This window comes from Klebsiella sp. Lac1 (genome assembly GCF_009825425.1).
Classification (GTDB): domain Bacteria; phylum Pseudomonadota; class Gammaproteobacteria; order Enterobacterales; family Enterobacteriaceae; genus Klebsiella; species Klebsiella electrica.
In genome coordinates this window covers 1-56008 of the sequence record NZ_VJZJ01000003.1, presented here as the reverse complement: position 1 = coordinate 56008, position 56008 = coordinate 1, and the positions used below count along the sequence as shown (strand labels likewise).

The following is a 56008-nucleotide window of genomic DNA, read 5'->3' as shown; positions in this document are numbered from 1 at the left end:
ACAGCAGGTTTGCCGCCAACTGGGAGGTGTTGCCGCTGATGTCGTAAGGCGGCGAGACCTCGACCAGATCGCAGCCAATCAGGTTCAGGCCGCGGCAGCCGCGGACGATTTCCAGTGCCTGAATAGATGTCAGGCCGCCAACTTCTGGCGTGCCGGTACCGGGCGCCCAGATAGGGTCGAGGCTGTCGATATCGAAGCTGAGATAGACCGGGCCATTGCCCATCTGCTGGCGGACTTCAGCCATCAGCGGGGCGAGAGACTTGTGCCAGCACTGCTCCGCCTGTACCAGACGAAAACCCTGGTCAACGCCCCACTGGAAGTCGCCGGCGGCGTAACCCTGGGCACGCTGACCAATCTGCACTACCCGTTTGAGATCCAGCAGACCCTCTTCTACGGCGCGGCGGAAGGTGGTGCCGTGGGCGATTTTTTCCCCGAACATTTCATCATTGGTATCGGTATGCGCATCGACATGAATCAGGCCAACCGGACCATGTTTTTTTGTCAGGGCGCGCAGGATCGGCAGGGTGATGGTGTGATCTCCGCCTAGGGTCAGCGGGATTAGCGGGAAACTATTCAAATCCGTGTAGTAATCCTCGATAATCTGCACCGATTTGAGCAGGTTGTAGGTATTTATCGGTACGTCGCCAATGTCGGCCACCGACAGCGATTCGAAAGGCGCCGCCCCGGTTGCCATGTTATAGGGGCGAATCATCACCGATTCGGCGCGGATATAGCGCGGCCCGTAGCGGGTGCCGGATCGCTGAGAAGTACCGATGTCTAACGGGATGCCGACGAATGCCGCATCAAGTCCCTGTAAATTTTCAATAAATGGCAGGCGCATCATCGTTGCGCGGCCGCCAAAACGTGGCATCTCGTTGCCACCCTGCGGTTGATGAAAGACGTTATCCATTGCAGCTCCTGAATCTGACACACCAATACTCGACAGGGAGATAGTGCGAAAGATGAGCTGGACTTTACATCGTCTGGCGTAAATACTTAGTTCATTTATTAGTGAACTAATCATGCTCAACGACGGCAGTCTCAACATTCGACAGCTGCAGGTTTTTGAGGCGGTGGCGCGCCTGGAAAGCTATAACAGAGCCCAGCAGGAGCTGGGTATTTCGGTATCGGCAATCAGCAACGCGATGTCTCAGCTGGAAGGGCAACTGGGGTTCAGCCTGTGCCAGCGCGGGCGCGGCGGCTTTGCGCTGACCGAGAAAGGGCAGCAGTTTTTACAGCAGGCGATTCGGGTGCTGAGCGAGCTGAACGAGCTGGAGCGCCAGTCGGCGCTGCTGAAAGGCGAGCACAGCGGCACGATTTGTATCTCAACGCTGGACTCGATTGAAACTGAAACCGCGCTGTCGCTGCCGGTGGTCCTGCGTAGCTTCAGCGATAAGTTCCCCCATGTGCATATCAAGCTGATTATCCGCACCCCGGCGGAGCAGCTGAACGGCGTGCTGAACAACCATATCGATTTGGCGATCGGCAGCTACAACTCCCAGGTGCATAACATTATCAGCGAGCCGCTCTATCGCGAGCAGCACTGGCTCTACTGCAGCGATCTTCATCCGATGTTTTTCAGCCGCCAGCTTGATAAAGAGCATATCAGCCAGTGTCCGCTGGTGACCCGCAGCTACTGGAATACCAGCGATCTGCGTCGGCGCGGTTTCAATAAAGGCAGCGCCACCGTGGAAACCGTCGATGCGCAGCTGCTGCTGATTCTCTCAGGGAAATATATCGGCTATCTCCCTGAGCATTACGCCTGGCCGTGGATCAAAGAGAACCGGCTGCGGGTGTTACTGCCTAATGAATTTGGCTTTCAGTCGCCGTTTTCGGCGATCTGCAAACGCGGGCGCAGTAACGAGCCATATCTGAAAGAGTTTCGCAATTTGCTGAAGAAGAATACGGTGGCCAGGCCGAAGTGGAACTATTGAGGGGGGAGTCTGGCGCCCCCGGAGCGCAGCGCGGCAAATGTTGGCTATTGCCGTTTTTCCGCGCCTGTGGCTGAATATTGAACACCCTTAACAGGCATTATTTATCTCCAGAGGAAGGAGCTGAACGATGGCATTTGAAGAGAAGAAGAAAAAAGCGCTTGCGCTGATGGAAGAGAAAAAGATGTGGCGGAGCAACTATGCGCCTCCGCTGCTGCGTCTTTTCTGGAAAGCCGGAGGTAAAATGCCGCCGCCGCCGTTTGCCCCGTTCTGGCTCAATATGCTGTTTTTCGCCGTCTGGTTTGGCCCTTTATGGGGCGTTTTTATGTGGTTCAGCACCTGGCAAAGTGAAGGCTATAGCGCCTCAGGCGCGCTGTTCGCCAGCGCGACCGCCGGGGTCTTATTCGGCTTTTTTATGGCGCTGTTTCATGCCTGGCGTAAGCGCGCCAACAAGCTGCCGGACTGGGATCGTCTGTAGCGATAAACGTGGGCGGTTAAATACCCTGGCTGGCGACAGGTGTGGTGCGGAAAGTGTCTTTTAGGCAACGGGTAGCGCGTAGATTGCTTCAAAAAAATGACCGTATTTGTTATATTGTTGTTCATTGCTTATTCACCTCTGCGGTGCCAAAAAGAACAAGATTCACCGCAACCCAGGAAGATAAAATGTTAGATTATCGCTTCCCGACAGCTTTGCAGATGGTTCTCAGCGTAGCGATGGCGGAGCAGTTGGGTCAACGTTCGACGAGTGCGATTCTGGCCTACGGACTGGAAGCCAACCCGAGCTTTATCCGCAAATTAATGGTGCCGCTCACCCGTGACGGTATTATTGTCTCCACGCTGGGACGTAACGGTTCCATTCACCTTGGTCGCCCGGCGGAGAGCATCACCCTGCGTGATATCTACGTGTCGGTGATTGAAGATAAAAAGCTGTGGGCATCGCGGCCCGATGTGCCGGCCCGCTGCGTGGTCAGCGCCAACGCCTGCTGGTACTTCAAGTCTATCGCCGACGAAGCAGAGCAGGCTTCTCTGGATGTATTAGCCCGCCATACCGTGGCAAGCGCGCTGGAAAAGGTCAAAAAAGGCGATACCAGCGGCTGCGATCTGCTACCGGAACTGGATACTCTGAAAAAAGCGCATTAATCCTGCCGTCAGCGTAAAAACGCCTTCACTCAGAAGGCGTCGCTTGTTGATAAACGCGAGCGTCTTACATTGCCCGGCGGCGCTTCGCTTGCGCGGGCCTACAGAGATTGTGCCATCCTTAGTCGCGTGGGTTTTGTTGGCCAACAGAGCTTGTGTCATTGCTTGATGGTTCGGGTTTTGTAGGCCGGGTCAGGCGTCAGCCGCCACCCGGCAAAATGCGGGTGCGCTGTTCAAAACTGCTTTGCCCCCAATGTCCATCTTCATACCGAAAGCGCAGGCTGTTGGCAAAGCGCGAGCGTCTTACATTGCCCGGCGGCGCTCCGCTTGCGCGGGCCTACAGAGCTTGTGCCATCCTTGGTCGCATGGGTTTTGTTGGCCAACAGAAATTGCGTCATTGCTTGATGGTACGGGTTTTATTGGCCAACAGAGCTTGTGTCGTTGCTTGATAGTGTGGGTTTTGTTGGCCAACAGAGGTTGTGTCATTGCTTGATGGTACGGGTTTTGTAGGCCGGGTCAGGCGTCAGCCGCCACCCGGCAAAACGCGGGTGCGATGTTCAAAAACCGCTTTGCCTCCCAATTTCCATCTTCATACCGAAAGCGCAGGCTGTTGGCAAAGCGCGAGCGTCTTACATTGCCCGGCGGCGCTTCGCTTGCGCGGGCCTACAGAGATTGTGCCATCCCTAGTAGTGTGGGTTTTGTTGGCCAACAGAGCTTGTGTTATTGCTTGATAGTGTGGGTTTTGTAGGCCGGGTCAGGCGTCAGCCGCCACCCGGCAAAACGCGGGTGCAATGTTCAAAAGCGGTTTGTCATTCGTTTCCGCCTTCAAGCAGAAGGCGGTTTTTTGTTGTCGGCAGCTGCCTATTCAGGCAGCGCTTCTGGTGCCGGTTTGCCGCGGGTGACCAGCTTACGCAGCGTGACGTAGAACACAGGTGTCAGGAACAGACCAAACAGCGTCACGCCCAGCATCCCGGAGAACACCGTAATCCCGGTGACGCCGCGCACTTCCGCGCCCGCGCCGTGGCCGAGGATCAGCGGAATTGTCCCGGCAATAAAGGCAATGGAGGTCATCACGATCGGACGCAGACGCAGGTGACATGCTTCCAGCGCCGCTTCCATGATCCCTTTCCCCTGAATTTCCAGCTCGCGAGCAAACTCGACGATCAGGATCGCATTTTTACAGGCCAACCCCATTAACACCACCAGTCCAACCTGCACGAAGACGTTATTATCGCCGCCGGTGAGCCAGACGCCAAACAGGGCGGAGAGCAGCGTCATCGGAACGATGAGGATCACCGCCAGCGGCAGCGTCCAGCTTTCATACAGCGCCGCCAGCACCAGGAACGCCAGCAGCACCGCCACCGGGAAGACAATCAGCGCGGTGTTGCCCTGGGTGGCCTGCTGGAAGCTCAGATCCGTCCATTCGATGTTCATACCATTCGGCAGCAGCTGGCCGGACATGGCGGCCAGTTTGCTCATCGCCTGAGCGGAAGAGAGCACCCGAGGATCGGCGTCGCCGATCAGATCCGCCGCCGGATAGCCGTTGTAGCGGATCACCGGATCCGGCCCGTAGGTCGTGCTGATATTGACCATACTGCCGATCGGCACCATTTCACCCTGGTTATTCCGGGTGCGCAGATTAGCAATATCCTCCACGCTGTCGCGGAACGGCCCGTCGGCCTGCGCCATGACGCGCCAGGTTCGGCCGAACTGGTTAAAGTCGTTCACATAGGAAGAGCCCAGGTAGGTTTGCAGCGTACCGAACAGATCGGTCAGCGAGACGCCCTGCGCTTTCGCCTTGTCGCGATCGACCTGCACATCCAGCTGCGGTACGTTCGCCTGATAGGCTGAAATAGGGAAATGCATCCCCGGTGTCTGCATGATCGCTCCGGACAGGGTATTCACCGCCGTTTGCAGCGCGCCATAGCCTAAGCCCCCTCGATCCTGAATATACAGCGAGTAACCGGACCCCTGGCCGAGGCCGAGAATCGGCGGCGGCAGGATAGAGAAGCCAAAGCCTTGCTGTATTTGCGCGATTTTGGCATTGATCTCGGCGTTAATTTCCGCTGCGGAATGTTTACGCTGATCGAACGGCTTCAGGCCAAAAAATACCGTGCCGGTGTTCGGCGTATTGGTGAATTGCAGCGCGTTAAGCCCCGGAAACGCCACCGCATAATCCACGCCTTCAGTGTTCATCCCGATTTCGCTCATCTTACGGATGACCGCGTCGGTGCGGGCCAGCGAAGAACCTTCCGGCATTTTCACGCCGCCTATCAGGTAGAGCTTATCCTGGGTGGGAATAAACCCGCCCGGCACGGCTTTAAACATCACGCCGGCGGCGCCGAGCAGCAGCAGGTAAACAATAAACACGGCGCCACGTCGTCCGAGCGTTTTGCCAACCAGCCCCTGGTAACCGTGCGAGCTGCGATGGAAGAAGCGGTTGAACGGACGGAACAGCCAGCCGAACAGGCGATCGATAAGCCGGGTCGGGAGGTCTCTCGGCGCGCCGTGCGGCTTCAGCAACAGGGCCGCCAGCGCCGGGGAGAGGGTCAGCGAGTTGATGGCCGAGATCACCGTCGAAATCGCGATCGTCACCGCAAACTGTTTATAGAACTGCCCGGTTACGCCGGAGAGGAAGGCCATCGGCACGAATACTGCACACAGCACCAGGGCGATAGCGATAATCGGCCCGGACACTTCGCGCATCGCCTGGTGCGCCGCCTGCAGAGGGGCGAGCCCCTCCTCGATATTGCGCTCGACGTTTTCCACCACCACAATCGCGTCGTCCACCACGATCCCAATGGCGAGGACCAGGCCGAACAGGCTCAGGGTGTTAAGCGAGAAGCCAAGCAGGTAGAGAATACCGAACGTCCCCACCACCGAGACCGGTACGGCAATCAGCGGAATAATCGATGCGCGCCAGGTTTGCAGGAACAGGATCACCACCAGTACTACCAGCACTACCGCTTCGAGCAGGGTTTGCACCACCGCGCGAATGGAGTCGCGCACAAAAACGGTGGGGTCGTAAGGGGCGGCCCACTTCATGTCTTCCGGGAAACGCGTGGACAGTTCGTCCATTTTGGCGCGTACCGCATTCGACAAATCAATGGCGTTGGCCCCCGGCGACTGGAAGATGCCGATCCCGACCGCATCTTTATTGTTAAGCTGGGAACGCAGCGCGTAGCTGCCCGACCCCATTTCGATGCGCGCCACGTCGCGCAGACGGACCAGCGAACCATCCTGGGCCGTTTTGAGAATGATATTGCCGAACTCTTCTTCCGTGTGCAGACGACCCTGGGCGTTAATCGAGATCAGGAAGTCGCTCTCTTTCGGCAGTGGCTCGGCGCCAAGCTGCCCGGCGGAGACCTGCACGTTTTGCTCCTGCATCGCCGTCACCACATCGGAGGCGGTCAAGCCACGTGCGGCGACCTTATTCGGATCCAGCCAGATTCGCATGGCGTATTCGCCGGCACCAAAAATCTGGATTTGGCCGACGCCGGGCAGGCGCGCCAGTTCATCCTTCACTTTTAAGGTGGCGTAGTTACGCATATACAGCGAATCGTATTTACCGTTGGGCGAAAACAGATGCACCACCAGGGTGAGCGTCGGCGACTGTTTCTGGGTAGTGATCCCCAGACGGCGTACATCTTCCGGCAGACGCGCTTCGGCCTGTGATACCCGGTTTTGTACCTGAACCTGCGCCTGATCGGGGTCGGTGCCCGGGCGGAAGGTGACGGTGGTAACCAGTACGCCGTCGGAGCCGGCGACGGACTTCATGTACATCATGTTTTCGACGCCGTTGATCGCTTCTTCCAGCGGCGTCGCCACGGTCTCGGCGATCACTTTCGGGTTGGCGCCCGGATACTCCGCGCGTACCTGCACACTCGGCGGTACGACGTCAGGGTATTCGCTGACCGGCAGCAGCGGGATGGCGATGAGCCCGGTAATAAAAATCAAAATCGACAGCACCGCGGCAAAAATCGGCCTGTCGATAAAAAAGCGGGAAAAGTCCATGCGTCGGATTCTCAGGTCAAGGGATCAGTTGAGGGCAGTGCTGGCGGTCATCGCCACGGTTTTCGCGTTAACCGGCATTCCGGGCATAAACACTTTTTGTAATCCTTCGACGATGACTTTATCGCCAGGATTCAGCCCCTGCTGGACGATGCGTAAACCGGCGGCCAGGCGACCCGGCTTGATATCGCGGCGCTGCGCTTTACCCTCTTTATCAACGATATAAACGTATTTGCGGTCCTGATCGGTCAGTACCGCTTTGTCGTCGATTAGCGTGGCCTGGAATTCGGCGCTGCCCGGCAGGCGCACGCGGGCAAACAGGCCCGGTATGAACTGACGCTGGCTGTTATCCAGCAGCGCGCGCATACGGATAGTGCCGGTGCTCGGCGTTAGCTGATTATCGAGGAAATCCACTTTTCCCTGATGGGGATAGCCGTCCTCACCAACGAGACCCATCTCAACCGGCAGCGCAAGATGATTGCTGGCCGCCCCCTGGCCGCTGCGGGCGAGGTTTTGATAGTGAAGATAGGTTGATTCATCGACATCAAAATAGACGTAGACCGTCTTCTGCGAGACCACCGTTGTCAGCACGCTGGCACTGTCACCCGCGGTCACCAGGTTACCGCTGGTGATCAGCGCGCGGCTGGCGCGACCATCGATAGGGGCGGTCACTTTGGTGAAGTCAAGGTTAAGCTGAGCGGCATCCACGGCGGCCTGCGCGGCCTGGATGTCGGCCTGCGCCTGGGTCGCGGCGGAACGGCGCTGCTCCCACTCTTCACGGGATACCACGTTGCTGTTGATTAATTTGTCGGTACGGCTGGCCTCGCTGCGCGCCAGGCTGGCCTGTGTTTTGGCTCTTGCCAGCGTTGCCTGCGCCTGCTCGAGGGCGGCGCGATAGGTTCTGTCATCGATAGTGAATAGCACCTCGCCCTTTTTCACTTCCTGGCCGTCGGTGTAGTTCACTTTTTCAATGTAGCCGGAGACGCGTGGGCGGAGCTGAACGCTTTCTACCGCTTCAATTCGGCCGTTAAAGCTGTCCCACTGGCTAATGGATTTCACCACTACGTCAGCGGCGCTGACGGCAGGGGCCTGCGGTGCGGCGTTTTGCGCTGCGCAGTTATCGCAGCTGGCAAGCAGCATGGCGATGACTGCGCTCCCCAGTCCGCGTAGATAAAAGTTAACCCAGGTTTTTTTCAGGCTCATTATTTTTATTCCGGTAATTGTTGCCGCCGGGCAAGACGCAGCGAAGGACGCTGCGTAGCTTCCTGTGTCCGGGCTGGCTTAAGGCCATTTGTGCCGTTCATTGCCACAAAACTGTAACAGTTGCAAATACACTATCGCGGCGATTTTAGGAAGGCGCTTAACTAAGTGCAAGAATAATTGTTGCACTTTATGTGCTGTTTCCGTTGAGCGAAAAAGACACATTTCAGGCAGGGGTTTTAATGTAACAATAAAACTTGCAATTTATGCCAAAGCAGGTCACTTTTAAATGCAATAGATAAAGATACTTTTATTAACAGCCCAGGGGAACCCGATATGAACACTGGCGCTTTTGTACACGATTTACTTGACTGGATTGATAATAACCTTGAAAGCCGCCTCGATATTGACACGGTCTCCCGGCGGGCAGGCTATTCGAAGTGGCATCTTCAGCGGATATTCAAAGAACATACCGGCCATCCCATTGGCGAATACATCCGCGCCCGGAAGCTGCAAAAATCGCTTGAGCGCTTAACCCTTAGCGACGAGCCGATCCTCAACGTGGCCATCGCGCTGGGTTTCGACTCTCAGCAATCCTTCAATCGCAGTTTCAAGCGCCAGTATGGCCAGGCGCCGGGAGTCTGGCGCCGCAGCATGGGGACGGCTGCATCGTGCCAGCGTTCCACATGAATCCCTGAATAACCTGACGCCGGAGGAATACCGGCTGATGGCAGATCTCAAAAAGTGCGTGGAACTAAAACGGGTGTGCTTACACTTCGACAACAATCGTTAATTTTTCTGATGAACCGTAGGATGGATCATTGGCCATCGTTGCCATAATCCGCAGAAGAGTTACAAAGTTTTCCTGTCTTGTTGAAAATCTCTGTAAAAGAGTCTCTTTTAAGTGAATGTGAGTAAATAACCAAAGTTTGGTTTTTTTGCTCCTTGAAGAGTTAGTTATCTGCTTTTATCAAACTGTACTCACATTCCCTAAAATGTATCCCATCAGTAATCTAGAAACGATCTTGCAACAAATTTGTTCTTCTACTTCAATATGTTAAAACAAGATGGAAAGTACTGCTGCATTATGGTAGGTGTGACACGAATCAATCTCTGTTCAGGATTCGATCTCATAACCTTGACATACTCAGTAACATTTTTGTTAAATTGCTGTATCATGCTGTCTATAAGAATAATCTTTAAATCCAATAGGTTTCTTTGCGTTATTATTAATTTGGAAAGGTAATGGCGATGTGGGAAAAGGTATTACAAAAAAATATTTATTCTGAATGGGTTATCCGAAACACTCTCTACTGGATGACTCCTGTAAGTCCATGGAGACTTGAAGAAAACACATCCTCGTGGATTATCTTTTTTGAAATAAGTGGTCCTGAATGTGAGTTTGAATTCGAAAGGCTGGTAAACGATTTTAGTCTCCGGGAGAAACTTCACCATCAAACCGGTCAGTTGCGTGATGCCATTATCAGCAAGGTTCTTCGAAGCATAGATGACAGGTTTGCATAATGCGACTGATGCCTTTTAACTTCGACAGGATGCCTGACGGCCGGGTATTCATCAGCAACCTCGCTGGCTTTCATTATTTTTTAGGTGAGCAAGAATTTCTCGATCTGGTAAACGGTAATATTAGCCTAGAGCAGTCCTCATCGCTTGAAAGCAAACTTTTCGTTTGCGGAGAGGAATCTTCATCCGTTACCACTTATGCACTAAGTTCGGCTTTTGCCAAACGACTCATGAATGAACTGGCGGTCAGGCCAATCTTCATGATTGTACCTACTCTTCGTTGCGATCATACTTGCAAATATTGCCAGGTCAGCAGGGCATCGGTCACCGCTGACGGTTATGATCTCAACCCTAAACTGATACCGCAAATTGTCAGCACCATAAAGAAACTAGGTACACTTCCCTACAAGATAGAAGTACAGGGCGGTGAACCACTTCTCAGGTTCGATCTTGTCCAGTCAATCTATCACGAGTGCGAGATTTTATTGGGTAGTGATGCTTTCGAAATGGTAATTGCTACAAGTCTGTCATTACTCGATGAAAGCATCCTCTCATGGGTTAAAGAGCGGAATATCACCTTTTCTGTCTCTCTTGATGGGAATGAAGCCGTCCATAACAAGAATCGCATTCTTACTGACTTTCAGGCTCACAACAAAGCAGTAACAGGTATTCGGAAAATCACAGAAGAGCTTGGAGCAAACCGGGTTGCAACTGTCACCACTGTTACTAAGGAACTGACAAAGGAGCCAGCTTCCATAGTAGATGCTCATCTGTCTCTGAGTCTTACAGACATGTTTATCAGGCCTGTTAGCCCTTATGGGTTTGCTCAGAAGCAGAGCTTCACTTTTTCAATGCCAGAGTATTTTGCTTTTTATAAAGAGTTAATGCAGGAAGTGTTGATTCAGAATGAAAAGGGAATACCTGTCATTGAGCACTCGGCTGCTATTCATCTCAAGCGAATTTTCAATCCAGGCTTCAGTGGTTATGCTGATCTAAAATCGCCAAGCGGAGTCGTGCTGAACTGCATCCTGTTCAATTATGACGGTAAAGTCTACGGTAGTGATGAAAGTCGTATGCTTCAGAAAGTAAACCCGGAAGCAGATTTCAGTGCAGGAGAGTTTGCCTCACTCTCATTTAGTAGCAACGAATACTACCGTTCCGCTCTCTCATCTTCATTTAACTTCGCCATGCCAGGTTGTGATACCTGTGCATACCAGCCTTTCTGTGGAGCAGATCCTTGCCAGAACATTAGTGTTCATGGTGAACCTGTTGGTGACAAGAGTCATTCTACTTTCTGCCAGTATCACAAAGGCATGTTCCGCTTCCTTCTGAATGAAATCTCTCAGGATGGACCGATGGCAAAGATGCTTAAAGGGTGGGCTTATGTCTGAGGTGCTGAGAAACGACATTTTCAGATTTACGGCAGGTCTGCCAGTTCAGCAAGGTTTCTATCGCCTGTGCAAATCTAAGCCCGAAAATCCTCAATTCTATCTGCCAAATTTACTGGTCAGTGAAACTGAACTCGATTCCAGACTTCCTGCATATTTTGCAGACTACGTTGTGAGCACTGATCTTTTCAATTCCATAGAAGATGGTGATATAGGGATTGTTAACAACGGAAACATGATTAGGGTGATTTTGTCACGGAGAGCAAACCATAACACTGTTCTGGTAACTGAAAGGTGCAATAACAGTTGCCTTTTTTGTTCTCAGCCTCCTAAGACAGGAAACGATGACTGGCTTCTTAACCAGTCAGCACTTGCCATCGCCTCTTTCTCCCTGAATGGTGTAGTAGGAGTGAGTGGGGGAGAACCTCTACTGTATGGCGAAGATTTCCTGCAATTTCTGGACTTCATAATCGAAAACTCACCTGAGACAGCTTTGCATGTTTTGACCAATGGACGAAAGTTTGCAGATGTCAGTTTTACTCAACAGATGAAAGAGCGAAGCGAAAAGCTCAAAATAACTTTCGGTATTCCGCTTTATTCTTCAAGGTCGTCAGTTCATGACTATCTGGTTGGAAGCGAGGGGGCATTTGATGAGACAGTTAGGGGGCTTATCAATGCCGGTAACTCAGGGATCAACATTGAGTTAAGAATCATTCCTACACTGGCTAACTATATGGAACTGGACAAAATCATAGAGTTCGCTGGTCGCGTGTTCTCCAATATCAACCAGATTTCTCTTATGGGGTTAGAATCTATTGGCTGGGCACGTAAAAACTGGTCATCAATCTTCATTGAGCATGATAGCTATAGTGAGAAAATTCTCTCTGCCATAGGAACAGCACAAAGGTCAGGCATCCCTCTAACAATCTTCAATTACCCATTGTGCCATCTTCCTGAAAGAGCCTGGGGATTTGCTACTCAGTCAATTTCTGACTGGAAAAATTACTATCCCAAAGAATGTGATGAATGTACTCAGAAGTCTTCCTGTGCTGGATATTTCAGTTCATCAAAAGGCCGTTTCCATCAACCACCGAGACCAATTTTATGAAAAAATTTAATTTCGCTGCTCTGCTTCCGGGATTTTTAGCACTCAATAATTCTGTATGGGCAAGTGATTCCTCCACTGGAGCAAGTGATTTGCCTGGTATGACTCTTAATGAGCATGATTTAGTTATAGCTCCACTTAACACGGAAGTACCTTTCTACATTGCAGGGCACCGTAGTCATAGCTCCCATCGAAGCCATAGTTCTCATAGATCTTCGTCTGGTGGTGGGTACTATGGTGGAAGCACTCCTTATTATCCTAAAACATACAGTTCACCAAGCTCATCAGGTTCATCCAGTTCAGGGACAAGTTCGTCATCGTCTTCTTCATCTGTTCGTTCGCTTCGCTCTAATGACATGGATACCTCTACGACCACAAACTCTGCTGGAACGAATGGAACTACCCGTGCAAGTAGTGGGCTGACTTCTGATACTGAAAAGCGTAAACGTTTAATCATGCGTGTGCAGTTCGCGTTGCTGGATAAAGGTTTTTATAACGGTAATATTGACGGAAGTATGGGGCCAGCGACACGAACTGCTATCAAAAATTATAGAGTTGCAAATGGGCTTCCTACACCAGTAAGAGAAACATTAGATACTCAGTTATTGAACTCTTTAAGTATACTGGCCCGTTAAAAATATCAGGTAAAATAGAATGAAGATAAAGCTTTCTATTTATAAAACAAAAAGGTTTAGCGATGATATTGATCAGGTTTTGAATTTGGAACGGGTCAAAAGGCCTATTGAATTCGAGATGGATGATGCACGAGCATATCTATATGTAAAACAGTATATGGACCCCAAACCTCCTGAATGGACCACATTTTTTATGGGCCAAAACCCTAACATAGAACTTGATTTCTTCGGTATGAACAGTAGCACAGGAGCAGTCTTAGTTATCGAAGTTAATAATTCCAGATATCTTATCCCGTTTGGAACAGGTCATCACTTAATTAATGATGGCAGCATTGTCAAAGGTTTTGGGCTTAAAACAACTCTTAATAGTATTGAGCATAAAAAAATTCGCAGTTTAGATAAAGGTAGTCACAACGAAACAAACCTGTTAACTCGCAGTCAGAGCAGTAAAGAAGTCGATATATATAACCTAAAAATAGATTCTGAGATGGATATTCTCACAACTCTCACAGGCACCTCGACAGAAGATATTTTAGGAAGTAAAATTACTGGGAAAGATGCGTTTGTGATCATGCCTGACATTGAATTGAAGGCTATCCCAGCATTGTTAATTAAAATAGACTCTATTTACTTGTTACCTCTTCCTGAAGAGTTCGAATGGGTTAACAATATCAAGGAGGCAGATGAAGCAGAGGTTGAGATATTGGATTCACTTTTGATTGATCGGATAAAGGAAAAAGATTTCAATGATTTGTGGCTTGGGGAGCCAGAAATAGTAGACTGGGAAAATCAAATAGGCTATTGCTTTGATAAGAGACAAAAATTCATTCATGAAACCTTATCAATAGACCATGTTTGTGATTATTTCGATGGTAAGAGCATTGAAGTAAATGTTGATGAACTTAAAAGAAGTTACCTGCATGTTTTGAATGCTGACTTTGAATCAATAAAAAAATGGTCATTATATAGATGCCTCTATGCCGAGATAAAAGAAGGTGACCAGAATTATATTCTTCGAGACTCTATATGGTATGTTGCAGATAGGAAATTTGTATCGACTATTGATGATGAAATGAAAAAAATAATTCATTATGAGGAGTCGGATAAATTCCCTGTATATTCATATAAACGAGAGGAAGATTATAATAAAAAACTTTGCCACGATGATAATTCCTTTACACACATGGATCAGAAATTTATTCATCATGGTGGTGGCAAAAGTAAGATTGAATTTTGTGATCTTATCAGAGGTCAATCAGATTTTATCCATATAAAATATTACACTGGTTCGCAAAGTATGAGCCATCTTTTTTCACAAGGATTTGTAGGTTCTGAACTTTTTATAAGTGACTCTGAGTTTCGAGGCAAGCTTAATGAGAAACTACCTGCTCATATAAAATTAGTCGATCATATAAATAGACCAGATGCTAAAAAATATAAACTAGTTTTCGCCATAGCTTCTAATAAAAATCTTCCCGAAGATTTACCTTTGTTTTCTAAAATAAACTTAAAAAATTTCCACAAAAGTATTACCAATTTTGGGTATGAGGTCAGGATCTGCAAAATTGCTGTGGACCCGGATATTTATAAAAAGAAGCTATGTAAACCACAAAAGAACAAGCTTTAAATAAATTTTTCAATGCCAGAGACGTTTGCCAGTTCATGCAGAAAATCGCTTTTGTAAGTTACAGCCCATGTATATTGGTTTAGAAAAAGTGGTATCAAAAATGGTTTATGTCTTGGTGGATAAGGGGCTGGGAGATTTAACCCCTTATAGAGTTGTTATGCCGCAATAGCTTTAAATTTTTGAGCAATGACATAATCACTCCACCACTGCATGAGAATCACTCGTTCTGCCAGATATTCTGCTCGATTGTAAGCTGCAATTATTTCATCTTTTTTTGAGTGAGCAAGGGCTGCTTCTAAGACATCAGTCCTGAACTTACCCGACTCCTCTGCGGCCGTTCGTGCAATAGATCTCATTCCATGGGCTACAAGCTCACCTCCGAAGCCCATACGGATTATGGCCGCATTAGCTGTTTGTTCATGCATGTGATTGAGTGGAGCTTTGATACTGGGGAAAACCCACTCTCTATGCCCGCTGATGGCTTTCATTGAATCCAAGACTCGCAAAGCTTCTTTGCTTAGTGGAACTTTGTGAGGCTTCTTCATTTTCATAAACTCCGCTGGGATGTTCCACATTGAGTTGTCAGTATCTATATCGGCCCATCTTGTGCGAACAGCCTCACCAGGACGAACCCAAGTTAGTAACTGCCATTCAATCAGCAATCGTGTCTCCATACGGACTGAGGCGTTGTTTAACACTGTAAGGAAGCGGGGGAGTTCGGTTGGGGGCAGGGCTGGCATGTTCTGTTTCTTCGGCTTACTAAATCTCTGGGTAAGATTGTCAGCCGGATTGAATTCTATGAGTTCTTCTGTTGCTGCATAGCGGAAAATTTCATTCAGGCGGGATATGATGCGGCGAAATGTTTCAAGGACACCTCGTTTTTCTATGGGGTCTAAATGCTGTTTAAGCATTTTAGGGCGAATGTCCTTAATGGGGGTATCACCCAACGTTGGAAAGATATTTCTCTCTAGACTTCGCCAGATGTCGTTAGCATGATCCTGGGAGATGCCTGACGTTTTGACTTTCTCATCAAGCCACTTCTTGGCTACTGCTTGAAATGTATGTTCCGTTGCATCTTTTAGGGCATTGGCTTTCTGGGTGTTATGAACTTGTGGGTCTATACCATTTGCAAGCAACGACAAGTATTCATCGCGTAAAGCTCGTGCCTTCGCAAGTGTAAGGTGAGGATAGGTTCCTAAGCTCACCTTAGTTCGCTTTTTGGTCACAGGCACTGCATATCTGAAATACCAATTTTTCTTCCCTCCCTTCGCCAGGGGAGCGATTCGCAAGAGCAAACCATCGCCGTCAAAAAGGTTAACCTCTTTCTCGGCAGGTTTGGTGCTTTTGATTTCAGTGTCGGTGAGTTTCTTAGCGAGTTTTGCCATTTTGGGACCCTCAATTTTTGGACCCTTTGCCTTGGGTCCCATTCAGGGTGCAATAACTCGTGGTTCTCAGCAATTCTCACTAGACGACAATAGACGTAAAAAAGCCCGCAGAGCTTGTGCTGTGCGGGCTTAGTCGACTTCATTGTACTTCAAACAACTAAAAAGTGGTGGGCTGGCGGAGTCTGAATAAATATTGTAACTATTTAAAAATAAATGATTTTAATGAATTCAACTTTCATTTGTGTACCTAAACGTGTACCAATTATGGAATGTCATAGCATTCTTACCTATCTAAAGTTGTCGATTGCTCTTCCTACTGATGATTTTTCTGTATCTACAAAGTCTAGAGAAAAAGTTTTTTTGCATTTAACTGTTCACACTGTTCACCTTCTTGTTTTTCTTTTTAATATCATAATGATAGATGGTGATCAGTTGGTGAGGAGTGAACAGTCAACTCTTCACCTCAGCGCGTCTCTGGCCTTTTTCCGGCGACCATCACCGCAATACGATGGTGATGAGGGGGAAGTAAAAAGTTTTTTTGGTGAAAACTGTTCACACTGTTCACTGAGGGTTTTTGTCATTTATTTTCATGGTGTTAGCGTGTGAATACTCGGTGAACAGTGAACACTTTACTGTTCACCTCCGCAGATTATAGGTACAAGCGTTATAGTCTGCTGTGAGCGTGAACTGGACGAATAAGATTGTTCTTTGCGGCTGATTGTCATGAGATAAAATCTCTGTCTACTACCAGGTTGAGAATTATAATTGAATATTCATAATATAATAAATATCAAGGCTGGATAATAAACGGTTGAAAATGAAGAAAAAGACTAAAAAATTCGTCCGCATTCGTTACCGAGAGCACACAGCTACCGAGAAAACTTACATTTATCTTTATAAGCAGTTTTGTCGGTCATGCGAGATTGCCATGGTAATCTCATTGAATCAGGGGGGGATTAAGACTGATGGGCGGGGTCTGCGTGCTGCCAATATTTTTACACGACAGGTGTTGACGGCACACAGTCTAAATAAGTTGCTGCCAGTGCTGCGCAATGGAGATGATCCTGATATGGCTGTGTGGGATTTAACCACTATAGCTCTTTTATCCAGAAGCATTATGGAAAATTTCCAAGCGCTTTTTTTTTACGGCACAGAAATGATCTCGGAAGAAGAAGCTGATTTACGGTTTCATATTCTCCAAAAAGACAGAAATTATAAATGGCGTGATATCAGAGTGAAAGCAGGTGAACCTGTTGAAACTCTCGAGGAGTTTACCGCTGGTTTACTTGAGCAACAGGCACGGATAGTCAATCATGAATTCTATAGCTCATTGTCTAAAGGACAAAAGAATAGCCTAAAAAATAGGTCGGAGATGTATTACTCTAAAGCTGAGTTTGAGGCACGATGTCCACGGCTGGCTAATATTGGGCTTAGTCACCAATTACTGTCAAATCTGGCCCACCCTCTGCCACTAGCTATCGAGAGGATCGATGAACTCAAGGGGCGTGGTACCCCAAATGATGCTGATATCAATTTAGCCATATTCTCGCTGAACGTGGCCACTGATTGCCTTATCGGCTCGATTGAAGAGATGGGAATAAAATTTGCTGATAATATCGGTGTGCCGTATCGTTCACTGATACAGGAGCTTGCAAAATACCCAGAGTTAACTTAACGTTCATAACGTCGGCCTCCAGTCCGAAATGGACTGGAGGTCAGATAAAAATGATGAATGGAAATAAAATTTTTTAAATGATTTTAGTCATATAAAGACTTAAATAAAATTGTCACTATGTCAATTTTGATTGGCTAATATTTTTGGTAAATTCTCCTTGATTTGCATAACAAAAGGCTCCATTCGCATATATGCTCTCTTGGATAAGTCTAACTGATAATCTAAATTTTTTTTAATTTCAGCATGAATGTGAATGGCATTTCTGGCTTCATATAATTCAATGAGTTCATCCTTGAGCTTTGCATCAATTAAACCTAGTCTTTCAGCACATTCTGCTTTTTTATCAAATCGCACTTTTGTTATGTCTGTTTTTGCGATACTTTTATATGTCGGAATGATATCTTTCTCATCATGTTTAAGTGCTTTGGCTAAAGTAATTATTTGATTCTGTGGGATTGATATTTCTTTTTTGGTTTCAAACTCTGTTAATGCTTGTACATGCTTATTTGACGACATTTCTGTAAATAAAATATGGTGGAGTACTGCCTCATATATCGATGCGTATGCTAATACTTGTAAGCGGATTTGCGCTCTCAAAAGCCACTCGTCAGCATTCATTCCTTCTAGTATTTTGTATATATACCTAGTTGAGATGAATTCGTCTGCAAGTCGTGACTGAAGTGTTTCATCTGAAATGAAGTCGAATCTTTTTTTATGCCAATCCCAGCCTCCCAGATGTGCGTCGATATAAGATTTTATTGCTGTAATTGTTTCATCAGTAAATGCCATGTTGTATATGTCCTTTAGGTTACACATATCAATTATACTAAGTTGTTATTTGTGTTATCAAAATTACTATTGAAAATCAAATGATAGTTAAAAAGTCATGCTAATCAATTCAAGTATCATAAACTTAGGTTGAGTATCTTGCCCACTTCTTGCACTCAAAGAACTGATAATTTTTGAGGGTAAAAAGTTTTTTCTGGAAAAACTGTTCACACTGTTCACTCGGTATTTTTGTTGTTTATTTTCATAATTTTAGCGGGTGAACACTCGGTGAACAGTGAACACTTTACTATTCACTCTGGCCGGTTTTCCGGTAAAAAAAGACCGGCAATGCCGGTCCGGGTAGGTTATGTCGCGGTGGGTTCGTCGCACTTAGGCAGCCAGTCGGCGTTGCTTTCCTCCCTGAGCGCGAGATTGGTCTGCATGCCCTGATTTGTGCGGCGTTTATCGTAATTCAGACCGTACTCTTTCAGCATGGCTGACAGCCCCTTGCCGAACATGGTCAGACTGAGTGCATTCCTGTAGCCGTGGGCCTCCATGTACACCAGATAGGCGTGATACAGATACAGACGCGGCTGGCGCGGAATGATGTTGGCGTTCCCCATATACATCCCGTCGGGCTCCGGCAGCGCCTCCAGATAGCCGCAAAAATCAAACGTCGGGTCAGCATCGCGCTTGATGTTGAGCGCCTCGTCGGAGTTCTGCTGCGACTGGAGCAGAGCGCGGGCACTCATCGGGTCGCTGAACTGCTGCATCAACTGGCGCACAATCACGGCCAGCTCGCGGGCGATTTTATCCCTGAGCTGCGGGTCGCGTTCTTCCGGCGCTATCTGCTCCGGGAAGTGGATAATCACCCGGCGACGCGACACGCCGCCGCTGCGGTCGGTGAAGCGCATCGGATTGTTGTTCACGGCCAGAATGACCGCCGGAATATGCGTCGAGTACGGGTTCTGGTATTTCGGGTCAACGGAGACCGCATCGCCGCCGGTGATGGCCTTGAGTCCGGCACCGTCACCGCTCCATTTCTCCTGGTCAGGCAGACGAATAAGCGAGAAGCCAATCAGGGAGGCACGCTTGCGGGGGTCTTCCAGCGTGTCGATATCGGCTGACGTGGCGTTATCCTCTCCGGCCAGCATCGTGGCGATTTCGGCGAGAATACTTTTCCCGCTGCCGCCGGGGCCGGTGACTTCGAGAAAGAGCTGCCAGTCATAGCGGTTAGCCAGCACCATAAACAGCGCGGCCAGAATCACGTTACGTTTTGTCGGGTTGCCACTGGCCGCCCGGTCGAGCCAGCGCCAGAAGTTCGGCGCGTGGGTTTCCAGTGTTTCCCCTTCCACCGGCGGGGTGAAATCCACGTCGCACAGGGTGCGCAGCCAGTGCGATTTGCTGTGCGGGCTGAATATACCTGAGCGGGTATCGAGCACCCCGTTGCGAAAACCAATCAGACGGCGTGCAGGGGAGTCCTGCTGCGGAATAATCAGTTTCAGGGTCTCCACCACCGACGCAATTCTCCCCGACGAGAACGGGGCGCGCAGACGCTGGAACAGCCCGGCCACATCGCGGGCAAAATCAGACGGCGTTATCACCTTCCAGATGCCGTTTTCATACCGGGACAGGAGCTGGCCGTTGGCGTCTACGGCCAGCGCTTCGCCGTAATGCTCATGCACCCGCATCGCCTTATCGCTGGCGCTCATGGCGGTAAATTCCGCCTCGCTCATGGTGTCAAAGGGGCTTTGGGCTGCTGGCCGGATGGCGGCATAAATGGCTTTCCGCGTGGCGTCCTCACCTTTCAGCATCACCGCATCATTCCAGTCACCGAACACCGGCGGCAGGGCGACAACGCCCTCACAGGCCTGAGCGGCTGCGGTGGCTTTGTTCTGGCCGGTGCCGTTCAGGTCACGGTCAGCGGCGAGGATAATCTGACAGGCCGGGTGTTTCTGACGGGCCAGGCTCGCCAGAGAAAGAAGGTTCACGGACGACAGCGCCACCATGACGGTTTCCCCGGTCAGGTGATGCACGGTAAGGGCCGTCGCATAGCCCTCTGCTATCCACAGGCGTTTCCCGGCCTGTTTCTGCCCGTCGATGAGATGACATGCCCCTTTGACCTGCCCGCCCTTCAGGGTGCGCTTGAGCCCCTCAGCATTAATAAGCTGGAGGTTAACCAGCGCGCCGGTCCCGTCATACAGCGGCACCACCACATCACCGGCACGGTAGGCCACGCCGCCGGTTTTGTGCGACGTGGTCAGCGTCAGACACTCACAACCGGCAAAGCCCTTGCGGGTCAGGTAGGCATTGCCGGTGGCCGGGCGGGTTTTCTCCAGCAGTCTGACGGCCAGCGCAGTGGCCGCTTTACGGTCGGCCTCTGTTCCGGCGTCTGCGGCTGCCATCACCTCCGGGGCCACCGGCGGCAGGTGGCCGGTGACGGCGTTCACCTTCCGGGCGGCCTCAGGTGCCGACACGCCGAACACCTTCTCAACCAGTTTCAGGCCGTCACCGGCACCGCACTGGTTACAGAACCATGTGCCGCGCCCCTCTTTATCGTCAAAGCGGAACCGGTCAGCGCCGCCACACACCGGGCAGGCCTGATGGCGGTTTTTTATCACTTTCATTCCCAGCGCCGGGAGAATGCGCGGCCAGTGGCCGCACGCCTGTTTTACGGTGTCCGTTACGTTCATTTTCATGGTTTTTTCTCCCTCAGTGCAGTACAGGCGATGTCAGATGGCGGGCGCAGAGCTCATCCATCACGGCGAGCCCGAGGAAGGACAGCGCCGGGGCGGCTTTCAGCGGCCCGGCCTCCATCAAATCTTCCAGTAATGCACAGGCAATCAGACGGCCTTTTTCCTCGCCGTGCTGGCGCAGATAGAAGCCCTCCAGCTCGGCGGCGATGGCACTTTCCAGCGCGTCGAGGGTGAGGTGAGGATAGCGGTGCTGGCGTTCGCACAGGGTCAGCCAGGCACAGGCCACGGCGCGGCGATACAGGGCGGCACGCAATACGGGCGGTAATGGCGTTTTCATACGTTGCCCTCCCCGGTGAACCAGCGGTGGTTGCAGCGCTCGACCACACCGTCGAGCTGGGCGGTCATGAGGTAAATCACGGAGGTGAGCTGTAACTGCTGGGCCGGGTCACGACGCAGGGAAGTACAGTCCTGCACCTGCATCAGCTCGCCGACGAACTGGCCGACGTTACGCAGGTGCTCAAGGCATTCGAGGTCTTTGACGGTGATAGCGGGCTGTTTCATGCGCGCACCTCCGCCACCGGCAGACGCCCGGCAAACGAGAGGACGTAATCGCGGACGAGGGAAAGGCGTGCGGCGTGTTCATCCCCGGCGACGGCGCGGAGCATACAGATACGGGGCTGACGGTCTGCGCGACGAACGGCGGCAAACACAAAGACAAACTGCGGGTGTGACGGGGTGAGGATAGTAGCCATGATGGCAGCCTCCTTGAAGTAGTTTGAAAAACTACCACCGGAAACGCCAATTTCACTGGTGGCAGCCCGAGCGGGGTTGGCGTAACCGGCCTTCAAGGGAACCGGCCAGCCCGAAGGCTGCCCCGCCCGGACTACCATTATCAGAAAAGAACCCTGGTGCACGAATAAACACCACAGCCCTGAAAATGGGTGTGCCTGAGCAACGACATAAAAAAACACGCATGGCGCGTGTCGTGTCGCCTTGAAGTTATTCGGAACGCCAATTCCGGCTGCCGATTTTGCGACAGCGGCAAAACTATACCTGGAAACGGCGAAGGGAAGCAAGCCAGAAAAAGGGGCTTTTTGCGGAACGGGCATCATCATGCGTCATAGCCCCGGTTACGTTCGGCGATACGGTCGGCCATCCATGTGGTGATTTCCGACTGCGCCCACGCCACGTTTTTTCCGCCGAGCGAGATTTGTTTCGGGAAAGCCTCGCGGCTGATGAGGTCGTAAATCGTGGAGCGGGACAGCCCGCACAGATGCATCACTTCGGGCAGGCGGATAAAGCGTTCCTGAACGGCATCAGAAACCGGCATCAGCGGCGCGGCAGGGGCAGAAGACGGGGAAGAAAAAGCGGTGTGCATCGGGCTACCTCATAAAGTCCATACAGTGCCGGTCGTGTCCGTCCGGCTTCAGGTAGCGCTCTATTTTCAGCATAAAACGGGGCATTGCAACAAGGCGGGATGTGCCTGTCACTCACACAACACAGGTCAAAAAACACCCACATGGTAAATAAAGGGCAATATAATGCAATATGGTGCATCCTCGCCCATCCTGAGAAAGTAAAATCATTAATATCAATGAATAACGGGATAATTAACAGGGAGAAACATTTAATAAACCTTTTTTCTTCCCGTCCTGCCACAAAGAAAAGTGAACAGTAGTGAACAGTCGGTGAACACTTCTGACCTCAACTGTTCACCACTTAACTTACTGTATTACTTATTCTTTTATTTAAAGTGAACAGTGGTGAACAGTTATATGTAAAAAAATAAACGGTGAGTATGCTTTTCCTGAGACCTTTCTCTGGCAAGCCGGGTTTTGACGTCCTGTTTGTGCCAGAACTGCCACAACCGCAACAGGTCGTGTTGTTGTGTGTGCCCCGGCAGAATCACCTCATGTTGAAATCACGAGGAAACCTGCCATGACCGACACCACCTTTATCCCTGATTACCTGAAACCGGCGCTGGAGCGACTGGCCGCAGCCCGAGAAGCCCATCTTGAACAGGCCCGCCGGATGGAGGACACCCTGACGGCCATTACCCGCGCGGAGGAGCAGAAAGCGGCGCTGGAGCAGGACAACGGCAGCGACACCCGCACATGGCGCGCCGCTTTCCGTGCCGGGGGTGCCATGCTGACCGATGAGCTGAAAAGCGGCCATATCGAGCGAGTGGCCCGCCGGGAGCTGGCGCAGGAATGCCACAACCTGACCGAAGTGCTGGCCTTTGAACGTGACCAGCTGAAAGCCACCTGCAACAGCACCGCGCGGGCATTCCGCCAGGCGCATCATGCTGTGCTGAGTAAATACGCTGAGGAAGAGCTTAACCGCGCGCTGAATGACACCCTCGGGCCACTGGTCCGGGCGATGGTGCTGAAAGCAGAGGTGATGGAAAATCCGCTGGCCAACACCACCGGCCATCAGGGGTACATCGAGCCGGAGAAAGAGGTCATGCATCAGGTGGTGACCTTCCTGACCGGGAAAGTGAGCGCCTTCTCCGTCACGCCAGCCGATGAGCCGGTGCTCTCCCTGACCGGTTTCCCGGCCGTCGCGCTTCCGCATATGGACCACGACGCCGCCAGCACGCCCGGCGAGCGTAAGGTCTGGCAGGAGAAAATCCGTCAGCGTGAGGCTGACCTGAAAGCGCGGGGGCTGCTGCCATGATGCACTGTCCGTTCTGCAAAAAGTCGGCGCATGCCCGCACCTCCCGCTATCTGTCGGAGAACGTCAAACAGCGCTATCACCAGTGCACCAATATTGAGTGCTCGGCGACGTTCCGCACTACTGAAGCCATCGACGAGGTTATCCGGCCCCCGGCGGAGAAAACGCCACCTGTCGCGGAGCCGGTCACGCCTCCGGCACCCCGTAAAGTGCAGGGCTGCTACAGCTCGCCATACCGCCATTAATCAGGGGAGAACTGACCATGACCACCCTTACGCTGCAGCAGGCCTTTGAAGCCTGTCAGAAGAATGAAACCGCCTGGCTGAACTGTAAAGCCGAACTCGCGGCCGCAGAACAGGAATACCGGGAACAGGTGCTGGCCGGAGATGACCGTATACCGGGCAGAATGCAGACACTGCGCGACATTATCGATGTCAAAAAATGGGAGATTAATCAGGCCGCCGGGCGCTATATCCGCTCCCATGAAGCGGTACAGCGCATCAGTATCCGCAACCGGCTGAATGACTTTATGCAGGCGCACGGTGCTGAACTGGCCGCCACGCTCGCCCCGGAGCTGATGGGACTCAGCCAGCAGCCCGCACTCCTGACCGGCCATGCACTCGACCGTTCGGCGCATTACCTGAGGGAAGCGCTGTCCGTGTGGCTGAGTACCGGTGAAGAAATTAATTATTCGGCAGAAGACAGCGATATTTTAACGGCCATCGGATTCAGGCCTGACGCGGCTTCGCGGGTCGATAATCAGGAAAAATACACCCCCGCACAGAGCCTGATTTATGCCCGCCGGCGCACGGAACTGGCCGGCAGGTAGCCCCCGCAAAAAATCCCCGAAAATACCGCTATTTTTCCCGAATTAAGCCATGCATCCACAGGGTGCATGGTTTTGCATGCGTTTCCTCGCCCTGTTATTCCTGTCCGGCCCCTGTCCCGGCGCGGCCTGAGCCCTCCGATGCACCTGCATGAAAACCGACCCACGAAGCGGGCAGGCGAGGCGGGGAAAGCACTGCGCGCCAGCGGTAAAGTATTTATTTAATGATATTTAATTTCACGGCCTGAGCACGTCGCTGCGCTGCGCGGGTTCGCGGGAGTGTCAGTGGGTAGCTCCGTGCTGTTCGGGGGCGTAGCGAGGCTCTGAGGCAGGCAAACGAGGAGGATAAAAAAAGCCGCCCGGCGGTGGCGGAAACGAGTCATTCCGGCGTTCATTGCTTCGCTTCTAAAGCTACTATTCCCCTGACGTATTATTTGGGTCTGTGGCAGCAGTTGCCTCGCAATGCAACTGCATTAAAACCAACACACAAAGCGGGCAGGCGAGGCGGGGAAAGCATTGCGCACAGTAGGAAGGAATTAATATTTATTCTGAGATACACAAGAACTGATACTTATTGTATAAATATTCATATGTTATAGCTATCAAACAAAAGGCATTATTGTGGACAAGGATTTTGTGACTTTAGATGAGTTCGTCAAGCTACTTGAGGAACCTCAAGAGCAACTATCGCTGGTTATAAAAAGTCATTATGAAATCGATATTTTATTGGATCGGCTATTGACCGCTTGTATTGATGATGTGGATTCATTAGAGATGCGGCGTATTAGTTTTATATTGAAGGTTGATATATTAATTAGTTTGGGGGTGGTGCGTTCTGATTTTAAAAAACTATTTAACAATATAAACAGTATTAGAAATATTTATGCGCACAATCCATACTCTATCTTCGATGCTAAATTAGCAGAGAAATCTAAAACAATTTTAATGCAAATAGATGAGTCCAGAGAAATGATTAAGGATATGACTGAGCCCACAGATATTCTTATGTTTGTTTTTTTGAGTGGATATATATACTTAGAGGTCGCGTTAAAAAATCAATTTAGGAAAATACAAGGTAGAGTAGTGCTAAACAAGAGGATTCATAAAGCATTGGGAACGCAGGCACCAAGAGCTAGTGATGAGTCTCTTAAATCATATTATGCAGAAATCGAAAGTGACTTGCAAAATATTTACCCGAAATTGTTTGGGAAGTGATTTTTGGCCTGCGGGGCAGGCCAATGAATAATTTACTGAGGGATTATATTGCAATTGATGCCATCGTAATTAATCGTTCTCTTGCAATGTATTGATAAAGAAGGCTTGTCATATATTCCCTTTGCTGGTGACTCTGGCTTGTCAACAAAAAATAATATAATTGATGAAGTAATTAATAAAATGAAAACACCAATGTAAAAGGTTTTTGCTTTGTGATTGCTATGCAATTCAAATCTTGCCAGCACTTTTTTGAAAATACTGAACTTTATTTCTTTAGGACTTTCTTTCCCAATTGTATGAGTAAGGTCTATATAGTCTTTTAGTTCCGTGCCAATATGCTTTTCTATATGTATGCCTTTTTTTACCGCACCAATCAAAAGAGGGTGATACCAATAAACATCAACAAAGAAAAACAATAACCATATTAATGCTGCGCCAAAGGATAATATAGTTGCTATCGAGGTTGAATGGCCTAGCATATTAAATGCAAATCCAGATTTAAAACTGACACCAATGGCTCCTATGAAAGCCGAAAGAATGAGAATGGCGAAATTTCGTATTTTCATTGCCAAATCATTAAAGTGTTGCTGCGTGTTAATAACCTGTTTCCAGATATCCACCTTAACTTTAAGCAGTTCAATGTCAATGTTGTTTTTATTATTTGGATCTGTCATTTTATTTAAACCCTTTGAATTCAAAGATGTTCAGAATTTCACTGAATGTGTTAATTGTGTACTTAGCATGAATATCTTTGCTTTCTTCTTTGATTTTTCTCTCTCTCTCAACATCTGCATCAGTCCAATGAGTTACTGCTCTAAGTAAATCATAGCCTTCTACATTTGACATAAAGTGCGTCGTACCATATTTGGCAAAAACAGCATCTACGCCAGCATCTAAAGCCATAGCAATGTCTTTCATTTCGCTATCACCAACATAAACACATAGCTCAGGTTTTGCATTGACCGAGTTAATTATATCTTTAAGGATTTTAGGATTTGGTTTTATCTCACCAAAAGGAGTGTGTTTATTGATGGTTTTTTTAAGATTATAAGATGTTTGAGGTGAAACACCTAAAGGAATAGAGTGATCCTCTGGAGAAAAAAGAATATCAATAATACCATCCAAGCCCAGTTTTGAAATTCTATAATTAGAGTAGAACTCTTTCGACTCTGTATAGCCAATAATAAGAGTACCTTTGTCCTTCAAGGTTTTAAGAGTTTCATAAACTGATGGATAAAGCTGAAGGTATTTTTTCCTTTCACTTCTGTACGCATGAATTGCAGGATCGAAAATGTTGTTGATCTCTTCTCTGCTTCCATAAATTTCCTGAAGAGCTGGTATTTCTTCTATTACAAAAGCGTACTCAGCAGTGCCATGTTTTTGATGTATTTTTTTTATTTGTTGCGTTAGCTCGGAAACAGATATTCCACTTATTTTTGAAATCTCCATTAACATTGCACTAAAGCTTTTATACCAAATGGTGAACCAGTCAAATAAAGTGTTGTCAAGGTCAGTGATCAAAACATTTTTCATTTTACTTCCTTCGATAATGTATTGCTAACTATAAGGACTTTGCAGGTGATTCCCCACCAATCCATAAGTTCAACTCTTTTTTCTAAATATAAAGATCTATTATACGCTCTGCGTACTTCATTTCTATCACAATGAGCTAATGCTGATTCTATAACATCGGCATTAAATCCAGCCTCATTCATTGCGGTACTAGCAATAGCGCGTAGCCCGTGGGCAACTAGTTTTCCTCCATAGCCTATACGTTTCAGCGCTGCATTTGCAGTCTGACTATTCATGGCGTGTTTTGGGTTATTTCTGCTTGGAAATATATGTTCTCTATGAGCACTGACGGGCTTCATCACCTCCAAAATCTCTAAAGCCTGAGGAGAAAGAGGAACCATGTGTTCTCGTTTAGTCTTCATCCGTTCGGCTGGAATCGTCCACAGTTTGGCACCGAGATCGATCTCTGCCCACCGAGCACCTGAGGCCTCAGAAGGGCGCACAAGCGTAAGGAGTTGCCATTCAATGAGACAGCGAGTCGCAACAGAGAGATTCGACATCACCAGAGAACGCATTAGCCTCGGCAACTCTTCTGGCCGCAGCGTCGGCATGTTTTGCTTTTTGGGTTTCTCAAAGGCCATGCCAACACCTGATGCCGGATTCGCATCTATCAGACCGGTGTTAACCGCATAAATCATTATCTCGTTAATGCGCTGCACCAGTCGACGTACAGTCTCAAGCGCTCCCCGAGCTTTGATTGGCTCAAGTGCTTCAACAATCGTTCTGGCTTTAATCTCCTGAACAGGTATCGCCCCAATGGCAGGGAAAACATCTTTATCCAAGGAGCGCCAAATGTCTTTTGCATAATCTTCTGTGACGCTTCTGCTTTTAATCTGGAACCAGTTAGCAGCCACTGTTGAGAAAATGCTATCCAGCTCAATCTGACGTTGTTCTGACGCTAGCTCTTGTTGCTGCTGTGGATCCATGCCTTGTGCGAGCGTGGTTAAATGCTGGTCGCGTATCTGACGAGCTACTGCGAGTGTAAGAGCAGGATATGAGCCTAGACTCAAATTTGTGCGGCTGCTACTTCCCGGCCGTTGATAGCGGAAGCGCCAGAGCTTTTTACCAGTAGTTTTGATGAGTAAGAACAGGCCATCACCATCATGTAAGGTGAAGTCTTTTTCACGGGGTTTAGCTTTGAGTATTTCGTTGTTAGTCAGTGGGCGTGTAATGCGCGCCATGTCTGGATCCCTTCCATAATTGGTACACGTTTAATGGACCACAGTATAGCGTGTACCTAAACGTGTACCAATTTTCTCTGGATTTAGCCGGATGCCCTCGGACAAAGACAGACACAAAAAAGCCCGCAGGGCTTGTGCCATGCGGGCTTTCAGGATTTCACCGGACGTATCCGGATCATAATGTGGTGGAGCTGGCGGGAGTTGAACCCGCGTCCGAAATTCCTACATCCTCGGCACTACATGCTTAGTCCAGTCTTTACATTCGCTGCCAGCTGCGGACGGACACGCCACTGACAAACTAGCCTGATTAGTTTTAACGCTTCAACCCCAGGCAGGGCTTCCACGCGATCTCTTTTGGGTTTGACCTCTCTTTATTCCCCGTCTTAAGAGCGGAAGCTAGGGAGAGAGGGCTCTTAGCAGGTTATTAAGCTGCTAAAGCGTAGTTTTCGTCGTTTGCGACTATTTTTTTGCGGCTTTTTACGAGGCCAACCGCCCCTCGGCATGCACCTTGGGTTTCGCGAATCCCGTCGAATCCAGAATCAGCCCCAATGTGTTAAGACGAGTATAACAGATTTGTGAATGGAGTTACCAGCACTCGTTCGCACGATTGTGGGAGCGGATTGGGTGAAAAAGCAGCATCAACAACGATATAGCGCATAAGGGCCAGCTGAGCCGGCCCTTAAAAAGAGGGGATTAGCGGCCGGCGTGTTTCATAATGCGGGCTTTATCCAGCGCCCACTCGCGATCTTTGAGGTCGGTACGCTTGTCGTGCTGTTTCTTACCTTTGGCGACGCCGATCTTCACTTTGCACCAGGCGTTTTTCCAGTACAGCGACAGGGCCACGACGGTGTAGCCTTCACGGTTGATACGGCCATACAGGGCATCCAGCTCGCGCTGATTAAGCAGCAGCTTACGGGTACGCGTCGGGTCACAGACGTAGTGGGTCGATGCCACGGCCATCGGCGTAAAGTTGGCGCCGAAGAGATAGGCTTCGCCATCTTTCAGGATGACATAACTGTCGCTGATGTTGGCTTTGCCGGCGCGCAGCGATTTGACTTCCCACCCTTGCAGGGCAAGACCAGCCTCGTATTCATCTTCGATAAAGTATTCATGGCGGGCGCGTTTATTCAGCGCAATGGTGGCTGATCCAGGTTTGTGGGCTTTTTTCTTGGTCATAATGTCCTGAAGTCATTGCTAAACGGGAACACAGTACCTCAATCCATCCTGCGAGGTGTAATGCGCTATCTTAGCACGAGTTGCGGCACAGCGTTTTTTTTAGCGGCAGATAAATGATATTATTTACCGCGTGTATAAATGTGGAACTCGCTATGCCTCAGATTAGCCGTACTGCGCTGGTGCCCTTCAGTGTGGAACAGATGTATCAACTCGTAAATGACGTGAAGTCCTATCCTGATTTTTTGCCTGGCTGCACCGGGAGTCGTGTGCTGGAGTCTGGGCCGACGCAAATGATGGCGGCGGTTGATGTATCCAAAGCAGGCATCAGTAAGACCTTTACGACACGCAATACCCTTACCAGTAACCAGAGCATTTTGATGAGCCTGGTCGATGGGCCGTTTAAAAAGCTGATAGGCGGCTGGAAGTTTATCCCGCTGAGCCCGGATGCCTGCAAAATTGAGTTTCATCTCGATTTTGAATTCACCAACATGCTGATTGAGATGGCGTTTGGGCGCATCTTTAAAGAGCTGGCGTTAAATATGGTGCAGGCTTTCACGGCCAGGGCCAAAGAGGTTTATCGTGCCGGCTAACATCGTGGTGGAAGTGGCTTATGCCCTGCCGGAGAAGCAGTACCTGCAAAGCGTAAAGCTTGAAGAGGGCGCTACGGTTGAACAGGCGATTGTTGCCAGCGGCCTGCTGGCGCTGCGCGGCGATATCGATCTGGCGAAAAACAAGGTTGGAATATACAGTCGCCCGGTTAAACTGCATGATGTGGTGCATGATGGCGATCGGGTGGAAATCTATCGCCCGCTGATTGCCGATCCGAAAGAGCTGCGTCGTCAGCGCGCGGAGAAAAACGCCGGGAAATAGCGGCGAAAGGAATAAAAAAAGCGCTCAATGAGCGCTTTTTGTCTTTCTGCAGCAAGGTGTTTACCACATTACTCGTTGGTCAGAGCCGGTTTGTTATCAATATTGGTTAACACGCCGCTGCTGTTAAAGGTCAGCGTTAGCGTCTGCTGGGTGATATTTTCATGCCCAGGCTGCTGACGGAAAACATAGAACCAGGTGTTGGTACCAAACGGATCCGACATCATTGGGGTACCCAGCGCATACGCAACCTGCTGTTGCGTCATGCCGACACGAATTTTTGCTACATCGTTAGGTGCCAGATAGTTACCCTGGTTGATATCAGGACGGTAAACCACTCGTTCCAGAGTGGAACAGCCTGCGGTCAACATGAGAAGAACCGCTGCGGCAGCAGTCAGCGTTTTACAGCGCATAGTGATTTTATTCCTTTTCGGGCCCGAGCAGTACGTGGCTCATCTGTAATATGCCGATAATAATAGACCTTTGCCCAGTTGGAAACCTTCGACTGCAGGTCTTACGGCAATTTGCTGTTCACTATGACTCTGCGAAAATCAAAAAGTTTACGCCGCGAGCAACTCTTTCGCGTTTGCCAGCGTGTTGCGGGTGACTTCGCTCCCGCCCAGCAGACGGGCCAGTTCCTGCAGCCGCGCCCGTTTGTCGAGCGGGTGCATATGGGTTTCCGTCATCTCGCCGTCGGTCTCTTTGCAGACGAAGAAATGATGATGGCCGCAGCCGGCAACCTGCGGCAGGTGAGTGACGCACATGACCTGGGTAGATTCGCCCAGTTGACGCAGCAATTTGCCCACCACCGCGGCCGTCGGGCCACTGATGCCGACATCCACCTCATCGAAAATCAGGGCCGGCGTTTCCATCTTCCGCGCAGTAATGACCTGAATGGACAGCGCAATACGCGACAGCTCGCCACCGGAAGCGACTTTAGCAATGGGCTGAAGCGGCTGCCCGGGGTTCGTGGTAACGCGAAACTCGATACGGTCGGCCCCTTCGGCAGTGAGGTGACGCTCATCAAAGGCTACCTCGATGGCAAATACTCCGTGAGGCATGGAAAGTGAGCGCATACTCTCAGTGATTAACTGCGCCAACTCTTCCGCGCTGCTTTGACGCAGAGCGTGCAGCTGCCGGGCGTTCTCCAGCGCCAGCTGATGGTGCTCTACCACGGTCTGGCTAAGGGATTCCAGTGAACCCGCGCTGTCGTCCAGCAGGCGCTGCTCTTCCAGCAGAGCCTGATAAAAAGCGGGGAGCTCTTCCGGGGTAATCTGATGCTTACGCGCCAGGGCTATCTGGCGAGAGATGCGCTGCTCCAGCTCGAACAGACGATTCGGGTCGAGATCCAGGCGGTCGCTATAGTGACGCAGTTCGTCGCTGGCTTCGCTGAGCTGGATAGCCGCCTCTTCAAGCATATCCAGCACGCCCGAGAGCTTGCTGTCCATACCGGTGAGCTCGGTCACCAGTTGCCTGGCGGTGTAGAGCTGGCTCTGTAGATTGGCCTCTTCGCCGTCTGCGAGCACCGTCAGCGCGTGCTGGCAGGTGGTCAGCAGCTGGCCGCTGTTGGCCAGGCGTTTGTACTCTTCATCGATTTGTTCGAACTCGCCCGGCTGCGGATTGAACTCATTCAACTCTTTCAGCTGATATTGCAGCAGGTCGGCGCGGGCTGCGCGTTCCTGGCTCTGCTGCTGATGCTGGGCCAGCTCGCGGCAGCTTTGATGCCACTGGCGGTAGTGTTCAGCCATACGCTGAGTAAGCGCATACTCACCGGTGTAGCCATCGAGCAGCGTTTTTTGATGTTCAGGCCGGGTCAGCAGCTGGTGCGCGTGCTGGCCGTGAATCTGGATAAGCAGCTGGCCGAGCTCACGAAGCTGAGAGAGCGGGACGGCGGTGCCGTTAATAAAACCGCGGGAGCGGCCGTCGGTACTGATGACGCGGCGAAGTAAACACTCACGTCCGCTTTCCAGCTGGTTCTCCTCCAGCCAGCGCTGCGCCGCCGGAGTATCTTTTAAAGCGAAGCGGGCGCACAGGTCTGCACGGCTGGCGCCTCTGCGCACCATGTCTGCTTCGGCTCTTCCGCCGAGGCACAACCCCAGCGCATCAATGGCAATAGATTTCCCGGCACCGGTTTCCCCGGTGATAGCGGTCATTCCGCTGTGAAAATCGATTTCCAGTTCACGAACGATAGCAAAGTTACTGATGGTGAGTTGCGCCAGCATAGCTGCCTTCCTGTATGAAAAACCATTACTGTGTTTTCGTACAGTATAGACTGGTTTTTTATCCAGTAAAGAGGCTGCCGCTAAAATCAGAACAATTTTTTCGACCAGCCGAGTTTGGTGCTCAATGTATTGAAATAGCTGTAATCTTTTGGGTGGATAAGGTTCAGATGATAATCGCAGCGGTGGATAAGGACATCTTCGCCATCCTGAATCGGCAACGCTATCTGGCTGTCGCAGCTGATCTCCAGATCGCTACAGCGCTGGGAAAAACGCAGGCGGATGGTGCTGTCGCCGTTAATCACCAGCGGGCGCGCCGATAGCGTATGCGGGAACATTGGCACCAGGGTGATGGCATCTAATGAGGGGGTCAGAATGGGGCCGCCGGCGGAGAGTGAATAGGCGGTGGACCCCGTCGGCGTGGAGATAATCAGGCCGTCCGAGCGCTGGGAGAAGGCAAACACCTCATCGATATACACTTCGAACTCAATCATATGCGCGACTTTGCCCGGGTGCAGGACCACTTCATTAATCGCTGTGCTGATGCGCTTCTGGCAATCTTGCTGGCAGACCTGGGCTTCCAGCAAAAACCGTTTTTCCGAAATGTAGTGGCCTTCCAGCACGTCGGCGAGCTGCTGTAGGGCGTTATCCGGGTCAAGATCGGTCAGAAAACCGAGGTTGCCGCGGTTAATGCCGATGACGTTGATATCGTAACGCGCCAGCGTTCGCGCCGCGCCGAGCATATTGCCGTCGCCGCCCACCACAACCGCCAGATCCGCCTGCTGGCCAATTTCCGCCAGCGTGCCCGTTTTGACGTTGCTAAGCTGGAGTTCATGGGCAATCTGTTGTTCGACCAGAACTTCGTAGCCTTTGCCGGAGAGCCAGCGCCAGAGCATTTCATGTGTGGTCAGCGCGGTTGGGTGACGAGGGTGTCCCACAATGCCTATACACTTGAAATGGTTCTTCATGTTCTGGATGTCCTTGCGTTAAATGAATGATGACAATCTGACAGCTTCCCTTGAAACCCGGAAACGGATCCCCATAATAAGCGAAGTTAGCGAGATGAATGCGAAAAAAACGCGGAGAAATTCATGAGTAGTAAAGAACAGAAAACGCCTGACGGGCAAGCCCCGGAAGAAATTATCACGGAACAGCACGAGAACGTTGAGGCGGTTGAGCCTGAAGTTTCTGCTGAGCAGGTGGATCCGCGCGATGAAAAAATTGCGAATCTGGAAGCGCAGCTGGCTGAAGCTCAGACTCGTGAACGCGATGGTGTCCTGCGCATAAAAGCGGAAATGGAAAACCTGCGTCGTCGTACCGAACTGGACGTGGAAAAAGCGCACAAATTTGCCCTCGAGAAGTTCATTAACGAACTGCTGCCGGTTATCGACAGCCTGGACCGCGCGCTGGAAGTGGCCGATAAAGCCAATCCGGACATGGCTTCCATGGTTGAAGGTATCGAGCTGACGCTGAAGTCGATGCTGGATGTCGTACGCAAATTCGGCGTGGAAGTGATTGCCGATACCAACGTGCCGCTGGATCCGAACGTGCACCAGGCCATCGCCATGGTCGAGTCTGACGATGTGGCGGCTGGCAACGTGCTGGGCGTGATGCAAAAAGGCTATACCCTGAACGGTCGCACCATTCGCGCAGCGATGGTGACCGTGGCGAAAGCGAAGTAACCTGCCTTCAACGGCCGCCGCAAGGCGGCCGTTTTTCTTTGCTGTCCGCAGCCCGTGAAATCGCGGGCAAAAAAAACGGCGAACCCTGGGTTCACCGTCCTGGCATCAGGCCAGTCGATTACTCGGCGGCGCTTTCACGAAGGGGCTTCACCGGCTTGACCTTCACCTGCTTAATCATATTGTCCTGGACGTCGAGAATATCGATATCATACTGCTCGATGCGCACGCGCGTGCCGGGAACCGGGATCTCTTCCAGCGCCTCCAGAATAATCCCGTTAACCGTTCGGGCCTCATCTTCCGGCAAATGCCAGTTAAACGCTTTATTGATTTCACGCACGCTGGCGCTGCCATCGATAATGACGGTTCCGTCAGTTAATGGCGTGACCTCTTCAGCCAGCGTCGGCGACATGGAGGTGGTGAAATCACCGACAATCTCTTCGAGAATGTCCTCTACCGTCACCAGCCCCTGGATATCGCCGTACTCATCGACCACCAGACCGACTTTCTTCTTATTGCGCTGGAACTTCACCAGCTGCGTGCTGAGCGGCGTTCCTTCCGGCACGAAGTAAATTTCATCGGCGGCGCGCAGCATCACCTCTTTGGTGAACTCTTTTTTCTCGGTCATCAGGCGATAGGCTTCACGCACGCGCAGCATGCTGATGGCGTCGTCCAGCGAGCCGCGATACAGCACGATGCGCCCGTGAGGAGAGTGGGTAAGCTGACGAACGATTGACTTCCAGTCGTCGTTAATATCAATACCGATGATTTCATTGCGCGGGACCATGATGTCATCGACGCTGACCTTTTCGAGATCCAACACCGACAGCAGCATGTCCTGGTTACGGCGGGAGATTTGGGTCCGCGACTCGTTCACGATAGTGCGCAGCTCATCTTTGCTCAGCGCGCCGCTGACGATGATATCGGTTTTGATGCCCATCATGCGCATCAGCAGGCGGGTGATGGTGTTCAGCAGCCAGACCAGCGGCATCATCAGCACCTGCAGCGGCGCCAGTAAGAAGCTGCTCGGATAGGCGACTTTTTCCGGATACAGCGCGGCGATGGTTTTAGGCAGGACCTCGGCGAAAACCAGGACCACGAAGGTCAGCACGCCGGTGGCAATAGCCACCCCGGCATCGCCATACAGACGCATGCCAACAATCGTCCCCAGCGCAGAGGCGAGGATGTTGACGAGGTTATTGCCGATCAGGACCAGGCTGATTAAACGGTCGGGCTTACGCAGCAGTTTTTCGACGCGTTTTGCCTGGCGGCTGCCTTGTTTCGCCATATGCCGCAGTCGATAGCGGTTCAGGGTCATCATCCCGGTTTCGGAGCCGGAGAAATAGGCAGAGATAATCACCATGATAATCAGCGTCACGATCAGCGTGGTGGTAGATATGTGTTCCAGGGGGGACTCCTTAACGCCTGGTCCGGTAGGCTATTTTATGAGCCTGCTGGCGCTGAGCGCAGCCAGTCTTCAGGCTTTTTGCAATGATGACACCTACCGGGACAGGCAGGTGTTCGGGATTAACTAATAAACTGTTGCAGCACGCGGCTGCCAAAGTAAGCCAGCGTCAGCAGGCCTGCGCCGGTGACGTTAAACCAGACCACCCGACGACCGCGCCATCCTTCATGATAGTGGCCCCACAACAGAACGATATAGACGAACCACGCGACGATCGACAGCACGGCTTTATCGATATTTTCCGTGCCAAACAGGTTATGCATATAAAACAAACCGGTGCACAGCGTCAGCGTCAGCAGGACCACCCCGACCTGGGTAATATGAAACATTTTACGCTCGATACTCATCAGCGGCGGCATTTCATGGCTGAAGGCCAGCTTTTTGTTCTTCAGCTGATAATCGATCCATGCCAGCTGGAGCGCATACAGCGCGGCAATAATCAGCGTCGCGTACGAGAAGAGCGACAGGCCGATGTGCACCAGCATTCCCGGCGTGGTTTCCAGATGGGTGATGTATTCGTTCGGCACGAAAGTGGCGAAAGCCAGGTTAATCAACGCAAATGCGTAGACGATAGGCAGCAGCAGCCAGCCGCGGTTGCGCGATGCGACGATAGTCATCACGCTACAGATCATCAGACTGACCAGCGAACCGACGTTCAATAAACTGAGATTCTGTCCACTCTCGCCGCCGGGGAAAATACGTGACTCCAGCGCAAAAGCATGACAAATCAACGCAATAGTTGCGGAAAGAATCGCCATTCGCCGCCAGCTGCTGTTTTTTTGCAACAGGCCGGGGATGATCAGCGCAAGGCTGATGGAGTAGGCGACAAGCGCGAGCAGAGCAAAAACAGGCATATGGGTGTCGACTGTTGACTAAATAAGAAAGAGAAGCAGTATAGCGTCACGCGACGTCGGCTCCAACCGTTGCATCACATCGCGCGTCATGTCGTGTTATACTGCGCCAAATCCGTGTTTTCGTGTCGCTGCTGCGACCGACAGTTTCCACCTCAGGCGAGAGACAATGTTTGATAATTTAACCGATCGTTTGTCGCGTTCGCTGCGCAACATTAGCGGCCGCGGACGCCTTACCGAAGACAATATTAAAGACACCCTGCGTGAAGTTCGCATGGCGTTGCTGGAAGCAGACGTCGCGCTGCCTGTTGTTCGTGACTTCATCAGCCGCGTTAAAGAGAGCGCGGTGGGTCATGAAGTAAACAAAAGCCTGACCCCGGGTCAGGAGTTTGTCAAAATCGTACGTAACGAGCTGGTTGCGGCGATGGGCGAAGAGAACCAGGCGCTGGATTTAGCCGCTCAGCCACCGGCCGTTGTGCTGATGGCGGGTCTGCAGGGTGCGGGTAAAACCACCAGCGTCGCCAAGCTGGGTAAATTCCTGCGTGAGAAGCACAAGAAGAAAGTGCTGGTAGTCTCCGCGGACGTTTATCGCCCGGCGGCGATTAAACAGCTGGAAACGCTGGCACAGCAGGTTAACGTTGATTTCTTCCCGTCCGATGTGGGCCAGAAGCCGATCGATATCGTGAACGCCGCGCTGAAAGAAGCGAAGCTGAAGTTCTACGACGTGCTGCTGGTGGATACCGCCGGTCGTCTGCACGTTGATGAAGCGATGATGGACGAAATCAAACAGGTCCACGCTTCGCTTAACCCGGTAGAGACGCTGTTCGTCGTTGATGCGATGACCGGTCAGGATGCCGCGAATACCGCCAAAGCGTTTAACGAAGCGCTGCCGCTGACCGGCGTGGTGCTGACTAAAGTCGATGGCGACGCTCGCGGCGGTGCCGCGCTGTCGATTCGCCATATCACCGGCAAACCGATTAAGTTCCTCGGCGTGGGTGAAAAGACCGAAGCGTTGGAGCCGTTCCACCCGGATCGTATTGCTTCCCGTATTCTCGGCATGGGCGACGTGCTGTCGCTGATCGAAGATATCGAGAGCAAGGTTGACCGCGCGCAGGCCGAGAAACTGGCCTCCAAGCTGAAGAAAGGCGATGGTTTCGACCTCACCGATTTCCTTGAGCAACTGCGTCAGATGAAAAACATGGGCGGCATGGCCAGCCTGATGGGCAAGCTGCCGGGCATGGGGCAGATCCCGGACAACGTGAAATCGCAGATGGATGACAAAGTGCTGGTGCGGATGGAGGCGATCATCAACTCGATGACCCTGAAAGAGCGCGCTAAGCCGGAAATCATTAAAGGTTCACGTAAGCGTCGCATCGCCGCCGGCTGCGGGATGCAGGTGCAGGATGTGAACCGTCTGCTGAAGCAGTTCGACGATATGCAGCGCATGATGAAGAAGATGAAGTCGAAAGGCGGCATGATGAAGATGATGCGCGGGATGAAAGGGATGATGCCGCCAGGATTCCCAGGTCGCTAATACGCGTCATAATTCAAGCCGCAGATGCGTTGGCTGCATTCGCTCACCCCGGTCACGTACTTGTGTACGCTCCCGGGGATTTGCTCACTTGCCGCCTGCCTGCAACTCGAATTATTTAGCGTATTGTAGTTTTGAATTGATTTTTGCACAGAAATCAGTAAAATTTTCGGGCTTTTAATATGACACCCGGGCTCCGTTCCTCGATGGGGCCCGGGTGTTCTATTCACACAAGAGGATGTTATGGTAACTATTCGTTTAGCTCGTCACGGCGCTAAAAAGCGTCCGTTCTACCAGGTTGTTGTCACCGACAGCCGTAATGCACGCAACGGTCGCTTCATCGAGCGCGTTGGTTTCTTCAACCCGATCGCTTCTGCGAACGAAGAAGAAACGCGTCTGGATCTGGATCGTATCGCTCACTGGGTTGGCCAGGGCGCTACCGTTTCCGATCGCGTTGCCGCGCTGATCAAAGCAGCAAACAAAGCAGCTTAATCTGTCACGGTGGTCATGATGAGCAAGCAACACACCGCACAAGCACCTGTTGATCCGATCGTATTGGGCAAGATGGGTTCTTCCTACGGTATCCGTGGTTGGCTCAGAGTGTTTTCCTCCACCGAAGACGCCGAAAGCATTTTTGACTATCAGCCCTGGTTAATCCAGAAGGCGGGTCAGTGGCAGGTCGTTGAGCTGGAAAGCTGGCGCCACCATAATCAGGACATCGTTATTAAGCTGAAAGGCATTGACGATCGTGATGCTGCGAATCTGCTGACGAATTGCGAAATTGTCGTGGATTCCTCGCAGCTGCCGAAGCTCGAAGAGGGTGACTATTACTGGAAAGACCTGATGGGCTGCCAGGTAGTAACCACAGAAGGCTATGGCCTGGGTAAAGTCATCGACATGATGGAAACCGGGTCAAATGACGTTCTCGTCATTAAGGCAAACCTGAAAGATGCATTTGGTATCAAGGAGCGGCTGGTTCCGTTCCTCGATGGGCAGGTTATCAAGAAAGTCGATCTCGCTACTCGCACAATCGAAGTAGACTGGGATCCTGGTTTTTAAATTCTCCGGATAAACGGTAAAAGACGGCGCTATGTGGATTGGCATAATTAGCCTGTTTCCTGAAATGTTCCGCGCAATTACCGATTACGGGGTAACTGGCCGGGCAGTAAAAAATGGCCTGCTGAGCATCCAGAGCTGGAGTCCTCGTGACTTTGCTCATGACCGGCACCGTACCGTGGACGATCGTCCTTACGGCGGCGGACCGGGGATGCTAATGATGGTGCAACCTTTACGGGACGCCATTCACACAGCAAAAGCCGCGGCAGGTGAAGGCGCAAAGGTGATTTATCTGTCACCTCAGGGACGCAAGCTTGATCAAGCGGGCGTCAGCGAACTGGCCACGAATCAGAAACTGATTCTGGTGTGCGGTCGCTACGAAGGCATAGATGAGCGCGTAATCCAGACCGAAATTGACGAAGAATGGTCAATCGGCGATTACGTCCTCAGCGGTGGTGAGTTACCAGCCATGACGCTGATTGACTCCGTTTCCCGGTTTATTCCGGGGGTTCTGGGTCATGAAGCATCGGCAACGGAAGATTCCTTTGCCGATGGATTACTGGACTGCCCACACTATACCCGTCCTGAAGTGTTAGAAGAGATGGAAGTACCGCCAGTTTTGCTGTCGGGAAATCATGCTGAGATTCGTCGCTGGCGTTTGAAACAGTCGCTGGGCCGTACCTGGCTTAGAAGACCTGAACTTTTGGAAAACCTGGCTCTGACTGAAGAGCAAGCAAAGTTGCTGGCGGAGTTCAAAACTGAACACGTAAAACAGCAGCATAAACATGATGGGATGGCGTAAGCCCCCAATATCAGTTTACCCAGGATAAGAGATTAAATTATGAGCAACATTATTAAGCAACTTGAACAAGAACAGATGAAGCAGGACGTACCTTCCTTCCGTCCGGGTGATACCGTGGAAGTGAAAGTATGGGTTGTTGAAGGTTCCAAAAAACGTCTGCAGGCATTCGAGGGCGTGGTTATCGCTATTCGTAACCGCGGTCTGCACTCTGCATTCACTGTTCGTAAAATTTCCAACGGCGAAGGCGTTGAGCGTGTCTTCCAGACTCACTCTCCGGTAGTTGACAGCATTGCTGTTAAACGTCGTGGTGCTGTACGTAAAGCTAAACTGTACTACCTGCGTGAGCGTACCGGTAAGTCTGCTCGTATCAAAGAGCGTCTTAACTAAGATTCGCTTTCGCGACATCCTGATGAAAAGGGCTGGCCTGATGGGCCGGCCCTTTTTTTATCCTCAATTTAACCATTCTGATGTAAATCATTTACAATATCGCTCTCATTTCGGAGGGGCGGTGGTCAGTAAACTTTATCAACAGTCAGCATTCAAACGGCGGGCCGCATGGCTGGCGTTGTTTTCGATCCTGCTGATTGTGATTGCGCCGCTGATCTCGGTCTCACTGCAAAAAGATCCGCTGAGCGCTATGCCCGGCATGCATCATGCGATGATGATGGCGGATATGCCGCATGAGCAGACGATGTCCCACCCGGCGGTTTCTCCTGCGCCGCAGTCGACGCACACGATGCCACTCGACCATGCGGAGGCCTGTGGCTACTGCGTGCTGCTGGCTCACGTTCCGGGGCTGCTCTTTGCGCTGGCGCTGCTTCTCTCCGCCGTCCTGCGTCGCGTGCGCGTTCTTTTTTCCTGCCTGGTGCTAAAGCGTCGGCATTACTTCCCCTGGCTGTACCCCGAAACCCGCGCGCCGCCGCAGCGCCCTGCTTTTTCTGCCTTCTAAAAATAACGATGCGCATAGCGCTACGTCCTCTTTTTGCTTTCAGAAAGGAAAAGTATGACTACCTGCACCTCGCGCGCGGCATGGCTGAACCTGCTGCGACGCCTCCATTTTTATATTGGTCTGTTTGTCGGGCCGTTTATCTTCGTGGCGGCCCTCACCGGGACGCTGTACGTGGCCACTCCGCAGCTGGAGAACTGGCTCTATCAGGATGCTCTGCATGGTTCGCTGAACGGCGAACGTCAGCCGCTTAGCGCCCAGCTGGCGGTTGCGGAAGAGACGACTCAGGGGAATCTTCGTTTACAGGCGCTGCGCCCGGCCATTAAGGCCGGGGAGACCACGCGGGTGATGTTTGCCGATCCGCTGTTGGGCGTGTCTGAGTCCCGGGCTATCTTTATCGACCCGGTAACGCTGAAGGTGAAGGGCGATATGACGGTCTATGGAACCAGCGGAATTCTACCGCTACGCCAGTGGATCGATTACGCCCATAGATCGTTGCTGCTTGGGGATAGCGGCCGGATCTATAGCGAGCTGGCGGCATCCTGGATGTGGGTTGCGGCACTCGGTGGCATTGTCCTTTGGGCGATGACTCGTCCCCGTAAGCGGATAAATAACCGTATGCAGAATAGCCGTCGCCTGCATGTTTCTCTGGGCTGGACGCTACTGGCCGGTATGCTGCTCTTCTCCGCCACCGGGCTGACCTGGTCGCAGTGGGCCGGTGGCAATGTGGATAAAATGCGCGCGGCATTCGGCTGGCTGACGCCGCAGGTGAATACGCAACTGCATAGCGCCATGCCGATGCCGCATGATCCGCATGCCGGACATCACATGGCGCATAGAGCAGATGCGGCGCTGGCGCCGAAAGGCGAACAGTTTGATCGGATGCTGACGATTGCGCGGGCGGCGGGGCTCGATGCCAGCAAGCTGGAAATCCGCCCTCCGGCAGCGGCGGGGCGGGCGTGGACGGTCAATGAGATTGACCGAAGCTGGCCTACGCAGGTAGACGCCATAGCGGTGGATGGGGAGAGCATGCAGGTTGTCGATCGCACCCGCTTTGCCAGTTTCCCGCTCATGGCGAAGCTGACCCGCTGGGGTATCGATTTCCATATGGGGATTCTGTTTGGTCTTGCCAATCAACTGCTGCTGATCGCGTTTGGGATCGCGCTGTGCGTGATGATTGTGGTGGGGTATCGCCTGTGGTGGATCCGCCGCCCGGCGCATGCGGCGTTTAATCCGGCGAATACCCTGATTCAGGCCTGGTTCAACCTCGGATGGCCTGCCCGCGCGCTCACGCTGGCGATAGCAGTCATGCTGGGGCTGGCGCTACCGTTAATGGGCGGCAGCCTCGCGGCAGGACTGGTCGTTGACTCTCTGCGCTGGCGGGCGGCAACGGCCGCCATGCTCGCGAAGTCGGCCGACTAAGTGCCTACGGCGTGCTGATGACTACCGTGACGCGGCGGTTTTCAGCACGTCCTTTCGCCGTATCGTTGCTGGCAATAGGATATTTTTTACCTAACCCGCGAGTGGTTAAATTGCTGCGCGGGATATTGGCTCCCTTCGCCCAGGCATCCGCGACGATGTCGGCGCGTTTAAGCGACAGCGTTTCGTTATAGCTGTTTTCACCGTAGTTATCGGTGTGCCCATCTAACCGCGCGTGCGTAATCCCGGTAGACGCCAGGCGAGAGGCCATTTTCTGGATTTGCGCCAGACTATCGCTGCGCAGATGGTAGTCGTTTTTATCAAACAGGATGCTGTCGGACAAACCCAGAGACCAGTCGCCATCGCTTTGCGTAAAGCCGTAAGACTGCATGGCGGCAACCTGTTCCTGAGAGAATTTTCCTTGCGGGGCCCGGCAGCCGGTGAGTAAAACCGCGGCCATCAGCGCGGGAGTAAAATATTTCCTGATCATGGTTGTTCCTTTTATTTTTGTCCTTGCGCAAGACGCCGGTGTTTCATCCGATACATATTTTGATCGGCGAACTCCTGCAGGTTCTCCGCGCACGCGTGTTCCCAGGCCAGCGCGTAGCCGATGCTGAGTGACAGGGTCGTAGTGTGGCCGTTATGCAGATTAAACGGCTTGAGAAACTGGCCGGATAACGATACGCAGAGCGCCTTCACTTCCGCCTCTGAGTGAACGTCACGTAGCAAGATTGCGAATTCGTCACCGCCTAAACGCCAGGCCTGATGGCGCTTGCTGGCAAAACTCATCAGCCGGCTGGCGACTTCGATGAGGACCTTGTCGCCCGTCGCATGACCCCAGTTATCATTAATCAGCTTAAAATTATCGCCATCAAGAAAGAGTAGCGCCGAACTGCGTCTGGCGGTCTCATCTTTCATTAATGTACTGATAACGTTGCGAAACGCAGCGCGATTGGCCAGCCCGGTGAGAGGATCGTGCAACGAGGTGCGTAACAGCTGGGCATTTTTAGCCTGTAGCTGCTGCTGCCAGTCCTCCATTTCACCCAACAGGCTATTAAAGTCCTGGGCAAACAGATGGAACTCCTCGATACGCTCTTCAGGGACCCGGCGGGAGAAGTGGCGGTTTTCCCGGATATCATGGACCACCTCGGTAATGCTTTGTAAGGCGGCGACGATACCGTGGTGCAGAGAATGCGTCAGCAATAAGGCGATGAATGAGGCCAGCAGAATACTGCCGGTTAACACGATAATGGATATGCCGAGGAAGTGGCTTATCAGGCTGTCCAGCGCCGTCAGCCGAAGTTCGCCGATGACCTTCCCCTGATGCCAGATTGGCTGGGTTGTGGGTTCGGGAAACAGCCATTGGCTGATGATGCCGCTGAGTTTTTCCTGCCGAACCAGGTCCGTATTACGCCAGACGGCAAAGTGATTTTGCTGGCTATCCAGTACCAGCGCTTCTGAGAACTGCCCCTGCTTTCCGAGCGTGGCCAGCGTCTCTTCTGCCGCGGCGCTATCAGCGAAAACCAGCGCCGCTTCAAGACTACGGCTCATTGTGGCGGCCGTCAGCGCCTGATTCTTCTGCGCATACTGTTTCAAGGTAAAGACTGATGCGGTACTCAGCAATAGCCAGACCAGGGTCATAGAGATAACAACGCTTATCACACTGATGCGGCGTAGTGCTCGTTTAAAAGTGGGGCGCGGAGCCTGAGAGAAATCCTTATTCATGCGCGTTATTCCGGGCAAGCATCAGTACGTCTGGACTAACCCGCACACCGCTGTGTGTCAGGACATCCAGATTCACGGAGAATCTGACCCTTTTGTCATTTATGATCAGGCAAAAAGCACTGCCGATTGCACACTCGCTATTTTGTTCTGCAATGAGTAACAGGGGACGCGATGGGTATTCCGCCGTGAGCTTCGCCTGTTGAGAGGGCGACTCGCTGCCAAAATAAAATCCATCGCAGACCGTGTTCAGCGCTTCTTCTGTATTACGCACAATGACCGGTTTGTACGGTAAAGTCTCAGGTTGTTCCTGAGCCAGGCTGTAGGTATAACGCGAGGTAGAAAAAATACACAACCTGGGCGGGCCAGATAATGCTGGCCAGCGGGTATAGGTGACGATACCCGAAACAATAGCCCGGACATTTTTAGGCGCGTCTGCGGCAAAAGCGGGATAGCCCACGATAAATAACAAAAAAATAAAAAAAAGACGGTAAAGCTCTTTCATTAACGGATCCGTCAGGTTCGTCGGGGTGCATGAATTGCAATCGCTGATGCCCGGCGCAGGATACCATTGTTGCTGGGGAGCGTCATTAATCGCCACCTTCGATTTGTGATAATTCTGGCCAGGATTATTCGTAAACCAGGACGGGTGAAAGGTGAGTTTTAGCATGGGGAAATATCGAGTTGTACTGATAACTTTACACATATGGCGAAGTAAAGGGCCATTTAATTTGTTGATGTAAATTAAAATTTACGGATTATGGATTGAAATCTTTACTTTGTGTGGTATCGTTACGGCACTCCTCGCTGAGGAACCGACTATCGCAAACGAGCTACACAGGATCGCAATCATGCAAAAAGACGCGCTGAATAACGTACATATTACCGACGAACAGGTTCTGATCACGCCGGATCAACTGAAAGCTGAATTCCCGCTGAGCCTCGAACAAGAAGCGCAAATTGCGCAGTCCCGTCAGACGATATCTGACATTATTGCCGGCCGCGATCCGCGTCTGCTGGTGGTGTGCGGACCTTGCTCGATTCACGATCCAGAGGCGGCAATTGAATACGCTCATCGTTTTAAAGCACTTGCCGAAGAGGTCAGCGATAGCCTCTACCTGGTCATGCGCGTCTATTTTGAAAAACCCCGTACTACCGTGGGCTGGAAAGGGTTGATTAACGATCCGCATATGGATGGCTCGTTTGATGTTGAAGGCGGCTTGAAGATTGCACGTCGCTTGCTGGTAGAGCTGGTGAATATGGGATTACCGCTGGCGACAGAAGCGCTGGATCCAAACAGCCCGCAGTACCTCGGCGATCTGTTTAGCTGGTCGGCTATCGGCGCGCGCACCACCGAATCTCAGACTCACCGTGAAATGGCTTCAGGTCTGTCAATGCCCGTTGGTTTTAAAAACGGTACCGACGGTAGCCTGTCAACGGCCATTAACGCGATGCGCGCCGCGGCGATGCCGCACCGCTTCGTCGGGATTAACCAGGCCGGCCAGGTTTGCCTGCTGCAAACCCAGGGGAATCCGAACGGCCACGTTATTCTGCGCGGCGGTAAAGCCCCTAACTACGGTCCGGAAGATGTCGAAAAATGTGAAAAAGAGATGGCTCAGGCGGGACTGAAACCGTCGCTGATGGTAGATTGCAGTCATGGGAATTCTAATAAAGACTACCGCCGCCAGCCTGCGGTTGCGGAATCCGTCGTCGCACAGATTAAAGATGGTAATCGTTCCATCATTGGTCTGATGATCGAAAGTAATATCCACGAAGGTAATCAGTCTTCTGAGCAGCCGCGTTGTGATATGAAATACGGCGTGTCCGTCACCGATGCCTGCATCAGCTGGGAAACGACTGATGCACTGCTCCGCGAACTGGATCAAGATCTGCGCGGTCATCTGGCGGCTCGTCTGGGGTAAGAGGATAGTATGGTTGCTGAACTGACCGCGTTACGCGATCAAATTGATGAAGTCGATAAGGCGCTGCTGGGGCTACTGGCTAAGCGCCTGGAGCTGGTCGCTGAAGTCGGAGAGGTCAAAAGCCAGTATGGGCTGCCGATTTACGTCCCGGAGCGGGAAGCTGCGATGCTGGCTTCCCGGCGCGAAGAGGCGTCGGCGCTGGGTGTTCCGCCCGATCTTATCGAAGACGTGCTGCGTCGCGTCATGCGCGAGTCATATTCCAGCGAGAATGATAAAGGCTTCAAAACGCTGTGTCCGAATCTGCGCCCGGTGGTGATTGTCGGCGGCGGCGGGCAGATGGGGCGCCTGTTTGAGAAAATGCTGACGCTTTCAGGCTACCAGGTACGTATCCTGGAGAAAGACGACTGGGCGCGGGCTGCGGACATTGTTGCCGATGCCGGAATGGTCATCGTCAGCGTACCTATTCATGCGACGGTCGATACAATTGGTCAGCTGCCGCCGTTACCGGCGGACTGCATCCTGGTCGATCTGGCGTCGGTGAAAGCGGAACCTTTACAGGCGATGCTGGCCGCGCACCGTGGTCCGGTACTGGGTCTGCACCCGATGTTCGGGCCGGACAGCGGCAGCCTGGCGAAGCAGGTGGTGGTTTACTGCGATGGTCGTCAGCCGGAGGCGTATCAGTGGTTCCTTGAGCAGATTCAGGTCTGGGGCGCGCGTCTGCACCGTATCAGCGCCGTTGAACATGACCAGAATATGGCTTTTATTCAGGCGCTACGTCACTTTGCGACCTTTGCCTACGGCCTGCATCTGGCGGAAGAAAACGTTCGCCTGGAACAGCTGTTGGCGCTGTCCTCACCAATTTACCGCCTTGAGCTGGCGATGGTTGGCCGCCTGTTTGCGCAGGATCCGCAGCTGTATGCGGATATTATTATGTCGTCGGAAAACAATCTGGCGCTGATTAAACGCTACTACCAGCGCTTTGGTGAAGCGATTGGCCTGCTGGAGCAGGGGGATAAACAGGCGTTTATCGACAGCTTCCGCAAAGTGGAGCACTGGTTTGGCGATTATGCCCAGCGCTTCCAGAGCGAAAGTCGGACGCTGCTGCGTCAGGCAAATGATAACCGGCAGTAACGGAAAAGCGTATATAATCAAAGCCAGAGGGGAAACCCGCTGGCTTTTTTTATAGGGATGAAAACGATGGCTGAACCACAACCGCTGTTTGATTACGCAGGGCATCTGCCGGAATGTCCGACCTGGAGTGAAGCCGAGCAGGCGCTCTACTGGGCCGATATTCTGGAGTGTGAAATTCACCGTTACGACATCCGCAGCGGCGAACATCAGGTTCTGCAGTTTCCCGAAGAAGTGGGTTGCTTTGCCCTGCGTGAGAAAGGGGGCTTCATTGTGGCGTTACGCAGCGCTATCTGGCTTACCGATGCCCACGGCCTGTTGCGGCGTAAAATTTGTGATAATCCGGGCAATCCTCAGCTGGCACGCTTTAACGATGGCGGTACCGATCGCGACGGGCGTTTTTATGCCGGTACATTCTGGGGGCCGGGCGATTATAACGGCGCGCTGTTAATGCGTATCAACCACGATCTGACGCCTCGGGTGATTCAGTGCGATATCCATGGCGCCAACGGTCTGGCCTTTAGCGCCGACAGGCGTTGGATGTACACCTCGGATACGCCAAATGCCGTTATCTACCGCACTCCGCTGGATGAGCAGGGCGAACCCGGCAAACGCGAAGTTTTTCGTCGGTTTCAGCCTGGAGAAGGCATCCCTGACGGGGCGGCCGTGGATGAAGAGGGTTGCTACTGGAGCGCCATGTTTGATGGCTGGCGTATCGCCCGTTTTTCACCGACCGGTGAACAGCTGGAAGAGTACCGATTGCCGGTGCGCTGCCCGACAATGGTCTGTTTTGGCGCCGCGGATATGCGCACGTTGTACATCACGACCACGCGGGAAAATATGTCTGCCGACGAAGTCCGGCAATATCCGCTTTCCGGCGCGATCTTCACCCTGCCGGTGGCGGTGGCAGGGATGAAGAAACCCGTATTTACAGAGCGTTAGATAGGGTCGACCGGCACGACGTTTTCGCCTGGGTAGCAACCCAGAACCTTCATGGAGCGAGTAATCTCGGCCAGTTCTTTTAATGCCTTACGCATCGGCATTGAGTCCAGGTTGGCCTGGATATCCAGATAAAACATCTCTTCCCACGGATTGCCGTGAATCGGACGAGATTCCAGCTTGGTCATGATCAGGTTGTGATTGCGCAGCACCAGCAGCGCTTCAACCAGCGCACCGGCCTGCTGGCCGGTTGCCATGAGCAGCGTGGTCTTGGCCGGTACCTGATCGGAAACATTCACCGCTTTACGTGCCAGCACCAGGAAACGGGTGATGTTTTGCGTCTGATTTGCCTGGCAATGTTCAAGAACCTGCAGGCCATACAGCGCGCCACCGGCTTCGCTACCCAGCGCGGCAACGCCCGGCGAGTTCGCCTGCGCCACTTTTTCCATTGCCGCAGAGGTGCTTTCCGTGTATTCGATTTTCCAGTGCGGATAACGGCTCAGGTACTGGCTGCACTGCTGGAACGGCTGAGGGTGACTGTATACGGTCTGAATGTGCTGCGGATCGGTTGAAGCCGAGACCAGAACGCAGTGATTGATTGGGATCGTGAGTTCACCGACGATCGACAGGCTGGTATGTTGCAACAGATCGTAGACATCGTTGATGCCACCGGAGCTGGTATTTTCGATAGGAACGACCGCGTAGTCGGCCTGACCGGTTTCCACCTGGTTAAAGATATCGGCAAATTTCGCGCAGCCGCTCTCAATAAACTGTTCGAAATGGCGCGCCGCGTACTGGCGTGCGGCCAGATGTGAATATGACCCTTTTGGTCCCAGGAAAGCCACGCGCGCTGAATGCGGATTGATTTTATTCAGATGCTGTTGCAGCAGCGTTTGCTGGGTGAGAACGGAATCCTCGATGATCAGCTGAAACAGGCGGGTGATGTAGTGGGCATCCAGATGGTGGCTTTTCCCCAGCGTGATCAGGCGCTCCAGCAGATCGCGCTCGCGGTCGATATCACGAACCGGACGGTGCGATGCCAGCTTTGCTTTACCGACCTCTACAGCCAGTCCGCGGCGTTCTGCCAGCAGCGCGAGCAGTTTTTCATCCAGAGCGCTGATCTTATCGCGCAGAGCCAGTAACGGGTTTTCCTCGGTCATATGTGTTGCCTTTCTTGTTATTGATTTATCAATAAAAAAGGCCTCCCTTTTGGGAGGCCTTGTTGTTCGTCTTCGCATTCTTTATCACACGACGAATCGCCTCCCGTTCAGGGGAAGGTAAAAAAGAATGCGAAGAAGAACGCTAGTCGTTTCACAATGAATTCCTTTGCTCAGTTGAGATTACAGTACCCGTACTGTTTTCATCCTGTCAATAAAAAACGCGCCCGAAGGCGCGTGGCGTTACACAATATTAAGTTAAGGATTACTCTTCTTCTTCCACAAAGCCTGCCTCTTTCACCGATGTTGCGGCGCGGCGGGCTTCCCCTTTGTGTTGCACTTTATTCAGCTGCCGTTCCAGCTTGTTGATCAATTCGTTGATAGCGACGTACATATCTTCATTTCTTCCGCTGGCGACCAGATGCCCGTTTGGCGTATTGATGGTTGCGTCAGCGACAAAACCCTGCGGCTCTTTAGACAGAATGATGTGCGGGTTGATTAAGTGGGTTTGCCATTTATCCAGTTTAGCGAGACGGTCTGCGACATGCTGGCGAATTGCCGGAGTAATTTCCATTTGTTTACTGGTAATGTTCATTGTCATAAATTTTACCTCTTGTCTTTCCCGTCTTGGTGAACTCAGCATACCTCTCCTAATGTCAATATGTGTGATCAAAATCACATTTTAATGTCACTTTTTGTCAACGAATTCATTTTGTGAGGCAGGGCAGGAACAGGTGAGATTTTTCTTGTCGGAAAGGGGAAAGAGAGTCATATTTGATAGGATGCCCCGGCGCTAAAACGCTTCAGCTCTGGGGGCTTAACCATAAAAAACGGCAGCTCGCGGCTGCCGTTTTGCTTATCTGAAAAACACTCAGGTGTTTTTACTGTTCGCGGCGATAATTTTCGCCACCTTGTCTGCCTGAGCGTTCATTTGCATCTGACGGTAGGCGTTTTCCATTTTCGGTAGCGCATCGCGAGTCGCCTGGGTATCCGGGTAGCTGCGCAGCATACCATCGACACGGTTCACGACGGCAACCCATGCGCCGCGGTCGGTGTAGTAATCAACGACCGACAGCTCGTACTTAGCCAGGCGATCCTTCAGGAACACCATACGTTTGTAGGCGTCGGTCGCATACTGGCTGTTCGGGTAGCCACGTACCAGTTTGGAGAAGTCGTTAAAGGCATCGCGAGCGTGCTGCGGGTCGCGGTCGGAGCGATCGACCCCGAAGAATCCTTGCAGCGCACTGTCATCCAACGCCATATTTGTCAGGCCACGCATATAAATGACGTAATCAATGTTAGGATGCGTAGGGTTCAGACGAACGAAGCGGTCGATGGCTGCCTGAGCCAGCGGCAGATCGGCATTTTTGTAATACGCATAAATCAGGTCCAGCTGTACCTGTTGGGAATAAGGACCGAACGGGTAGCGGTTATCCAACGCTTCCAGTTGCGTTATTGCCTGTTTCCAGTTACCGTCCTGCAGCTTTTGCTGTGCGGTCGCATAGATTTCATTCGGCGGATTATCAGGCACCTCTTCCTTTGAGCCGGAGCAACCCACCAAAGCCAGGCTCAGTGTGGCCGCTGCCACCAGGTATTTCATGCGCGTCATGACGTTTTGACTTCCTCAAAATGTTTATGCGGGAGAATCTCTGTTCCTGCTCCCGATTAAGACCAGCTACAATAGCACACTATATTAAACGGCAAAGCCGTAAAACCCAACGTTAAACGAAGAAGCTGTATATGGCACAACGAGTACAACTCACCGCAACGGTGTCCGAAAATCAACTCGGTCAACGCTTAGATCAGGCTTTGGCCGAAATGTTCCCGGATTATTCGCGTTCGCGTATAAAAGAATGGATCCTTGACCAGCGAGTGCTGGTAAATGGCGCTGTCAGCGACAAGCCGAAAGAAAAAGTGTTAGGGGGAGAGAGCGTCTCCATCGATGTTGAAATCGAAGAAGACGTACGCTTCGAGCCGCAGGATATTCCGCTCAATATCGTCTACGAAGATGATGACATCCTCGTGATTAATAAACCGCGCGATCTGGTTGTTCACCCAGGCGCGGGCAACCCCGACGGTACTGTGCTGAATGCGCTGCTGCACTATTATCCGCCGATTGCCGACGTGCCGCGCGCGGGTATTGTTCACCGTCTGGATAAAGATACGACCGGTCTGATGGTCGTAGCGAAAACCATCCCGGCGCAAACTCGTCTGGTGGAGTCGCTGCAGCTGCGTGAAATCACCCGTGAGTATGAAGCGGTGGCCATTGGTCACATGACATCGGGCGGGACGGTAGAAGAACCTATCAGCCGTCACCCGACGAAACGCACGCATATGGCGGTGCACCCGATGGGGAAACCGGCGGTCACGCATTACCGTATTATGGAGCACTTCCGTATTCACACGCGTCTGCGTCTGCGTCTGGAAACCGGCCGTACTCACCAGATTCGTGTGCATATGGCCCACATCACCCATCCGCTGGTGGGCGATCAGGTCTATGGCGGCCGCCCGCGTCCGCCGAAAGGTGCATCGGAAGCGTTTATCAGCGCGCTGCGTAAGTTTGACCGTCAGGCGCTGCACGCGACGATGTTACGTCTGTATCACCCGATCAGCGGCATAGAGATGGAATGGCATGCGCCGATTCCTCAGGATATGGTTGAGCTGATTGAGGCAATGCGTGCAGATTATGAAGATCACAAGGACGATATTGACTGGCTATGACTAAACTGATTGTACCGCAATGGCCTGTGCCGGAAGGCGTAGCTGCCTGTAGCTCCACACGTACTGGCGGCGTCAGTCAGCCTCCGTACGACTCGCTCAATCTGGGCGCCCATTGCGGAGACAATCTGCAGCACGTGGAAGAAAACCGTCGGCGGATGTTTGCCGCAGGCGGACTGCCGTCGTATCCGGTCTGGCTTGAGCAGGTTCATGGCACCGCGGTGCTGACGCTGGACGGCGGGCCATATGAGTCAAAACGGGCGGATGCGTCATACTGCAATACATCGGGCACGGTGTGTGCGGTGATGACGGCGGACTGTCTGCCGGTTCTTTTTTGTAATCGCGCAGGGACGGAAGTTGCCGCTGCGCATGCCGGCTGGCGCGGATTATGCGACGGGGTGCTGGAAGCAACGGTCGCATGTTTTGCCGATAAGCCGGAAAACATTCTCGCCTGGCTTGGCCCGGCGATCGGTCCCGAGGCTTTTGAGGTTGGTCCGGAAGTGCGGGATGCGTTTGTAGCAAAGGATGGGCAAGCGGAAGACGCTTTCCGCCCCGTCGGCGCGAAATATTTTGCTGATATCTATCGGCTGGCTCGTCAGCGCTTAGCCAATGTTGGCGTCACGCAGATCTTCGGCGGCGATCGCTGTACGCTAAGCGAAAAGGATGATTTTTTCTCTTATCGCCGCGATAGGATGACGGGTCGTATGGCGAGTTTTATCTGGTTGAGATAACCTGGCGAATCAAGACGGTCCAGAAGGCAAATTTATTTTTCGCATAGTTCAGGTCTTTAACCTTGAATAATTGAGGGATGACCTCATTTAATCTCCAGTAGCAAATTTGACCTGTTATGGGAGGAGTTATGCGTCTGGATCGTCTTACCAATAAATTCCAGCTTGCTCTTGCCGATGCCCAGTCGCTTGCACTCGGGCACGACAACCAATTCATCGAACCTCTTCATTTAATGAGCGCCTTGCTGAATCAGGAAGGGGGATCGGTACGTCCTTTATTAACCTCTGCTGGCATTAACGCCGGAGAGTTAAGCACCAGTATCACTCAGGCGCTGAGCCGTTTACCGCAGGTGGAAGGCACCGGTGGCGACGTACAGCCGTCTCAGGATTTAGTGCGTATTCTGAACCTTTGCGACAAGCTGGCGCAAAAGAGGAAGGACAATTTTATTTCGTCAGAACTGTTCGTTCTGGCGGCGCTTGAATCACGCGGTACGCTGACCGACCTTTTAAAATCCGCCGGAGCAACAACCGCCAACGTGACTCAGGCGATTGAACAAATGCGCGGAGGTGAAAGCGTGAACGATCAGGGTGCCGAAGACCAACGTCAGGCATTGAAGAAATTTACGGTCGATCTGACCGAGCGGGCAGAACAAGGCAAGCTGGATCCGGTTATTGGCCGTGACGAAGAGATTCGTCGTACGATCCAGGTTCTGCAGCGAAGGACTAAAAATAACCCGGTACTGATTGGTGAACCTGGTGTCGGTAAAACCGCCATCGTTGAAGGTCTGGCGCAGCGTATTGTCAACGGTGAAGTACCGGAAGGGCTGAAAGGTCGTCGGGTACTGGCGCTGGATATGGGCGCGCTGGTGGCCGGGGCGAAATATCGCGGCGAGTTCGAAGAGCGCCTGAAAGGGGTGCTGAACGATCTGGCGAAACAGGAAGGCAATGTCATCCTGTTTATCGACGAACTGCACACCATGGTCGGGGCGGGGAAAGCAGACGGCGCGATGGATGCCGGGAATATGCTCAAACCTGCTCTGGCGCGCGGAGAGTTGCACTGCGTCGGCGCAACGACGCTCGATGAGTATCGTCAGTATATTGAAAAAGATGCTGCGCTGGAGCGTCGTTTCCAGAAAGTGTTTGTGGCTGAGCCAAGCGTGGAAGATACCATCGCGATCCTGCGCGGGTTAAAAGAGCGTTATGAGCTGCACCACCATGTGCAGATCACTGACCCGGCGATCGTCGCAGCGGCAACCTTGTCGCATCGCTATATCGCTGACCGTCAGTTGCCGGATAAAGCTATTGACCTGATCGATGAAGCCGCATCCAGCATTCGTATGCAGATTGACTCGAAGCCGGAGGAGCTCGACCGACTCGACCGACGTATTATTCAGCTCAAGCTGGAACAGCAGGCGCTGAAGAAAGAAGCCGATGAGGCCAGTCTGAAACGTCTGGATATGTTGAATGAAGAGCTGGCAGATAAAGAGCGCCAGTATTCCGTTTTAGAAGAAGAGTGGAAGGCGGAGAAAGCCTCTCTTTCCGGTACGCAGACAATTAAAGCCGAGCTGGAGCAGGCCAAAATTGCGATTGAGCAGGCGCGGCGCGTCGGCGACCTCGCGCGGATGTCCGAGCTGCAGTACGGTAAAATCCCGGAACTGGAAAAACAGCTGGCGGCAGCCACCCAGTCGGAAGGTAAAACGATGCGTCTGCTGCGTAATAGGGTTACCGATGCGGAAATTGCCGAAGTGCTGGCCCGCTGGACCGGTATTCCGGTTGCGCGCATGATGGAAGGTGAGCGCGAAAAACTGCTGCGTATGGAGCAGGAGTTGCACAGTCGGGTGATTGGTCAGAACGAAGCGGTTGAAGCGGTATCCAACGCCATCCGCCGTAGCCGGGCCGGTCTGTCCGATCCTAACCGTCCAATCGGGTCGTTCCTGTTCCTCGGCCCAACCGGGGTCGGTAAAACGGAGCTGTGCAAAACGCTGGCGAACTTTATGTTTGATAGCGATGATGCCATGGTGCGTATCGATATGTCTGAGTTTATGGAGAAACACTCCGTATCGCGTCTGGTCGGTGCGCCTCCGGGATATGTCGGTTACGAAGAAGGTGGCTACCTGACTGAAGCCGTACGCCGTCGTCCTTACTCTGTCATCCTGCTGGATGAAGTGGAAAAGGCTCATCCGGATGTGTTTAACATTCTGTTGCAGGTACTGGATGACGGTCGTCTGACAGACGGGCAGGGGAGAACGGTTGATTTCCGTAATACGGTTGTGATTATGACCTCTAACCTTGGTTCGGATCTGATCCAGGAACGTTTCGGGGAACTGGATTACGGTCATATGAAGGATCTGGTGCTGGGTGTGGTTAGCCAGAGTTTCCGTCCGGAGTTTATCAACCGTATTGATGAAGTCGTGGTCTTCCACCCGCTTGGTGAAAAACACATTGCTTCTATTGCTCAGATTCAACTGCAGCGTCTGTACAAACGTCTGGAGGAACGTGGCTACGAAGTTCACATGTCCGATGAGGCGCTGAAGTTGCTGAGTGCGAATGGTTACGATCCGGTGTATGGCGCTCGTCCGTTAAAACGCGCTATCCAGCAGCAGATTGAAAACCCGCTGGCGCAGCAAATCCTTTCCGGCGAGCTGATCCCTGGCAAAGAAGTTCAACTGGTGGTTAAAAACGACCATATAGTGGCAGTGCAGTAAATCACAAAATGACAAAAACGGGCCCCTCGGGCTCGTTTTTGTTTAAAAACCAGGCAAGAATTAAAGTCTGGATGCGTGGTTGATTAATAAATGAGCGAATGAATCATTTATTTGAATTTAAACTTGCCACATCAGAATTACCGCCTATAATTCGCCTCCACTGACACGGAACAACGGCAGACAAGCCGCCGGGTCAGCAGGGTTTCTGCGGAAATCCTGCCAGAGAAAAGCAAAAATAAATGCTTGACTCTGAATGAGGAAAGCGTAATATACGCCACCTCGCGACAGAGCGCTAAAGCGCGTCGCAACTGCTCTTTAACAATTTATCAGACAATCTGTGTGGGCACTCAAAGTGACATGGATTCTTAACGTCCTCGGACGAAAAATGAATACCAAGTCTCAAAGAGTGAACACGTAATTCATTACGAAGTT

At 51.8% G+C, this 56008-nt stretch carries 56 protein-coding genes, 1 other RNA gene, 1 pseudogene and 1 other annotated feature (1 of these 59 cut by a window edge); of the genes and pseudogenes, 31 read left to right on the top strand and 27 right to left on the bottom strand.

The window, feature by feature from the left end; genetic code table 11:
• On the bottom strand, positions 1-910 hold the 5' portion of the coding sequence (gene speB / locus FNY10_RS19255) for an agmatinase (RefSeq protein WP_100685846.1). The gene continues 41 nt to the left of window position 1, outside the view; only the first 910 of its 951 coding nucleotides appear in the window; the start codon lies at positions 908-910; its stop codon lies beyond the left edge, outside the window.
• A gap of 112 nt (positions 911-1022) precedes the next feature.
• Between speB and FNY10_RS19250 the strand changes: the two genes are divergently transcribed.
• The 3 genes from FNY10_RS19250 to FNY10_RS19240 all read left to right on the top strand — a co-directional run bounded on the left by FNY10_RS19250 (position 1023) and on the right by FNY10_RS19240 (position 3071).
• Positions 1023-1934: a LysR family transcriptional regulator gene (locus FNY10_RS19250; protein WP_100685847.1), complete on the top strand. Its 912-nt coding sequence runs from the start codon at positions 1023-1025 to the stop codon at positions 1932-1934.
• A gap of 127 nt (positions 1935-2061) precedes the next feature.
• Positions 2062-2409 carry a DUF6404 family protein gene (locus FNY10_RS19245; protein WP_100685848.1) on the top strand — a complete coding sequence of 116 codons (348 nt, stop codon included), beginning with the start codon at positions 2062-2064 and terminating at the stop codon, positions 2407-2409.
• A 185-nt stretch (positions 2410-2594) separates the two neighbouring features.
• The gene (locus FNY10_RS19240; protein ID WP_100685849.1) at positions 2595-3071 is read left to right on the top strand and encodes an RrF2 family transcriptional regulator; all 477 of its coding nucleotides are present in this window, start codon (positions 2595-2597) and stop codon (positions 3069-3071) included.
• Positions 3072-3929: 858 nt separating this feature from the next.
• On the opposite strand, the gene oqxB is transcribed toward FNY10_RS19240, so the two are convergent.
• Positions 3930-7082 (bottom strand): multidrug efflux RND transporter permease subunit OqxB, encoded by a 3153-nt coding sequence (oqxB, locus tag FNY10_RS19235; protein ID WP_141963801.1) that lies wholly within the window; start codon positions 7080-7082, stop codon positions 3930-3932.
• Between the two features lie 24 nt (positions 7083-7106).
• A complete protein-coding gene (locus FNY10_RS19230) occupies positions 7107-8282 on the bottom strand; it encodes an efflux RND transporter periplasmic adaptor subunit (RefSeq protein ID WP_160703083.1) in 1176 nt (391 codons plus the stop codon).
• Between the two features lie 333 nt (positions 8283-8615).
• Here FNY10_RS19230 and FNY10_RS19225 point away from each other — a divergent pair, with 333 nt between their 5' ends.
• The 7 genes and pseudogenes from FNY10_RS19225 (at position 8616) to FNY10_RS19200 (ending at position 14555) form a co-directional block, all read left to right on the top strand.
• Positions 8616-8969, top strand: coding sequence for a helix-turn-helix domain-containing protein (locus tag FNY10_RS19225; RefSeq protein ID WP_141963803.1), 354 nt, complete (start codon positions 8616-8618; stop codon positions 8967-8969).
• Positions 8959-9037: pseudogene (locus tag FNY10_RS26650) on the top strand (integrase); the annotation flags it as partial. The gene FNY10_RS19225 and the pseudogene FNY10_RS26650, both read left to right, overlap by 11 nt.
• A 493-nt stretch (positions 9038-9530) precedes the next feature.
• Positions 9531-9803: a His-Xaa-Ser system protein HxsD gene (gene hxsD, locus FNY10_RS19220; protein ID WP_160703321.1), complete on the top strand. Its 273-nt coding sequence runs from the start codon at positions 9531-9533 to the stop codon at positions 9801-9803.
• Positions 9803-11191: a His-Xaa-Ser system radical SAM maturase HxsB gene (gene hxsB, locus FNY10_RS19215; protein ID WP_160703082.1), complete on the top strand. Its 1389-nt coding sequence runs from the start codon at positions 9803-9805 to the stop codon at positions 11189-11191. Before hxsD ends, hxsB begins: the two co-directional genes overlap by 1 nt.
• A complete protein-coding gene (hxsC, locus tag FNY10_RS19210) occupies positions 11184-12296 on the top strand; it encodes a His-Xaa-Ser system radical SAM maturase HxsC (RefSeq protein WP_160703081.1) in 1113 nt (370 codons plus the stop codon). The genes hxsB and hxsC overlap by 8 nt, the downstream gene beginning before the upstream one ends.
• Positions 12293-12928 (top strand): His-Xaa-Ser repeat protein HxsA, encoded by a 636-nt coding sequence (gene hxsA, locus FNY10_RS19205; protein ID WP_160703079.1) that lies wholly within the window; start codon positions 12293-12295, stop codon positions 12926-12928. Before hxsC ends, hxsA begins: the two co-directional genes overlap by 4 nt.
• Before the next feature lie 19 nt (positions 12929-12947).
• A complete protein-coding gene (locus FNY10_RS19200; RefSeq protein ID WP_160703077.1) occupies positions 12948-14555 on the top strand; it encodes a TIGR04141 family sporadically distributed protein in 1608 nt (535 codons plus the stop codon).
• A gap of 155 nt (positions 14556-14710) precedes the next feature.
• Here the strand turns inward: FNY10_RS19200 and FNY10_RS19195 are convergent, their stop codons facing one another.
• Positions 14711-15940: an integrase domain-containing protein gene (locus FNY10_RS19195; RefSeq protein WP_160703075.1), complete on the bottom strand. Its 1230-nt coding sequence runs from the start codon at positions 15938-15940 to the stop codon at positions 14711-14713.
• Positions 15941-16757: 817 nt separating this feature from the next.
• On the opposite strand from FNY10_RS19195, the gene FNY10_RS19190 reads away from it, so the two are divergent.
• Positions 16758-17615, top strand: a complete 858-nt coding sequence (locus FNY10_RS19190) for a hypothetical protein (RefSeq protein WP_160703073.1) — start codon at positions 16758-16760, stop codon at positions 17613-17615.
• Positions 17616-17735: 120 nt separating this feature from the next.
• On the opposite strand, the gene FNY10_RS19185 is transcribed toward FNY10_RS19190, so the two are convergent.
• The 6 genes from FNY10_RS19185 to FNY10_RS19160 form a co-directional block, all read right to left on the bottom strand.
• Positions 17736-18404, bottom strand: a complete 669-nt coding sequence (locus tag FNY10_RS19185; protein ID WP_142631945.1) for a hypothetical protein — start codon at positions 18402-18404, stop codon at positions 17736-17738.
• A gap of 344 nt (positions 18405-18748) precedes the next feature.
• A complete protein-coding gene (locus tag FNY10_RS19180; protein ID WP_160703071.1) occupies positions 18749-21082 on the bottom strand; it encodes a primase-helicase zinc-binding domain-containing protein in 2334 nt (777 codons plus the stop codon).
• 13 nt (positions 21083-21095) lie between these two features.
• Positions 21096-21416, bottom strand: a complete 321-nt coding sequence (locus FNY10_RS19175; RefSeq protein ID WP_117065444.1) for a DUF5375 domain-containing protein — start codon at positions 21414-21416, stop codon at positions 21096-21098.
• On the bottom strand, positions 21413-21640 hold the full coding sequence (locus tag FNY10_RS19170; RefSeq protein ID WP_004136110.1) for a hypothetical protein: 228 nt from the start codon (positions 21638-21640) through the stop codon (positions 21413-21415). The genes FNY10_RS19175 and FNY10_RS19170 overlap by 4 nt, the downstream gene beginning before the upstream one ends.
• Positions 21637-22194, bottom strand: coding sequence for a host cell division inhibitor Icd-like protein (locus tag FNY10_RS19165; RefSeq protein WP_160703069.1), 558 nt, complete (start codon positions 22192-22194; stop codon positions 21637-21639). The genes FNY10_RS19170 and FNY10_RS19165 overlap by 4 nt, the downstream gene beginning before the upstream one ends.
• Positions 22191-22457 (bottom strand): helix-turn-helix transcriptional regulator, encoded by a 267-nt coding sequence (locus FNY10_RS19160; protein WP_032413985.1) that lies wholly within the window; start codon positions 22455-22457, stop codon positions 22191-22193. The genes FNY10_RS19165 and FNY10_RS19160 overlap by 4 nt, the downstream gene beginning before the upstream one ends.
• A gap of 560 nt (positions 22458-23017) precedes the next feature.
• Between FNY10_RS19160 and FNY10_RS19155 the strand changes: the two genes are divergently transcribed.
• The 4 genes from FNY10_RS19155 (at position 23018) to FNY10_RS19135 (ending at position 25793) form a co-directional block, all read left to right on the top strand.
• Positions 23018-23755 carry a glycoprotein 3 gene (locus tag FNY10_RS19155; protein ID WP_160703067.1) on the top strand — a complete coding sequence of 246 codons (738 nt, stop codon included), beginning with the start codon at positions 23018-23020 and terminating at the stop codon, positions 23753-23755.
• Positions 23752-23997: an ogr/Delta-like zinc finger family protein gene (locus tag FNY10_RS19150; protein WP_004136116.1), complete on the top strand. Its 246-nt coding sequence runs from the start codon at positions 23752-23754 to the stop codon at positions 23995-23997. Before FNY10_RS19155 ends, FNY10_RS19150 begins: the two co-directional genes overlap by 4 nt.
• Positions 23998-24014: 17 nt before the next feature.
• Complete coding sequence (locus FNY10_RS19145; RefSeq protein WP_160703065.1) at positions 24015-24581, top strand: phage polarity suppression protein; 567 nt, start codon at positions 24015-24017, stop codon at positions 24579-24581.
• 618 nt (positions 24582-25199) lie between these two features.
• Positions 25200-25793 carry a hypothetical protein gene (locus FNY10_RS19135; protein WP_142631950.1) on the top strand — a complete coding sequence of 198 codons (594 nt, stop codon included), beginning with the start codon at positions 25200-25202 and terminating at the stop codon, positions 25791-25793.
• 32 nt (positions 25794-25825) lie between these two features.
• Here FNY10_RS19135 and FNY10_RS19130 read toward each other — a convergent pair whose 3' ends face one another.
• From FNY10_RS19130 to smpB, 5 genes are all read right to left on the bottom strand, one after another.
• Entirely contained in the window at positions 25826-26467 is a 642-nt protein-coding gene (locus FNY10_RS19130; protein WP_160703063.1) for a hypothetical protein, read from the bottom strand.
• A gap of 1 nt (position 26468) precedes the next feature.
• Entirely contained in the window at positions 26469-27326 is an 858-nt protein-coding gene (locus FNY10_RS19125; protein WP_088717962.1) for an HAD family hydrolase, read from the bottom strand.
• The gene (locus FNY10_RS19120) at positions 27323-28546 is read right to left on the bottom strand and encodes an integrase domain-containing protein (RefSeq protein ID WP_088717963.1); all 1224 of its coding nucleotides are present in this window, start codon (positions 28544-28546) and stop codon (positions 27323-27325) included. Before FNY10_RS19120 ends, FNY10_RS19125 begins: the two co-directional genes overlap by 4 nt.
• A 183-nt stretch (positions 28547-28729) precedes the next feature.
• Positions 28730-29093, bottom strand: a transfer-messenger RNA (tmRNA) gene (ssrA, locus tag FNY10_RS19115).
• Between the two features lie 146 nt (positions 29094-29239).
• On the bottom strand, positions 29240-29722 hold the full coding sequence (smpB, locus tag FNY10_RS19110) for an SsrA-binding protein SmpB (RefSeq protein ID WP_004866580.1): 483 nt from the start codon (positions 29720-29722) through the stop codon (positions 29240-29242).
• 152 nt (positions 29723-29874) lie between these two features.
• Between smpB and FNY10_RS19105 the strand changes: the two genes are divergently transcribed.
• Positions 29875-30312 carry a type II toxin-antitoxin system RatA family toxin gene (locus FNY10_RS19105; RefSeq protein WP_202395372.1) on the top strand — a complete coding sequence of 146 codons (438 nt, stop codon included), beginning with the start codon at positions 29875-29877 and terminating at the stop codon, positions 30310-30312.
• Positions 30302-30592: an RnfH family protein gene (locus tag FNY10_RS19100; protein ID WP_131048859.1), complete on the top strand. Its 291-nt coding sequence runs from the start codon at positions 30302-30304 to the stop codon at positions 30590-30592. The genes FNY10_RS19105 and FNY10_RS19100 overlap by 11 nt, the downstream gene beginning before the upstream one ends.
• Before the next feature lie 68 nt (positions 30593-30660).
• Here FNY10_RS19100 and bamE read toward each other — a convergent pair whose 3' ends face one another.
• The 3 genes from bamE to nadK all read right to left on the bottom strand — a co-directional run bounded on the left by bamE (position 30661) and on the right by nadK (position 33776).
• A complete protein-coding gene (bamE, locus tag FNY10_RS19095; protein WP_100686429.1) occupies positions 30661-31002 on the bottom strand; it encodes an outer membrane protein assembly factor BamE in 342 nt (113 codons plus the stop codon).
• Between the two features lie 147 nt (positions 31003-31149).
• A complete protein-coding gene (gene recN / locus FNY10_RS19085) occupies positions 31150-32811 on the bottom strand; it encodes a DNA repair protein RecN (RefSeq protein WP_160703061.1) in 1662 nt (553 codons plus the stop codon).
• 86 nt (positions 32812-32897) lie between these two features.
• Positions 32898-33776, bottom strand: a complete 879-nt coding sequence (nadK, locus tag FNY10_RS19080) for an NAD(+) kinase (RefSeq protein WP_004866566.1) — start codon at positions 33774-33776, stop codon at positions 32898-32900.
• A 123-nt stretch (positions 33777-33899) separates the two neighbouring features.
• On the opposite strand from nadK, the gene grpE reads away from it, so the two are divergent.
• Positions 33900-34490, top strand: coding sequence for a nucleotide exchange factor GrpE (grpE, locus tag FNY10_RS19075; protein ID WP_100686427.1), 591 nt, complete (start codon positions 33900-33902; stop codon positions 34488-34490).
• 118 nt (positions 34491-34608) lie between these two features.
• Here grpE and FNY10_RS19070 read toward each other — a convergent pair whose 3' ends face one another.
• Together FNY10_RS19070 and FNY10_RS19065 are read right to left on the bottom strand one after the other, a co-directional pair.
• The gene (locus tag FNY10_RS19070) at positions 34609-35895 is read right to left on the bottom strand and encodes an HlyC/CorC family transporter (RefSeq protein WP_141963861.1); all 1287 of its coding nucleotides are present in this window, start codon (positions 35893-35895) and stop codon (positions 34609-34611) included.
• Between the two features lie 119 nt (positions 35896-36014).
• Complete coding sequence (locus FNY10_RS19065) at positions 36015-36806, bottom strand: cytochrome C assembly family protein (RefSeq protein ID WP_100686425.1); 792 nt, start codon at positions 36804-36806, stop codon at positions 36015-36017.
• Positions 36807-36972: 166 nt separating this feature from the next.
• Between FNY10_RS19065 and ffh the strand changes: the two genes are divergently transcribed.
• The 7 genes from ffh (at position 36973) to FNY10_RS19030 (ending at position 42560) form a co-directional block, all read left to right on the top strand.
• Positions 36973-38337 carry a signal recognition particle protein gene (ffh, locus tag FNY10_RS19060; protein ID WP_100686424.1) on the top strand — a complete coding sequence of 455 codons (1365 nt, stop codon included), beginning with the start codon at positions 36973-36975 and terminating at the stop codon, positions 38335-38337.
• Positions 38338-38577: 240 nt separating this feature from the next.
• Positions 38578-38826, top strand: a complete 249-nt coding sequence (rpsP, locus tag FNY10_RS19055) for a 30S ribosomal protein S16 (RefSeq protein WP_004866550.1) — start codon at positions 38578-38580, stop codon at positions 38824-38826.
• Positions 38827-38844: 18 nt separating this feature from the next.
• On the top strand, positions 38845-39393 hold the full coding sequence (gene rimM, locus FNY10_RS19050; RefSeq protein ID WP_004866548.1) for a ribosome maturation factor RimM: 549 nt from the start codon (positions 38845-38847) through the stop codon (positions 39391-39393).
• A 31-nt stretch (positions 39394-39424) separates the two neighbouring features.
• Positions 39425-40192 carry a tRNA (guanosine(37)-N1)-methyltransferase TrmD gene (trmD, locus tag FNY10_RS19045; protein ID WP_100686423.1) on the top strand — a complete coding sequence of 256 codons (768 nt, stop codon included), beginning with the start codon at positions 39425-39427 and terminating at the stop codon, positions 40190-40192.
• Between the two features lie 39 nt (positions 40193-40231).
• Entirely contained in the window at positions 40232-40579 is a 348-nt protein-coding gene (rplS, locus tag FNY10_RS19040) for a 50S ribosomal protein L19 (RefSeq protein WP_002914145.1), read from the top strand.
• A gap of 121 nt (positions 40580-40700) precedes the next feature.
• Complete coding sequence (locus FNY10_RS19035) at positions 40701-41141, top strand: DUF2946 domain-containing protein (protein ID WP_160703059.1); 441 nt, start codon at positions 40701-40703, stop codon at positions 41139-41141.
• 54 nt (positions 41142-41195) lie between these two features.
• Positions 41196-42560 (top strand): PepSY-associated TM helix domain-containing protein, encoded by a 1365-nt coding sequence (locus tag FNY10_RS19030; RefSeq protein WP_160703057.1) that lies wholly within the window; start codon positions 41196-41198, stop codon positions 42558-42560.
• Positions 42561-42564: 4 nt separating this feature from the next.
• On the opposite strand, the gene FNY10_RS19025 is transcribed toward FNY10_RS19030, so the two are convergent.
• From FNY10_RS19025 to FNY10_RS19015, 3 genes are read right to left on the bottom strand one after another with little or no spacing between them, the layout of a single operon-like run.
• Positions 42565-43047, bottom strand: a complete 483-nt coding sequence (locus FNY10_RS19025) for an OmpA family protein (RefSeq protein WP_131048852.1) — start codon at positions 43045-43047, stop codon at positions 42565-42567.
• Between the two features lie 11 nt (positions 43048-43058).
• Positions 43059-44282 (bottom strand): diguanylate cyclase DgcN, encoded by a 1224-nt coding sequence (dgcN, locus tag FNY10_RS19020; protein ID WP_131048851.1) that lies wholly within the window; start codon positions 44280-44282, stop codon positions 43059-43061.
• Positions 44275-44784, bottom strand: coding sequence for a YfiR family protein (locus FNY10_RS19015; RefSeq protein ID WP_131048981.1), 510 nt, complete (start codon positions 44782-44784; stop codon positions 44275-44277). Before FNY10_RS19015 ends, dgcN begins: the two co-directional genes overlap by 8 nt.
• A gap of 346 nt (positions 44785-45130) precedes the next feature.
• Between FNY10_RS19015 and aroF the strand changes: the two genes are divergently transcribed.
• The 3 genes from aroF to FNY10_RS19000 all read left to right on the top strand — a co-directional run bounded on the left by aroF (position 45131) and on the right by FNY10_RS19000 (position 48271).
• Positions 45131-46201, top strand: coding sequence for a 3-deoxy-7-phosphoheptulonate synthase AroF (gene aroF / locus FNY10_RS19010; RefSeq protein ID WP_004866527.1), 1071 nt, complete (start codon positions 45131-45133; stop codon positions 46199-46201).
• A 9-nt stretch (positions 46202-46210) separates the two neighbouring features.
• Positions 46211-47332, top strand: coding sequence for a bifunctional chorismate mutase/prephenate dehydrogenase (gene tyrA, locus FNY10_RS19005; RefSeq protein WP_032696867.1), 1122 nt, complete (start codon positions 46211-46213; stop codon positions 47330-47332).
• Between the two features lie 66 nt (positions 47333-47398).
• On the top strand, positions 47399-48271 hold the full coding sequence (locus FNY10_RS19000; protein ID WP_100686433.1) for an SMP-30/gluconolactonase/LRE family protein: 873 nt from the start codon (positions 47399-47401) through the stop codon (positions 48269-48271).
• Here FNY10_RS19000 and pheA read toward each other — a convergent pair.
• From pheA to bamD, 4 genes are all read right to left on the bottom strand, one after another.
• Positions 48268-49428 (bottom strand): bifunctional chorismate mutase/prephenate dehydratase, encoded by a 1161-nt coding sequence (gene pheA, locus FNY10_RS18995; protein ID WP_160703055.1) that lies wholly within the window; start codon positions 49426-49428, stop codon positions 48268-48270. The two genes, FNY10_RS19000 and pheA, sit on opposite strands and share 4 nt — an antisense overlap.
• 31 nt (positions 49429-49459) lie before the next feature.
• Positions 49460-49584: a sequence feature (Phe leader region), on the bottom strand.
• Positions 49536-49583 carry a pheA operon leader peptide PheL gene (gene pheL, locus FNY10_RS27385; protein ID WP_193312497.1) on the bottom strand — a complete coding sequence of 16 codons (48 nt, stop codon included), beginning with the start codon at positions 49581-49583 and terminating at the stop codon, positions 49536-49538. It overlaps the preceding feature by 48 nt.
• A 106-nt stretch (positions 49585-49690) precedes the next feature.
• On the bottom strand, positions 49691-50026 hold the full coding sequence (raiA, locus tag FNY10_RS18990; protein WP_100686415.1) for a ribosome-associated translation inhibitor RaiA: 336 nt from the start codon (positions 50024-50026) through the stop codon (positions 49691-49693).
• A 270-nt stretch (positions 50027-50296) separates the two neighbouring features.
• Positions 50297-51034: an outer membrane protein assembly factor BamD gene (gene bamD, locus FNY10_RS18985; RefSeq protein ID WP_100686641.1), complete on the bottom strand. Its 738-nt coding sequence runs from the start codon at positions 51032-51034 to the stop codon at positions 50297-50299.
• A gap of 131 nt (positions 51035-51165) precedes the next feature.
• On the opposite strand from bamD, the gene rluD reads away from it, so the two are divergent.
• The 3 genes from rluD to clpB all read left to right on the top strand — a co-directional run bounded on the left by rluD (position 51166) and on the right by clpB (position 55576).
• Entirely contained in the window at positions 51166-52146 is a 981-nt protein-coding gene (gene rluD, locus FNY10_RS18980; protein WP_100686642.1) for a 23S rRNA pseudouridine(1911/1915/1917) synthase RluD, read from the top strand.
• Complete coding sequence (gene yfiH / locus FNY10_RS18975; protein ID WP_131048850.1) at positions 52143-52874, top strand: purine nucleoside phosphorylase YfiH; 732 nt, start codon at positions 52143-52145, stop codon at positions 52872-52874. The genes rluD and yfiH overlap by 4 nt, the downstream gene beginning before the upstream one ends.
• A gap of 128 nt (positions 52875-53002) precedes the next feature.
• Positions 53003-55576 (top strand): ATP-dependent chaperone ClpB, encoded by a 2574-nt coding sequence (gene clpB / locus FNY10_RS18970; protein WP_100686644.1) that lies wholly within the window; start codon positions 53003-53005, stop codon positions 55574-55576.
• Positions 55577-56008 lie beyond the last annotated feature (432 nt).

Bases quoted from the DNA above. Each gene is read 5' to 3' on its own strand.
- FNY10_RS19250 (WP_100685847.1), top strand. From the start codon at position 1,023: ATGCTCAACGACGGCAGTCTCAACATTCGACAGCTGCAGGTTTTTGAG.
- FNY10_RS19245 (WP_100685848.1), top strand. From the start codon at position 2,062: ATGGCATTTGAAGAGAAGAAGAAAAAAGCGCTTGCGCTGATGGAAGAG.
- FNY10_RS19240 (WP_100685849.1), top strand. From the start codon at position 2,595: ATGTTAGATTATCGCTTCCCGACAGCTTTGCAGATGGTTCTCAGCGTA.
- oqxB (WP_141963801.1), bottom strand. From the start codon at position 7,082: ATGGACTTTTCCCGCTTTTTTATCGACAGGCCGATTTTTGCCGCGGTG.
- FNY10_RS19230 (WP_160703083.1), bottom strand. From the start codon at position 8,282: ATGAGCCTGAAAAAAACCTGGGTTAACTTTTATCTACGCGGACTGGGG.
- FNY10_RS19225 (WP_141963803.1), top strand. From the start codon at position 8,616: ATGAACACTGGCGCTTTTGTACACGATTTACTTGACTGGATTGATAAT.
- hxsD (WP_160703321.1), top strand. From the start codon at position 9,531: ATGTGGGAAAAGGTATTACAAAAAAATATTTATTCTGAATGGGTTATC.
- hxsB (WP_160703082.1), top strand. From the start codon at position 9,803: ATGCGACTGATGCCTTTTAACTTCGACAGGATGCCTGACGGCCGGGTA.
- hxsC (WP_160703081.1), top strand. From the start codon at position 11,184: ATGTCTGAGGTGCTGAGAAACGACATTTTCAGATTTACGGCAGGTCTG.
- hxsA (WP_160703079.1), top strand. From the start codon at position 12,293: ATGAAAAAATTTAATTTCGCTGCTCTGCTTCCGGGATTTTTAGCACTC.
- FNY10_RS19200 (WP_160703077.1), top strand. From the start codon at position 12,948: ATGAAGATAAAGCTTTCTATTTATAAAACAAAAAGGTTTAGCGATGAT.
- FNY10_RS19195 (WP_160703075.1), bottom strand. From the start codon at position 15,940: ATGGCAAAACTCGCTAAGAAACTCACCGACACTGAAATCAAAAGCACC.
- FNY10_RS19190 (WP_160703073.1), top strand. From the start codon at position 16,758: ATGAAGAAAAAGACTAAAAAATTCGTCCGCATTCGTTACCGAGAGCAC.
- FNY10_RS19185 (WP_142631945.1), bottom strand. From the start codon at position 18,404: ATGGCATTTACTGATGAAACAATTACAGCAATAAAATCTTATATCGAC.
- FNY10_RS19180 (WP_160703071.1), bottom strand. From the start codon at position 21,082: ATGAAAATGAACGTAACGGACACCGTAAAACAGGCGTGCGGCCACTGG.
- FNY10_RS19175 (WP_117065444.1), bottom strand. From the start codon at position 21,416: ATGAAAACGCCATTACCGCCCGTATTGCGTGCCGCCCTGTATCGCCGC.
- FNY10_RS19170 (WP_004136110.1), bottom strand. From the start codon at position 21,640: ATGAAACAGCCCGCTATCACCGTCAAAGACCTCGAATGCCTTGAGCAC.
- FNY10_RS19165 (WP_160703069.1), bottom strand. From the start codon at position 22,194: ATGATGATGCCCGTTCCGCAAAAAGCCCCTTTTTCTGGCTTGCTTCCC.
- FNY10_RS19160 (WP_032413985.1), bottom strand. From the start codon at position 22,457: ATGCACACCGCTTTTTCTTCCCCGTCTTCTGCCCCTGCCGCGCCGCTG.
- FNY10_RS19155 (WP_160703067.1), top strand. From the start codon at position 23,018: ATGACCGACACCACCTTTATCCCTGATTACCTGAAACCGGCGCTGGAG.
- FNY10_RS19150 (WP_004136116.1), top strand. From the start codon at position 23,752: ATGATGCACTGTCCGTTCTGCAAAAAGTCGGCGCATGCCCGCACCTCC.
- FNY10_RS19145 (WP_160703065.1), top strand. From the start codon at position 24,015: ATGACCACCCTTACGCTGCAGCAGGCCTTTGAAGCCTGTCAGAAGAAT.
- FNY10_RS19130 (WP_160703063.1), bottom strand. From the start codon at position 26,467: ATGACAGATCCAAATAATAAAAACAACATTGACATTGAACTGCTTAAA.
- FNY10_RS19125 (WP_088717962.1), bottom strand. From the start codon at position 27,326: ATGAAAAATGTTTTGATCACTGACCTTGACAACACTTTATTTGACTGG.
- FNY10_RS19120 (WP_088717963.1), bottom strand. From the start codon at position 28,546: ATGGCGCGCATTACACGCCCACTGACTAACAACGAAATACTCAAAGCT.
- smpB (WP_004866580.1), bottom strand. From the start codon at position 29,722: ATGACCAAGAAAAAAGCCCACAAACCTGGATCAGCCACCATTGCGCTG.
- FNY10_RS19105 (WP_202395372.1), top strand. From the start codon at position 29,875: ATGCCTCAGATTAGCCGTACTGCGCTGGTGCCCTTCAGTGTGGAACAG.
- bamE (WP_100686429.1), bottom strand. From the start codon at position 31,002: ATGCGCTGTAAAACGCTGACTGCTGCCGCAGCGGTTCTTCTCATGTTG.
- recN (WP_160703061.1), bottom strand. From the start codon at position 32,811: ATGCTGGCGCAACTCACCATCAGTAACTTTGCTATCGTTCGTGAACTG.
- nadK (WP_004866566.1), bottom strand. From the start codon at position 33,776: ATGAAGAACCATTTCAAGTGTATAGGCATTGTGGGACACCCTCGTCAC.
- grpE (WP_100686427.1), top strand. From the start codon at position 33,900: ATGAGTAGTAAAGAACAGAAAACGCCTGACGGGCAAGCCCCGGAAGAA.
- FNY10_RS19065 (WP_100686425.1), bottom strand. From the start codon at position 36,806: ATGCCTGTTTTTGCTCTGCTCGCGCTTGTCGCCTACTCCATCAGCCTT.
- ffh (WP_100686424.1), top strand. From the start codon at position 36,973: ATGTTTGATAATTTAACCGATCGTTTGTCGCGTTCGCTGCGCAACATT.
- rpsP (WP_004866550.1), top strand. From the start codon at position 38,578: ATGGTAACTATTCGTTTAGCTCGTCACGGCGCTAAAAAGCGTCCGTTC.
- rimM (WP_004866548.1), top strand. From the start codon at position 38,845: ATGAGCAAGCAACACACCGCACAAGCACCTGTTGATCCGATCGTATTG.
- trmD (WP_100686423.1), top strand. From the start codon at position 39,425: ATGTGGATTGGCATAATTAGCCTGTTTCCTGAAATGTTCCGCGCAATT.
- rplS (WP_002914145.1), top strand. From the start codon at position 40,232: ATGAGCAACATTATTAAGCAACTTGAACAAGAACAGATGAAGCAGGAC.
- FNY10_RS19030 (WP_160703057.1), top strand. From the start codon at position 41,196: ATGACTACCTGCACCTCGCGCGCGGCATGGCTGAACCTGCTGCGACGC.
- FNY10_RS19025 (WP_131048852.1), bottom strand. From the start codon at position 43,047: ATGATCAGGAAATATTTTACTCCCGCGCTGATGGCCGCGGTTTTACTC.
- dgcN (WP_131048851.1), bottom strand. From the start codon at position 44,282: ATGAATAAGGATTTCTCTCAGGCTCCGCGCCCCACTTTTAAACGAGCA.
- FNY10_RS19015 (WP_131048981.1), bottom strand. From the start codon at position 44,784: ATGAAAGAGCTTTACCGTCTTTTTTTTATTTTTTTGTTATTTATCGTG.
- aroF (WP_004866527.1), top strand. From the start codon at position 45,131: ATGCAAAAAGACGCGCTGAATAACGTACATATTACCGACGAACAGGTT.
- tyrA (WP_032696867.1), top strand. From the start codon at position 46,211: ATGGTTGCTGAACTGACCGCGTTACGCGATCAAATTGATGAAGTCGAT.
- FNY10_RS19000 (WP_100686433.1), top strand. From the start codon at position 47,399: ATGGCTGAACCACAACCGCTGTTTGATTACGCAGGGCATCTGCCGGAA.
- pheA (WP_160703055.1), bottom strand. From the start codon at position 49,428: ATGACCGAGGAAAACCCGTTACTGGCTCTGCGCGATAAGATCAGCGCT.
- raiA (WP_100686415.1), bottom strand. From the start codon at position 50,026: ATGACAATGAACATTACCAGTAAACAAATGGAAATTACTCCGGCAATT.
- bamD (WP_100686641.1), bottom strand. From the start codon at position 51,034: ATGACGCGCATGAAATACCTGGTGGCAGCGGCCACACTGAGCCTGGCT.
- rluD (WP_100686642.1), top strand. From the start codon at position 51,166: ATGGCACAACGAGTACAACTCACCGCAACGGTGTCCGAAAATCAACTC.
- yfiH (WP_131048850.1), top strand. From the start codon at position 52,143: ATGACTAAACTGATTGTACCGCAATGGCCTGTGCCGGAAGGCGTAGCT.
- clpB (WP_100686644.1), top strand. From the start codon at position 53,003: ATGCGTCTGGATCGTCTTACCAATAAATTCCAGCTTGCTCTTGCCGAT.